General features: G+C 37.6%; 58 protein-coding genes. 39 read left to right on the top strand and 19 right to left on the bottom strand.

Annotation, left to right across the window (positions count from 1 at the left end; genetic code table 11):
• Nucleotides 1–127: 127 nt before the first annotated feature.
• On the bottom strand, nucleotides 128–994 hold the full coding sequence (locus E1I69_RS15990) for an SDR family oxidoreductase (RefSeq protein WP_136380566.1): 867 nt from the start codon (nucleotides 992–994) through the stop codon (nucleotides 128–130).
• Between the two features lie 157 nt (nucleotides 995–1,151).
• Between E1I69_RS15990 and E1I69_RS15985 the strand changes: the two genes are divergently transcribed.
• The 7 genes from E1I69_RS15985 to E1I69_RS15955 all read left to right on the top strand — a co-directional run bounded on the left by E1I69_RS15985 (nucleotide 1,152) and on the right by E1I69_RS15955 (nucleotide 7,768).
• Nucleotides 1,152–1,862 (top strand): response regulator transcription factor, encoded by a 711-nt coding sequence (locus tag E1I69_RS15985; protein ID WP_136380565.1) that lies wholly within the window; start codon nucleotides 1,152–1,154, stop codon nucleotides 1,860–1,862.
• A complete protein-coding gene (locus E1I69_RS15980; RefSeq protein WP_136380564.1) occupies nucleotides 1,859–3,322 on the top strand; it encodes a HAMP domain-containing sensor histidine kinase in 1,464 nt (487 codons plus the stop codon). The genes E1I69_RS15985 and E1I69_RS15980 overlap by 4 nt, the downstream gene beginning before the upstream one ends.
• Nucleotide 3,323: 1 nt before the next feature.
• Nucleotides 3,324–4,400: a LolA family protein gene (locus E1I69_RS15975; RefSeq protein WP_136380563.1), complete on the top strand. Its 1,077-nt coding sequence runs from the start codon at nucleotides 3,324–3,326 to the stop codon at nucleotides 4,398–4,400.
• Between the two features lie 9 nt (nucleotides 4,401–4,409).
• Nucleotides 4,410–6,125: a M56 family metallopeptidase gene (locus E1I69_RS15970; protein WP_161974917.1), complete on the top strand. Its 1,716-nt coding sequence runs from the start codon at nucleotides 4,410–4,412 to the stop codon at nucleotides 6,123–6,125.
• 12 nt (nucleotides 6,126–6,137) lie between these two features.
• Nucleotides 6,138–6,284: a hypothetical protein gene (locus tag E1I69_RS24450; RefSeq protein ID WP_154670416.1), complete on the top strand. Its 147-nt coding sequence runs from the start codon at nucleotides 6,138–6,140 to the stop codon at nucleotides 6,282–6,284.
• A 484-nt stretch (nucleotides 6,285–6,768) separates the two neighbouring features.
• Nucleotides 6,769–7,278, top strand: coding sequence for a GNAT family N-acetyltransferase (locus tag E1I69_RS15960; protein WP_136380560.1), 510 nt, complete (start codon nucleotides 6,769–6,771; stop codon nucleotides 7,276–7,278).
• 49 nt (nucleotides 7,279–7,327) lie between these two features.
• Entirely contained in the window at nucleotides 7,328–7,768 is a 441-nt protein-coding gene (locus tag E1I69_RS15955; protein ID WP_136380559.1) for a YtoQ family protein, read from the top strand.
• Nucleotides 7,769–7,807: 39 nt separating this feature from the next.
• Here E1I69_RS15955 and E1I69_RS15950 read toward each other — a convergent pair whose 3' ends face one another.
• Nucleotides 7,808–8,299 carry a YajQ family cyclic di-GMP-binding protein gene (locus E1I69_RS15950; RefSeq protein ID WP_136380558.1) on the bottom strand — a complete coding sequence of 164 codons (492 nt, stop codon included), beginning with the start codon at nucleotides 8,297–8,299 and terminating at the stop codon, nucleotides 7,808–7,810.
• Between the two features lie 150 nt (nucleotides 8,300–8,449).
• Here E1I69_RS15950 and E1I69_RS15945 point away from each other — a divergent pair, with 150 nt between their 5' ends.
• On the top strand, nucleotides 8,450–9,310 hold the full coding sequence (locus E1I69_RS15945; RefSeq protein WP_136380557.1) for a CvfB family protein: 861 nt from the start codon (nucleotides 8,450–8,452) through the stop codon (nucleotides 9,308–9,310).
• A 42-nt stretch (nucleotides 9,311–9,352) separates the two neighbouring features.
• Here E1I69_RS15945 and E1I69_RS15940 read toward each other — a convergent pair whose 3' ends face one another.
• Both E1I69_RS15940 and E1I69_RS15935 read right to left on the bottom strand, forming a co-directional pair.
• A complete protein-coding gene (locus E1I69_RS15940; protein ID WP_136380556.1) occupies nucleotides 9,353–9,484 on the bottom strand; it encodes a DUF3941 domain-containing protein in 132 nt (43 codons plus the stop codon).
• A gap of 64 nt (nucleotides 9,485–9,548) precedes the next feature.
• A complete protein-coding gene (locus E1I69_RS15935; protein ID WP_136380555.1) occupies nucleotides 9,549–10,412 on the bottom strand; it encodes a DegV family protein in 864 nt (287 codons plus the stop codon).
• Nucleotides 10,413–10,569: 157 nt separating this feature from the next.
• Here E1I69_RS15935 and E1I69_RS15930 point away from each other — a divergent pair, with 157 nt between their 5' ends.
• Together E1I69_RS15930 and E1I69_RS15925 are read left to right on the top strand one after the other, a co-directional pair.
• Entirely contained in the window at nucleotides 10,570–11,412 is an 843-nt protein-coding gene (locus E1I69_RS15930; protein WP_136380554.1) for a YitT family protein, read from the top strand.
• 49 nt (nucleotides 11,413–11,461) lie between these two features.
• Nucleotides 11,462–12,337, top strand: coding sequence for a BsuPI-related putative proteinase inhibitor (locus E1I69_RS15925; protein ID WP_161974916.1), 876 nt, complete (start codon nucleotides 11,462–11,464; stop codon nucleotides 12,335–12,337).
• Between the two features lie 49 nt (nucleotides 12,338–12,386).
• On the opposite strand, the gene E1I69_RS15920 is transcribed toward E1I69_RS15925, so the two are convergent.
• From E1I69_RS15920 to E1I69_RS15910, 3 genes are all read right to left on the bottom strand, one after another.
• Nucleotides 12,387–12,584 carry a DUF3813 domain-containing protein gene (locus E1I69_RS15920; protein ID WP_136380552.1) on the bottom strand — a complete coding sequence of 66 codons (198 nt, stop codon included), beginning with the start codon at nucleotides 12,582–12,584 and terminating at the stop codon, nucleotides 12,387–12,389.
• A gap of 1 nt (nucleotide 12,585) precedes the next feature.
• Entirely contained in the window at nucleotides 12,586–12,735 is a 150-nt protein-coding gene (locus E1I69_RS15915) for a competence protein (protein ID WP_136380551.1), read from the bottom strand.
• A gap of 181 nt (nucleotides 12,736–12,916) precedes the next feature.
• On the bottom strand, nucleotides 12,917–13,732 hold the full coding sequence (locus E1I69_RS15910) for a Cof-type HAD-IIB family hydrolase (protein WP_136380550.1): 816 nt from the start codon (nucleotides 13,730–13,732) through the stop codon (nucleotides 12,917–12,919).
• A 144-nt stretch (nucleotides 13,733–13,876) separates the two neighbouring features.
• Between E1I69_RS15910 and E1I69_RS15905 the strand changes: the two genes are divergently transcribed.
• Entirely contained in the window at nucleotides 13,877–14,644 is a 768-nt protein-coding gene (locus tag E1I69_RS15905) for a prolyl oligopeptidase family serine peptidase (RefSeq protein ID WP_136380549.1), read from the top strand.
• 48 nt (nucleotides 14,645–14,692) lie between these two features.
• On the opposite strand, the gene E1I69_RS15900 is transcribed toward E1I69_RS15905, so the two are convergent.
• The 7 genes from E1I69_RS15900 to E1I69_RS24730 form a co-directional block, all read right to left on the bottom strand.
• Complete coding sequence (locus tag E1I69_RS15900; protein ID WP_136380548.1) at nucleotides 14,693–15,001, bottom strand: metal-sulfur cluster assembly factor; 309 nt, start codon at nucleotides 14,999–15,001, stop codon at nucleotides 14,693–14,695.
• A 77-nt stretch (nucleotides 15,002–15,078) separates the two neighbouring features.
• Nucleotides 15,079–15,378, bottom strand: a complete 300-nt coding sequence (locus E1I69_RS15895; RefSeq protein WP_136380547.1) for a metal-sulfur cluster assembly factor — start codon at nucleotides 15,376–15,378, stop codon at nucleotides 15,079–15,081.
• Between the two features lie 14 nt (nucleotides 15,379–15,392).
• Complete coding sequence (locus tag E1I69_RS15890; RefSeq protein WP_136380546.1) at nucleotides 15,393–16,634, bottom strand: hypothetical protein; 1,242 nt, start codon at nucleotides 16,632–16,634, stop codon at nucleotides 15,393–15,395.
• A gap of 14 nt (nucleotides 16,635–16,648) precedes the next feature.
• Nucleotides 16,649–16,855, bottom strand: a complete 207-nt coding sequence (locus tag E1I69_RS15885) for a DUF2249 domain-containing protein (RefSeq protein WP_116351166.1) — start codon at nucleotides 16,853–16,855, stop codon at nucleotides 16,649–16,651.
• Nucleotides 16,855–17,094 (bottom strand): DUF2249 domain-containing protein, encoded by a 240-nt coding sequence (locus E1I69_RS15880; RefSeq protein WP_136380545.1) that lies wholly within the window; start codon nucleotides 17,092–17,094, stop codon nucleotides 16,855–16,857. The genes E1I69_RS15885 and E1I69_RS15880 overlap by 1 nt, the downstream gene beginning before the upstream one ends.
• A 130-nt stretch (nucleotides 17,095–17,224) precedes the next feature.
• The gene (locus tag E1I69_RS15875; RefSeq protein WP_136380544.1) at nucleotides 17,225–17,914 is read right to left on the bottom strand and encodes a Crp/Fnr family transcriptional regulator; all 690 of its coding nucleotides are present in this window, start codon (nucleotides 17,912–17,914) and stop codon (nucleotides 17,225–17,227) included.
• 161 nt (nucleotides 17,915–18,075) lie between these two features.
• On the bottom strand, nucleotides 18,076–18,213 hold the full coding sequence (locus E1I69_RS24730; RefSeq protein ID WP_165439166.1) for a hypothetical protein: 138 nt from the start codon (nucleotides 18,211–18,213) through the stop codon (nucleotides 18,076–18,078).
• Nucleotides 18,214–18,415: 202 nt separating this feature from the next.
• Between E1I69_RS24730 and E1I69_RS15870 the strand changes: the two genes are divergently transcribed.
• The 4 genes from E1I69_RS15870 (at nucleotide 18,416) to E1I69_RS15855 (ending at nucleotide 21,328) form a co-directional block, all read left to right on the top strand.
• A complete protein-coding gene (locus E1I69_RS15870; protein WP_136380543.1) occupies nucleotides 18,416–18,646 on the top strand; it encodes a DUF2249 domain-containing protein in 231 nt (76 codons plus the stop codon).
• A gap of 148 nt (nucleotides 18,647–18,794) precedes the next feature.
• Nucleotides 18,795–19,388: a molybdenum cofactor guanylyltransferase gene (locus tag E1I69_RS15865; protein WP_161974915.1), complete on the top strand. Its 594-nt coding sequence runs from the start codon at nucleotides 18,795–18,797 to the stop codon at nucleotides 19,386–19,388.
• 125 nt (nucleotides 19,389–19,513) lie between these two features.
• Nucleotides 19,514–19,807, top strand: coding sequence for a DUF5316 domain-containing protein (locus E1I69_RS15860; RefSeq protein WP_136380541.1), 294 nt, complete (start codon nucleotides 19,514–19,516; stop codon nucleotides 19,805–19,807).
• 396 nt (nucleotides 19,808–20,203) lie between these two features.
• The gene (locus E1I69_RS15855) at nucleotides 20,204–21,328 is read left to right on the top strand and encodes a TIGR04053 family radical SAM/SPASM domain-containing protein (protein WP_136380540.1); all 1,125 of its coding nucleotides are present in this window, start codon (nucleotides 20,204–20,206) and stop codon (nucleotides 21,326–21,328) included.
• 134 nt (nucleotides 21,329–21,462) lie between these two features.
• Here E1I69_RS15855 and E1I69_RS15850 read toward each other — a convergent pair whose 3' ends face one another.
• A complete protein-coding gene (locus E1I69_RS15850; RefSeq protein WP_136380539.1) occupies nucleotides 21,463–22,167 on the bottom strand; it encodes a Crp/Fnr family transcriptional regulator in 705 nt (234 codons plus the stop codon).
• Between the two features lie 171 nt (nucleotides 22,168–22,338).
• Between E1I69_RS15850 and modB the strand changes: the two genes are divergently transcribed.
• The 5 genes from modB (at nucleotide 22,339) to E1I69_RS15825 (ending at nucleotide 26,408) form a co-directional block, all read left to right on the top strand.
• Nucleotides 22,339–22,992, top strand: coding sequence for a molybdate ABC transporter permease subunit (modB, locus tag E1I69_RS15845; RefSeq protein WP_136380538.1), 654 nt, complete (start codon nucleotides 22,339–22,341; stop codon nucleotides 22,990–22,992).
• Nucleotides 22,993–23,127: 135 nt separating this feature from the next.
• Nucleotides 23,128–23,652 (top strand): cytochrome C oxidase subunit II, encoded by a 525-nt coding sequence (locus E1I69_RS15840; RefSeq protein WP_136380537.1) that lies wholly within the window; start codon nucleotides 23,128–23,130, stop codon nucleotides 23,650–23,652.
• A gap of 13 nt (nucleotides 23,653–23,665) precedes the next feature.
• Nucleotides 23,666–25,153 carry a cbb3-type cytochrome c oxidase subunit I gene (locus E1I69_RS15835; RefSeq protein ID WP_136380536.1) on the top strand — a complete coding sequence of 496 codons (1,488 nt, stop codon included), beginning with the start codon at nucleotides 23,666–23,668 and terminating at the stop codon, nucleotides 25,151–25,153.
• Nucleotides 25,143–25,751 carry an SCO family protein gene (locus E1I69_RS15830; protein WP_136380535.1) on the top strand — a complete coding sequence of 203 codons (609 nt, stop codon included), beginning with the start codon at nucleotides 25,143–25,145 and terminating at the stop codon, nucleotides 25,749–25,751. The genes E1I69_RS15835 and E1I69_RS15830 overlap by 11 nt, the downstream gene beginning before the upstream one ends.
• 9 nt (nucleotides 25,752–25,760) lie before the next feature.
• Entirely contained in the window at nucleotides 25,761–26,408 is a 648-nt protein-coding gene (locus tag E1I69_RS15825) for a hypothetical protein (protein ID WP_136380534.1), read from the top strand.
• A 56-nt stretch (nucleotides 26,409–26,464) separates the two neighbouring features.
• On the opposite strand, the gene ric is transcribed toward E1I69_RS15825, so the two are convergent.
• Complete coding sequence (gene ric, locus E1I69_RS15820) at nucleotides 26,465–27,172, bottom strand: iron-sulfur cluster repair di-iron protein (protein WP_136380533.1); 708 nt, start codon at nucleotides 27,170–27,172, stop codon at nucleotides 26,465–26,467.
• A gap of 190 nt (nucleotides 27,173–27,362) precedes the next feature.
• On the opposite strand from ric, the gene E1I69_RS25285 reads away from it, so the two are divergent.
• The 13 genes from E1I69_RS25285 to E1I69_RS15755 all read left to right on the top strand — a co-directional run bounded on the left by E1I69_RS25285 (nucleotide 27,363) and on the right by E1I69_RS15755 (nucleotide 40,802).
• The gene (locus tag E1I69_RS25285; protein WP_136380532.1) at nucleotides 27,363–28,325 is read left to right on the top strand and encodes a methyl-accepting chemotaxis protein; all 963 of its coding nucleotides are present in this window, start codon (nucleotides 27,363–27,365) and stop codon (nucleotides 28,323–28,325) included.
• A 60-nt stretch (nucleotides 28,326–28,385) separates the two neighbouring features.
• Nucleotides 28,386–29,654 carry a molybdopterin molybdotransferase MoeA gene (locus E1I69_RS15810; RefSeq protein WP_136380531.1) on the top strand — a complete coding sequence of 423 codons (1,269 nt, stop codon included), beginning with the start codon at nucleotides 28,386–28,388 and terminating at the stop codon, nucleotides 29,652–29,654.
• On the top strand, nucleotides 29,639–30,148 hold the full coding sequence (gene mobB, locus E1I69_RS15805) for a molybdopterin-guanine dinucleotide biosynthesis protein B (protein WP_136380530.1): 510 nt from the start codon (nucleotides 29,639–29,641) through the stop codon (nucleotides 30,146–30,148). Before E1I69_RS15810 ends, mobB begins: the two co-directional genes overlap by 16 nt.
• A complete protein-coding gene (locus E1I69_RS15800; RefSeq protein ID WP_136380529.1) occupies nucleotides 30,145–30,618 on the top strand; it encodes a molybdenum cofactor biosynthesis protein MoaE in 474 nt (157 codons plus the stop codon). The genes mobB and E1I69_RS15800 overlap by 4 nt, the downstream gene beginning before the upstream one ends.
• Nucleotides 30,615–30,848: a molybdopterin converting factor subunit 1 gene (moaD, locus tag E1I69_RS15795; protein ID WP_136380528.1), complete on the top strand. Its 234-nt coding sequence runs from the start codon at nucleotides 30,615–30,617 to the stop codon at nucleotides 30,846–30,848. The genes E1I69_RS15800 and moaD overlap by 4 nt, the downstream gene beginning before the upstream one ends.
• 139 nt (nucleotides 30,849–30,987) lie before the next feature.
• The gene (gene argC, locus E1I69_RS15790; protein ID WP_136380569.1) at nucleotides 30,988–32,028 is read left to right on the top strand and encodes an N-acetyl-gamma-glutamyl-phosphate reductase; all 1,041 of its coding nucleotides are present in this window, start codon (nucleotides 30,988–30,990) and stop codon (nucleotides 32,026–32,028) included.
• Nucleotides 32,029–32,045: 17 nt separating this feature from the next.
• Nucleotides 32,046–33,275, top strand: a complete 1,230-nt coding sequence (gene argJ / locus E1I69_RS15785) for a bifunctional ornithine acetyltransferase/N-acetylglutamate synthase (protein ID WP_136380527.1) — start codon at nucleotides 32,046–32,048, stop codon at nucleotides 33,273–33,275.
• Nucleotides 33,276–33,286: 11 nt separating this feature from the next.
• Nucleotides 33,287–34,063: an acetylglutamate kinase gene (argB, locus tag E1I69_RS15780; RefSeq protein WP_136380526.1), complete on the top strand. Its 777-nt coding sequence runs from the start codon at nucleotides 33,287–33,289 to the stop codon at nucleotides 34,061–34,063.
• Nucleotides 34,063–35,214, top strand: coding sequence for an acetylornithine transaminase (locus tag E1I69_RS15775; RefSeq protein WP_136380525.1), 1,152 nt, complete (start codon nucleotides 34,063–34,065; stop codon nucleotides 35,212–35,214). The genes argB and E1I69_RS15775 overlap by 1 nt, the downstream gene beginning before the upstream one ends.
• A 105-nt stretch (nucleotides 35,215–35,319) precedes the next feature.
• Entirely contained in the window at nucleotides 35,320–36,396 is a 1,077-nt protein-coding gene (locus tag E1I69_RS15770; protein WP_136380524.1) for a carbamoyl phosphate synthase small subunit, read from the top strand.
• The gene (locus tag E1I69_RS15765; RefSeq protein ID WP_136380523.1) at nucleotides 36,389–39,511 is read left to right on the top strand and encodes a carbamoyl phosphate synthase large subunit; all 3,123 of its coding nucleotides are present in this window, start codon (nucleotides 36,389–36,391) and stop codon (nucleotides 39,509–39,511) included. Before E1I69_RS15770 ends, E1I69_RS15765 begins: the two co-directional genes overlap by 8 nt.
• On the top strand, nucleotides 39,508–40,467 hold the full coding sequence (gene argF / locus E1I69_RS15760; protein WP_136380522.1) for an ornithine carbamoyltransferase: 960 nt from the start codon (nucleotides 39,508–39,510) through the stop codon (nucleotides 40,465–40,467). Before E1I69_RS15765 ends, argF begins: the two co-directional genes overlap by 4 nt.
• Nucleotides 40,468–40,622: 155 nt before the next feature.
• On the top strand, nucleotides 40,623–40,802 hold the full coding sequence (locus E1I69_RS15755; protein WP_136380521.1) for a YjzC family protein: 180 nt from the start codon (nucleotides 40,623–40,625) through the stop codon (nucleotides 40,800–40,802).
• 37 nt (nucleotides 40,803–40,839) lie between these two features.
• On the opposite strand, the gene E1I69_RS15750 is transcribed toward E1I69_RS15755, so the two are convergent.
• Nucleotides 40,840–41,028 (bottom strand): YjzD family protein, encoded by a 189-nt coding sequence (locus E1I69_RS15750; RefSeq protein ID WP_136380520.1) that lies wholly within the window; start codon nucleotides 41,026–41,028, stop codon nucleotides 40,840–40,842.
• 152 nt (nucleotides 41,029–41,180) lie between these two features.
• Here E1I69_RS15750 and E1I69_RS15745 point away from each other — a divergent pair, with 152 nt between their 5' ends.
• The 3 genes from E1I69_RS15745 (at nucleotide 41,181) to E1I69_RS15735 (ending at nucleotide 43,611) form a co-directional block, all read left to right on the top strand.
• The gene (locus tag E1I69_RS15745) at nucleotides 41,181–41,912 is read left to right on the top strand and encodes an alpha/beta hydrolase (RefSeq protein ID WP_136380519.1); all 732 of its coding nucleotides are present in this window, start codon (nucleotides 41,181–41,183) and stop codon (nucleotides 41,910–41,912) included.
• 90 nt (nucleotides 41,913–42,002) lie between these two features.
• Complete coding sequence (locus E1I69_RS15740; RefSeq protein ID WP_136380518.1) at nucleotides 42,003–42,569, top strand: hypothetical protein; 567 nt, start codon at nucleotides 42,003–42,005, stop codon at nucleotides 42,567–42,569.
• Nucleotides 42,570–42,654: 85 nt separating this feature from the next.
• Complete coding sequence (locus E1I69_RS15735; protein WP_136380517.1) at nucleotides 42,655–43,611, top strand: BMP family ABC transporter substrate-binding protein; 957 nt, start codon at nucleotides 42,655–42,657, stop codon at nucleotides 43,609–43,611.
• Between the two features lie 32 nt (nucleotides 43,612–43,643).
• Here the strand turns inward: E1I69_RS15735 and E1I69_RS15730 are convergent, their stop codons facing one another.
• The gene (locus tag E1I69_RS15730; RefSeq protein WP_136380516.1) at nucleotides 43,644–43,934 is read right to left on the bottom strand and encodes a hypothetical protein; all 291 of its coding nucleotides are present in this window, start codon (nucleotides 43,932–43,934) and stop codon (nucleotides 43,644–43,646) included.
• Between the two features lie 237 nt (nucleotides 43,935–44,171).
• Between E1I69_RS15730 and E1I69_RS15725 the strand changes: the two genes are divergently transcribed.
• The 3 genes from E1I69_RS15725 to E1I69_RS15715 all read left to right on the top strand — a co-directional run bounded on the left by E1I69_RS15725 (nucleotide 44,172) and on the right by E1I69_RS15715 (nucleotide 47,282).
• On the top strand, nucleotides 44,172–45,104 hold the full coding sequence (locus E1I69_RS15725; RefSeq protein ID WP_136380515.1) for a beta-ketoacyl-ACP synthase III: 933 nt from the start codon (nucleotides 44,172–44,174) through the stop codon (nucleotides 45,102–45,104).
• Nucleotides 45,105–45,182: 78 nt separating this feature from the next.
• Entirely contained in the window at nucleotides 45,183–46,421 is a 1,239-nt protein-coding gene (fabF, locus tag E1I69_RS15720; protein ID WP_136380514.1) for a beta-ketoacyl-ACP synthase II, read from the top strand.
• 87 nt (nucleotides 46,422–46,508) lie between these two features.
• Nucleotides 46,509–47,282, top strand: a complete 774-nt coding sequence (locus tag E1I69_RS15715; RefSeq protein WP_165439165.1) for a DUF2268 domain-containing protein — start codon at nucleotides 46,509–46,511, stop codon at nucleotides 47,280–47,282.
• A gap of 636 nt (nucleotides 47,283–47,918) precedes the next feature.
• On the opposite strand, the gene E1I69_RS15710 is transcribed toward E1I69_RS15715, so the two are convergent.
• The gene (locus tag E1I69_RS15710; protein WP_242634615.1) at nucleotides 47,919–48,833 is read right to left on the bottom strand and encodes an NERD domain-containing protein; all 915 of its coding nucleotides are present in this window, start codon (nucleotides 48,831–48,833) and stop codon (nucleotides 47,919–47,921) included.
• Nucleotides 48,834–48,968: the final 135 nt, after the last annotated feature.

The raw sequence follows: 48,968 nt of genomic DNA, 5'->3' as shown, positions 1-48,968 counted from the left end.
ATTCTTTAGAATCAGCGAGTAGATGTGGTGCATAAGGGGAAACCATTCAGTGGGCCTTTTAGGCCGAGGCCGGTAAGAGAGGCTTTCAGCCGCAGAACAAACCACCAGTTCACACTGGTGGTTTTGATTACCCATTTACGATTTCTCCACCATTAACGTGGAGGATTTGGCCAGACATATAAGAGGAGTCGTCACTTGCAAGGAAAACATAGCATGGTGCGACCTCCTCAGGCTGTCCTGGACGCTTCATGGGTGTTGTCGATCCAAATTTGGCAACTTGTTCGCTTGTAAAAGTGGATGGAATAAGTGGTGTCCAAATTGGACCTGGAGCCACCCCATTTACACGAATTCCTTTTCCAACTAGTTGCATAGAAAGGGACCTTGTAAATGAGACAACGGCTCCTTTTGTTGCTGAATAATCAACGAGCTGCTCATTTCCTTTGTATGCTGTAACAGAAGCTGTATTAATAATGGAACTTCCCTTTTTTAAATGGGGAAGAGCAGCCTTCGTTAAATAAAAACAGGAAAAAATATTGGTTCGAAATGTTTTTTCGAGCTGCTCAGCAGTTATGTTAGAGATGCTTTTTTGTGGATGCTGTTCAGCTGCATTATTAACTAAAATATCTAGTTGTCCAAACGTATCAATGGTTTTCTTCACAATCTCTTTACAGGACTCTTCATTTCCGATATCACCGGGTAGAAGTAAGCATTTTTGACCTTCTTCTTCAATCTGTCGCTTTGTTTCCTTAGCATCCTCATGCTCTTCCAAATAAACGATGACAACATTGGCGCCTTCTTTTGCGTAATGGATTGCGACTGCCTTTCCAATTCCACTATCCCCACCTGTGATAATCGCAACCTTATCCTTTAACTTATTGCTGCCCTGATAGGAATGATCCTCGGAGACTGGTCTTGGCACCATTTCCGTCTCAGTTCCGGGCTGATGCGTTTGATGTTGTGGTGGCAAAATATTATTTCCTTTATTAGTAGACAAAATTAACACCTCTTTATGTATTCATGTACGTTCCTTACTTTTTTATAAAACAGGTCTGAATATACCTTTTTGCGTTAATTATTAAGTAAAAATAAAAATTCCATGAGCACACCAAAACTTCCTTTATAATGAAAATAGATAGAAAGAGGGGTTATCCATGGAAAAACCTGAAAAAATTCTTCTTGTGGAAGATGATAAAGAAATTGCCCGAATTGTATGTGACCATTTACGGAAAGAAGGGTATACCGTAACATGGGCTTCTACTGGAACAGAAGGCTGGGAGGATTTTAAAGAGGACCAATATGACCTTGCCTTAATTGATTTAATGCTTCCTGAAATGGATGGGTATACATTATGTAAAACAATTCGAATGGAAAGTGAAATTCCTCTCCTCATTTTAAGTGCACGAAATGAGGATGAAAGCAAGATCAAAGGATTGAATCTTGGAGCAGATGATTATATCACGAAACCATTTAGTCTTGAGGAACTAAGTGCAAGAATTAGCTCTCACTTAAGAAGATTCAGAAGATATAACAAAACGACATCCAATGAAAATCGAATCAATTATCTTCATGGGCTTACCATCGATTTTACGAATGACCTTATTTTTTTAAACGGCAACGCAGTTCAAATGAGTTCCAAAGAAAGGGAATTATTGTTTCTGTTAGCCAAAAACCCATTACAAACATTTTCGAAAAAAGAAATCTATGAGCATATTTGGCAACTAGAAGATGTCGACGGAAACAATACAGTCACTGTTCACATTAAAAGTCTTCGGTCAAAGCTAGGTGATGATACGCGCTCTGCAAAGTTTATTCAAACGGTTTGGGGTGTTGGTTATCGTTTTATAGGAGAGCAAAGTGTATGAAAATTAAACAATGGTTGATGATCAGCTTTTTTACCGTGATGTTGCTTCCAGTTGTGGCACTTTACATCCTGTATGTCAGTTTAAGTAATCTCGATGAAAAGCAAGCATTTGTTGAATACGTTGAGATGACCACTAAAATGGAGGAGATCGAGTCACATCTTTTAAATCCTAAATTATATCAACTACAACCAGAAGAACAGTTTGAGTCAGTTCAAGCACTAACTAACGAATCTATCAAAATAACATTATATCGATCAGATGGTGTTGTTGTATTTTCTAGTTTGCCTAGTGTAGGTTCATATGGATTTTCCACGATAAATATTGAACAAGTATACAGAAATCTAAATGATCTTCAAAAGAATTCTCGTACCTATACATTAAAAAAGCCAGTTGTTGGTGACGATGATGTTGTCGGGATTTTTGAAATTTCTATTGCAAGAGAGGATTGGGTCGATGGGGTAACGAATCGCTACATGTTTTTAGGTGTGTCCTTCAGTATTTTCATGGTCCTGCTCTATATCATTGTAGTGATTCTATTAAACCGAAAATTGAACCGGCCATTAGGCTATTTGCAGGAGCAAATGACGGCTTTTGCAAATGGAGAGAAGCTATCAAATCAAACAAAAGAATCAAATGATGAAATAGGCGATTTAATCAAACATTTTTGGGAAATGAAAGCGCAGATTGAGCAAACCCAAGATGCACTTGCAAAACAACAAAAGGAAAAAGAGTTTATTGTAGCCTCCTTATCACATGATTTAAAAACACCTTTAACGGTTATTCGTGCTTATACGGAAGCCTTGCAAAATGGTGATACTCTTTCCGAACAAGAAAGGCTTGAATATAAGGATATTTTATTTGAGAAGCTCGAATATATGAAACGAATGCTTGATGACTTGACCATGTATACCGCTTTACAATCCTCGAAACAAAGGACTGAGCTAGTGGAGGTTGAGGGGGAAGAGTATTTTGACATGTTGTTATCTGGATATGACGAACCCTGTAATCGAAAAGGGATTTCACTAGTTGTTACTCAAGCTGTAAAAAAAACCTATGAGCTGGATCCAAAGCAAATGGTGAGGGTTGTGGATAACATTATGGGTAATGCTATTCGACATACGGAAAAAGGGAATCGGATTTGGCTTGCTGCCATTTCAAGTGATACCCAATTACCGCACTGGGTGTTTAACGAATTTTGTGATGACATTGAGGTTTGGAGAAAGAATGGCACAGTTATCTTGATTCAAAACGGAGGAAAAGGAATCCCAAAAGAACAACTGGACAAAGTCTTTCAACCCTTTTATCAGGCGGAAGGTGCTAGAAATAATGGGGGGAGTTCTGGTCTTGGACTAAGTATTTCAAAAATGTTAATGGAACAACAAAATGGGAAAATTGGAATCTGGTCAGCGGAGAAAGAAGGAACATTGCTTGCTTGCTGGATGAAGGAAGGAAGGGAATAAAATGAAGAAAAAAATAGTCTTACTAATTGCTATTTTACTAACTGGTCTGTTATCGGCCTGTATGGGGGGTATGACTGTGTCGTCTGAAGAAATTGTAACAAAAGTCTTATCGGCAAAAGATAGTAAACTATCCTATTATGGTGAGGGTGTCATTAAGCTTACGACAGCTGGAGAGGTCACTGAAAATGCGAGTTTCAAAGAATACGCGGCAGAGGACGGTAAACGTAAAATTATTACAACAGGCGATGCCAATGGTCATGAATCATCTGTGTTAAACGATGGAAAACAAGTGATTTCCTATGATGCGGGAAGTGAATCGGCATTTAGTATCGATCTAACAGAGGATAGTATGCCGTTATTAGATTCCTCACCAAAAGAACAACTTATGACAATGCTAGAAGCTATAAAAAAAACACATGACTATGAAATTGTTGGTGAAGAAAAAATATTGGATTTAAATGTATATCATATAAAGGCAGCGCCAAATACAAATTCTAATTTATTTGGGGAAGTTGAACTTTGGATCGATCAAAAAACATGGTTTGTCGTCAAATCAATCTCTGTTGTGGAAGAAACGAAATCCGAGTTTGAATACAAGTTGCTCGACTTTTCACCAGATTTTAAGGAAGATACCTTCACTCTAGATATACCAGAAAGCGTGACGGTTACCCCAATTGAATCAAATCTTGAGCCAGACTTTGGGACACTTGAAGATGCCCAAACCGAATTAGCACAACCATTCCTTGTTTTCACAGAAGAAGACATGACTGTCGAGAATGTTGAAATTGTAAATCTTCAAGGGATAGTCAATCGTCCAGAAATTACCGTTTATTATGCTTATGAAGGGTTACCCTCTGTATTAGTATCAATATTTCCAACTCCAGAAGAGGCTGGAACGGAAATTAAACCTGGAGAATGGGAAGTTCGTGGTCAACACGCAGACTATGATGATTTTATTGATGCTTTAAGTTGGGATGAGAATGGACTGCGTTATACGATCATTATCCAGAATCCAGATCTTGAAATGGAAGCAATTCTCAAAATGACGGAGAATATGATACTGAACAATGAAATGTAGGTGGAAGTTTTGCTACCAAATTGGTATGAAATCGTATTGTATATTTTAGTTGGTGCTGGGATTCAAGTAATAGGGTTAATCGTTGAGAAGATTAATAAAAAACTAGGAAATGTGATTGAAATCATCCTTGGCCTACTTGCGGTCGGATTTGTCTTTTACCAACTTCCATTTATGGATGGCTTTATCTATGTGGCGTTTATCTCAAGTGGATATTTCCTTGCAATCTCTTTAACGACCGGTAATGAAAAACGAATCGAGATTGAAAAGGAATTACGTCAAATTAAGGTAGAAAAAATCCCTTTAGAACGTGATTTGAAACGGATCGTATCTGATTTGTTCATAACTGGATTTGTTTTGATGGGTGCAATCCTGTTTTACATGTTTGGCCCAGAGTATAGCCTTTTAAAATATATGATTGTCTTTGGGTTTGTAAGCACAGCAACAGAAGTAATAAAGCGAATCGGTATTTATACTACTGTAAAGGTATTTTATGACAATGATGAAAAGTATTTATATCTCACATCTCGCTTTGAATCTCGAAAAATTCCAATTGAAGATGTGGAAGAAGTGAAACTAGAAACAAATGTAGACCTGTTAAAACTTCACTCACTATTAACGATGTTTTCGTCGAACGCAGATTTTACAACAAGCTTTCAGAAAGTACTGAGGGTATCTGTCCCAGGCGAGACGATGTATATGACAATTCATGAACCGGAAAAATGGAAAAAAGCATTTGAGGAATGGATGAAGGTCGAAGAAAAAGAGAAGGAACTACAACAGGTTCTACCGTTTTGGCATCGGAAGAATATGAAGCGAATGCTTGGAAAGCTCTATTTCGCATCAACGGTAAAAGGTGTTTCTGCCTATACGGGCTTACTTTTAATTCTCTATTACTTTGAGGTAGCACCTTGGATCATGGTTGCTGTAGGATTGGCCTACTGGGCTTTTAATCTCTATATTTCTGACAGAGTTTTAAAAGTAGCATTAGATGCAAAGGAAACGGTAAATCCTCAATTAATTCAGGTATCGCAACGGATTTTTGAAAGGGCCGGTATACCAAATGTTCGTGTGTATGAAACGGAAAGTACGGAATATAATGGCCTTGCAACAGGTATGAATATCGGTAAATCAATGGTCACTCTAACTACTGCTACCTTAAAGTTACCGACTGGAGCGATAGAAGGAATCCTTGCCCATGAAGCCATTCATGTGAAAAAGAGAGATGTGCTTTGGGGACAGATTTGGAAATTAGGTTATCTTATGATTCTAATTGCATTTGTCTTATTGATTGAAGAAAATATAACAAATATAGAGGAGCATAAAGTATCAATCTTTTTAGTAGTCTTTTTCTTAATGATGTTTTTCTCTGTTTTTCAGTCCTTTTGCTCACAATGGATGGAGGTTCGTGCGGATCATCTAGGCGCATCTCTTCTTAGAGGTGGGAGTGAGCAAATGTCAAATAGTTTAATCGCTTTATCAGAGAAACAGGATGCAGCGATTAATAAATCACTTTCATATAGCACGGTTATTAAAGACGAAAAAGAGAAGGAAAAGTCATCCATTGAGCGGGATTCGTTAATATGGAGGTTTATTGAATTTCAATTTATGCCGCACCCCCCAATGTACTGGAGAGTCCAGTCTCTAAAAGAAAATGGAGAGGGTTGGGGGAAAAGGATTCGAAATCGTTGGATCGTAGATAGAGTGAAGGAGTCAGTATTGAGGTAAAGAGGTGAAAGTGTGAAAATCGCAAAGGTATTATTTGTCCTAGGGGCAGTCGTTTTTCCAGTAGGTATTTATTTATCGTCGTATAGTACAGTAGGTGTGGTATTAGCCATTGTGGGCGGACTGACAGTTTTCTTAAGTACTCCAGCAATACAATCCTAGAAAAAGGAGTTGACGTAAATGGACTTCTTAAGTGTGAATGATTGGATACCACCGACTTAATCCGTATGCATCGCTCTTTTTTGGATTGTTGTTTACGATTGTGATTGGGGTGGCTGTTTGGATAGATACAAGGAAAATTAAAACACTTCTGATTGTGCTTTTTACCGGGAGTATCGTAACCATCGTCGGTGTGGTTATTTTGAAGGTTATTGGGTTTTACTGAGTGTATATGTTTTAGGAGACTGTCCTTGAGAGGGAGAGTCTTCGTTTGTTTGATGAGAGCATTTTGATGAATATGCCCGAGAATATCCAAAAGATGTGTAATAAAAGATGTATATGATATGACTATTTCCATAACTACCCACATGTCTGTTCTAAAAGAAGTATATTAAAAGACCTTAAACCAAAACTGCCACTAAAAAAAGGTATTCTTCCACATTTAAAGAAATAAATATTAGAAAATAAATTAAAGTGGGAGGATTCCATGGAGATAAATATAAGACCAGTAAGAAAAGGGGATGCTTCTCAACTTATCGAACATACCAAAATAGTCCTTACCGAGTCGACCTACCTGCTCACCACACCAGAGGAATTTACAACGACCGTTGAGGAAGAGGAAAAGTGGATAGAGGATCATAAAAAACCAGGAAATTTAATCATCGTAGCAGAAATCGAAGGTAAGATTATTGGAAATTTAAATTTTCAAACCTCGAAAAGGAAGCGACTCTCACATTTAGGGTACTTTGGAATTAGTATCCAAGAAGCGTACTGCAATCACGGCATTGGAACTAAACTGTTGGAATATTTGCTTGAGTGGGCACAGAAAGAGCCTGGACTTGAAAAAGTATGTCTTGAAGTATTCTCTCATAATAAAAGGGCCATCCACTTATATAAAAAATTTGGATTCATAGAAGAAGGCAGAAAAGTTAAGTTTGTAAAATTGAGCGATTCCCACTATGAAGATGAAATCATCATGTATAAATTTGTAAAATAAGCATCCATGTATGGTACGATAATAGAAATAGGCAATAGGAGGGTAAAAAATGGAGTTAACAGTATATTTAGCTGGACAAATACATGACAATTGGCGAGAAGAAATAAAGGACAAGGCAAAATCTCAAAATCTACCTTTAACATTTGTTGGTCCGCAAACAAACCATGACAAGTCAGATAACATCGGCGAACAAATTTTAGGTGAACAACCTGGAAACTTTTATAAAGATGATGCAGCATCAGACATTAATAATTTCAGAACACAGGTATTGATGCAAAAATCAGATGTGGTTATCGCGCTATTTGGGGAAAAATATAAACAATGGAATACAGCAATGGACGCCAGTGCTGCGATTACAATGAATAAACCCACAATCATTGTAAGACCAACCTCACTCATTCATCCGTTAAAGGAATTATCAAATAAAGCAAATGTAACTGTCGAAACGATTGATCAGGCTTTAGACGTGCTAAGTTATATTTTTGAATAGAAAAAAATGCAGCGGGCAAAATAGTCCGCTGCATTCTTTTTAACGATAATTTATAAATTGTACATCAATCGGTAAGTCCGCTTCACGAATTAAATTAATAATTTGTTGAAGATCATCTCTGCTTTTACCTGTCACACGAACTTGATCGTCCTGAACCTGACTTTTTACCTTAAGACCGCTATTTTTAATAATTGTATTTATTTTTTTCGCGTTCTCTTTGTCTATGCCTTGAATGAGTTTCGCGCGTTGACGCACAGTACCTCCAGATGCATTTTCGATTTTTCCATAATCAATATTACGCGTTGGAACCCCACGCTTAATCATTTTACTGATTAGGACATCCTTCAATTGTTCAAGCTTATACTCGTCATCAGATACGAGGACAAGTTCTTCCTTATCAAGCGAAATATCACTTTTGCTACCTTTGAAATCATATCGAGTTTGTATCTCTTTTTTTGCAATACTAATTGCATTCGTTACTTCTGGTAAATCCACCTTTGACACAATATCGAATGAGCTATCCTTTGCCATTGCCAACCTCCAAAAAAAGTATATTTGCCTTGATTATAGACAATCTTAGCAATTTGAACAACTTTTTCCAAAACTATACTAGTAAATTGTGGTCCCAAACGTCTATACTATGTAATGACAAAGAAAGTACAGAAGAAAGAGGTTTAATAAATGAACGCATTAGAACCAGGTACAGTAGTTACATTACGTGTTGATAGAGATGCCCCATTTGGCTATTTTTTAACAAACGGAGAAGAAGATGTTTTACTACATACAAATGAAATAATAGATGAGATTGACCCAGATGATGACGTAACGGTTTTTCTTTTTCAGGACCATCAAGGGAGATTAGCTGCATCCATGAAAATACCGACTGTTCAAATCGGTTCGTATGATTGGGTTGAAGTAGTTGAAATCAAACATGAACTTGGGGCTTTCGTTAATATCGGGATTAATAAGGATATTCTCGTCTCTAAGGACGATTTACATGAAGTATGGGACCTTTGGCCGGAGCCAGGAGACAAACTGTATGTAACCCTACGAACAGATAAAAATGGGAGACTCTTTGGAAAGCCTGCAACTGAAGATGTTATTCGTTCGATATCAAAGCCAGCAACAAGAAAGGATTTTAATAAGAATATAACAGGGACCGTTTATCGATTGTTAATGCTCGGGTCATTTATGATTTCAGAGGAAGGGTTTCTTGGCTTTATTCATGAAAGTCAACGGACAAGAGAGCCGAGAATGGGAGAAAAGGTACAAGGTCGCATTATTGATGTGAAGGAAGACGGTACTGTAAATGTATCCTTGCTTGGCAGAGGTCATGAAATCATGGGTGACGATGCGGATAAGATTTTTCAGTATATGGAAAGTCGTGGAGGAGCAATGCCATTTTGGGATAAAAGCAGTCCTGATGATATTTCAGCCAGATTCGATATGAGTAAAGCAGCTTTTAAACGTGCACTTGGTAAGCTTATGAAAGAAGGAAAAGTATATCAAGAAGAAGGCTGGACCTATTTCAAAAAAGAATAAGAACAGAAAACGCATCGGTTGTAATGACCGATGCGTTTTGCATTATAGATGATCTGTTTTCTTAGAATATTGATGCTTACCTGCCTGACGATTTTTTTCTCTCATCATATTTTTTTCATGGCGTAACGCATTGTTGTCTTGCGCTTTTTTATCATTATCACTCGTTTTTGCCATACATAACACTCCCTTCAATCCTTTCGAAATTAGGATATCCAGTCGTTTTTCAAACTATGTAAAATTAGCTATTAGGCTGTTCATTTAAAAAGAAAATGGAGATTGTTCCTGGTCCTGCATGTGAGCCAATCGCAGCACCAATCACATTGATATAAAATGATTTACACCCTAATTTTTCTTCAAATAGTTTTTGTAATTCATTTACTTCATTTTCTACATCGCCATGGCTGATCCCAATTGTTTGATTTGATAAATCTACGCCTCGTTCTTCCATGAGCTCAATAATTCGTTTAAACACTTTCTTTTTTCCCCGAATTTTTTCGAGAGGGACTAGCTTTCCATCTTCGACATTTAATAGAGGTTTAATGTTTAATAATCCTCCGACAAAGGCGGAAGCTTTACTGATTCGTCCCCCGCGAGCTAAATATTCAAGATCATCAACAGTAAAAAGATGTTCCATATGGGAACTATAGAAGTTGGCAAGGTTTATGACTTCTTCTTTTGAAGCCCCCTTGGCTGCTAATTCAGCAGCTGCTTTTACAACAAGACCTTGTCCGAGTGATGCACATTTTGTGTCAATAATTGTTAAATCAAGGTCTGGATATTCTTCTTTTACTTCCTCGCTCATCATTATCGCTGTTTGATAGGTTCCTGATAATTGAGATGAAAAGGCAATGTAGACTGCAGATTGCTTTTCTTTTGCAATTTCAGTAAATACCTCTTTAAAGCGGTGTGGCGGAACTTGAGATGTTTTTGGAGCACTTCCATTTCGCATCGCTTCAAAAACCTTTGTAGGTTCAATCGTCGCAATATCTTCATAATCTTGCCCATCTAGATGAACTCCTAAGGAGAATAAAGTTACATTGTTATCTTCAAAAAAATGAAGTGGTAGGTCACTACCGCTATCCGTAAGAATTTTCACTGTCAAAAGTCTCACCTTCTCTTTTCGTGGTCAAGTTTGAATTCAAACATGCCTACTGTAAGTTTATCGAGGATTGGATAAAATTACAACAAATGTGGGAAAATTTTGTATGACAACTCATTTGCACTTTGATTGAAAAATGTTGCTCCGGGAGGACTATTTAATGGTTTATAGAGAAATAAAGAAAGTATTCATTGTAATAGTGGGTGCATTGCTAAATGCAGCTGCCTTAAATCTATTTTTAATTCCAGCAGACGTTTACTCTTCTGGGTTTACAGGTGTTTCACAGCTATTGTTTAGAATTCTAGGTGATTACACCCCTTTGCATATTTCAACAGGGGTGATTTTACTCTTATTAAACATTCCAGTTGCGATTTTAGGCTGGAAAAAAGTAGGAAAAGGATTTACCCTGTATAGCTTTGTTTCGGTTGCTTTAACTACTTTGTTCTTATCAATAATACCACTTGAACGAATCTCCAATGATATTTTACTTAATGCTGTATTTGGTGCTGTTATTCAAGCAATTGGAATTGGATTAACCTTGAAATGGGGGGCGTCAACAGGAGGTCTAGATATCATTGCGCTTGTGTTATCAAAGTCAAAAGATAAGCCAATCGGTACTTATATTTTCACGTTAAACGGACTCATTATTATTACAGCAGGGTTCTTATTTGGTTGGGAAAAAGCCTTATATACCTTAGTTGCTTTATATGTGCTAACAAGGGTAATTGATACGGTCCATACGAGTCATGTAAAAGTGTCGGCGTTAATTGTCACGAAAAAAGCAGAGGAATTGAAAAAAGCGATCCATTCCAAATTAGTAAGAGGAATTACGGTGATTCCAGCAAAAGGAGCGTTTTCGAGCGAACCAAAGGATATGCTGATGATTGTTTTAACTAGATATGAATTATATGACCTGGAGCGTATTATTAAAGAAGTTGATCCCCATGCCTTTACTAATATTGTACAAACTGTTGGCGTCTATGGATTATTTCGCAAAGAGTAGTAACCTTTTTAAAGGATCTTTCGACATATTAGATAAAGGGGTGACAAGTATGAGAAAAAGACTTCTAGTAGTTTTACTATTTGTAATGAGTTTATTTATCATATCAGGATGTGGTACCGCAGAAAAAGAAGAGGCTCTTCCAGTCAATGCTGGCGACGGTGAAAAAGTAGAAACTGAAACACCACCAGAACAAGAGGGTGAAGAACCTGGAGGTGATGAGAACGTGGTTGAAAAACTTCAAACAAACCTTTCCATTCAATCAGAGAAAGACGAAGCAACTTTTAAGATTTCATTAAAAAACACGAGCGACCATTCCGTGAAAGTGACGATTCCGAGTGGTCAAAAATATGAAATTGTTGTGACGGATACAAATGGAAAAGAAGTTTACCGCTATTCGATCGATAAAATGTTTATTCAAATGATTGAAGAGATGGAATTAAAACCAGGTGAAGAAAAAGTTTGGGAAGAACCATGGGATTATACATCAAACGATGGAACTAGACTTGCTCCTGGAGAATACAAAGCAACTATTCTTCTAACTGTTTCAAAAGTAAATGGACAAAAACTTGAAGCAAATGCATTACAGGCAGAACAAAGTGTGACAATCCCTGAGGAAGGGAATACAGCATTCCGCAATGTTCAAGTACTTGGAGAAAATGGAGAATACACAGTAACTGGAGAAGTCCGTGTGTTTGAAGCAACATTCTTCTATGCTGTTGAAGATGGGCATGATTATGTGGTTCCTGAAACGGTGCAAATGGCATCGGAAGGTGCACCATCATGGGCGCCCTTTGAAATCAAACTTTCAATTTCAAAGGATAAACTACCTGTAAATGGAGCATTGATCCTTCACTTGTATGAAAGAAGTGCAAAAGATGGCTCTATCACAAACCTATATCATGCAAAACTTCAACAGTTCCAATAAAAAGGGGAAGGGTCAGACGATGTGTCTGACCCATTTTTTGAATTAGGACTTATTGAATTTGGTCTAATTCATTTTGTAATTCGCGGAGTTGTTCTTTCTCGGCTGTTGTAGAGTTAGCATAAGCAGAAGAAAGTGCATTTTTTGCAACTGAAATCGCATTCTGTAAGGAAGTATCACTTTGACCCGTGCTTGCTAATTTTGCAACTTCTACAGTTTCACGAGCCTTCTGGAATAAACGGTTACCCATTTTAGATTCCTCCAAGTGATGAATTTTCGACATTTTGCTTTTTCTTTTCTTCTGCTTCAGCTAGAGTTGAACGGTAAGGAAAGCGCTGAGCATGTTGTTGGACAGCATCTGCACCTTGATGAACAAATCGTTTTGATTTATTACTACCCATCCGTAAATTCCCCCTTTAACAGCTTTAAAAGAAGTGCGCTTTAGATGCGCTAATCATATTGTTTGAAATTTCGAAGAGGAATATATAAGGTAATTATTTCTGAATGTTTTAGGGAAAAGGGAAAGTTTTTTGGAATTTGGTCATATAAAAAAAGAACCGGATCATCATACCGGTTCCTAACTTACTTTTCTAATTTGAGAACTTCCTCTAAATAAAGAGCAATTCCGTCCTCTTCATTCGTCATTGTCACATGGTTTGCAATATTTTTTAACTCATCAATACCATTTCCCATGGCAATCCCATGACCTGCATATTCAATCATTTCCAAATCATTATCTTCATCACCAAAGGCAATAATTCGGTCTTTCGGGATTTGAAAATAATTAGCTACCTTTTGAATACCAACCGCTTTATTTAGACCTGATTTAACAATTTCAATGACATGCCAAGGTGCAGCCCATTTACGGTGGTCGACCACTTCTGCATGCATTTCAGAAAGATACTCTCGGATTTTATCTGCAATTTCTTCGTCAGGATGTATTAACAGTGAAGTGGGGTCGTGCTTTAGAATTTTCCGTAAATCGCCTGTTTCGATATTCGGTTTGCCCATACCGAAAATATCCAACATCGTATCATCGTGATAATGAAAATATACGTCATCAATCACTTCTGCTAGGATATTCTTCACTCGGAACCTATCGGCAACCTCTACAATTTCCTTTACTGTTTTTAATTCAAGTGTGTCGTGATAGACACCCCAACTTTGATCAAGAGGGTGATGGACAAAAGCTCCGTTGAAGTTAACAATTGGCGTTGTAAGACCTAGTTCTTGATAGTACATGGAGCTCGAACGGAATGGTCTTCCTGTCGCAATCATAACCTGATGACCGGCCTTTTTTGCTTTTACGATAGCCTCTTTTGTTCTTTCGGATATCGTTTTATCATCTTTTAGTAACGTACCATCTAAGTCTAGTGCAATTAAATGTTGTTTTGTCATAAATATCTCCTCTGCTCTCTTTCTTCTACTTAAACAGATATTAAAAAAATCGTCAATTGAAAAAGCTAAACTTTTTAGGTTCACTACCAATTAGTGGTACACTAGAAGATGTCTCAAAGTTTCTATAAAAGGAGTACATAAAGAATGGTTATTGTTGAAAAGACTAAAATAGCACATATTCCGGCATTACATATTGTACAAAATCAATTAAAAAACGAAAAAGCTCCGCTCATTCTGTTTGTTCACGGATTTGGCAGTGCAAAGGAACATAATTTACACTATGCATATCTTTATGCGGAAGAAGGATTCCGTGTGGTTTTACCAGAAGCAGAATACCATGGTGAAAGAGACAAAGGACTTGAAGAACTTGAAATGAATTTTAAATTCTGGGATATTGTCATCAATGAGATCAAGGAACTTCAAGGGATTAAGGATGAATTAGTCGGAAAAGGCCTAGTTGATGAGACAAGAATTGGTGTTGCGGGAACTTCAATGGGAGGAATCGTGACGCTTGGAGCATTGACCCAATATCCGTGGATTAAGACTGCAGTTAGCCTCATGGGGAGCCCGTATTATGAAGAATTCTGTCGTGGGCAAATTGAAGAATTGAAGCGACATGACATTGAACTTCCTTTTACAGATGCGGAATTAGAAGAAAAATATAGTGAATTAAAGAAATATGATTTAAGCTTGCAACCAGAAAAATTAAATGGAAGACCCTTGTTTTTCTGGCATGGTGAAAAAGACAAAATGGTACCATTCAAATATACGTATGAATTTTACCAAGAAATTAAACCCCTATATAAAGGGAAAGCGGAAGACCTATCCTTTATTGCTGATACACGTGCCGATCACAAAGTCACCAGAGAAGGTCTTCTCGCATCAGTCGAATGGTTTAAAAAACATTTATAAAATAGAAGAACGTGTCGAGGTTTAATCGACACGTTCTTTTTTATCAACTTATCTAATTCCTAATGCAATTTTTGCGTAACGGCTCATCATGTCTTTGTTCCAAGGTGGATTCCAAACGATGTTCACATCCACGTCCTTGACTTCAGGTAATTCAGTGAGGACACGTTTAACGTCCATTGCAATTGTTCCAGCAAGTGGGCAACCCATTGATGTAAGAGTCATTGTAACTTGTGCTACGTCTGCGTCATTCATATCCACATCATAAACAAGTCCTAAGTTTACAATGTCAATTCCTAGTTCAGGGTCCACAACCTGTTCAAGTGCCCCCATTATGTTTTCTTTTAAAGCTTCATCCATTTGTTAACTCTCCTTTCGAGAAATAGCTTATTTAAAGTATAACGAAACAAACGCATAATGTGAAATTGAACGACTTCCTAACCACGTAATTGCTTCATAGCAGCTTCTGACATGCGTTCAGGTGACCAAGCAGGATGCCAAACCATTAATACCTCGACATCATTTATCTCTTCAAGATAAGCAACTGCATGCTTTACACCGCTTGTAATACTGTCATGAAGCGGACAGCCAGGTGTAGTTAGTGTCATTTCAATATAGACATTGTTATTTTCTTTTATATCAATCTTATATATAAGTCCTAAATCGACAACATTAATATTTAATTCTGGATCAATGACTTGTTTTAACTGTTCGATTATTTGATCTCTTAATTCCATCATTTTTCTCCCCTTTATTTAAAAAGTACCTTCATAATGCTATAACTGAAAAATAAAGTTGAAGCAAGTACTAGGCTTTGGCCGATCGAGAAAATAAGCAATTGCCCAAACGCTATCGATAAAACGACGATGAGACAACCAGCAACAAAGCCAGAAAAAATCGGGATAGCCAATTTTTCATCAATCATTTGTTTCAAAGTTGGTACATCCCTTTTTCCAATAAGTTTACTGTACCTGTGTGTCCACCAAAGAAAAGGAATAATTTTATATAAATAGCCAAGAATGCTGTTTGCAATCCACAATAAAAGGTAAAGAAAAATAAGAACACCATACATGTCATAATACTCTGGGAGGAATGAAAGGATCATTCCGAAAAAGTGAATCACGAAGCCAAAACCTATTGCAACTAATGAAAATGTAAATGGTTTATCTAGCTTTTTCTTTAATCGCACTTTGATAATCGTTAAAATGTGGTATGAAAAAAGAGCGAATCCAGCGAACAGTATGCTCATACCTGTCTGTAATAATATGTTTTTCTCAGTTATAAAGCTGCTAATCGTAACAATAAGACCCATTCCATACATGATATAGACCCATCTCGCAGGTTTCATCGAAAAGCCATGTGCTAAAGAAAACATGGGAACCATTTTATAAGAAAAACCAAAAATTAAAAAAGTAAACCATCCTGCAATTCCAAGTAAAATATGACTTTTTAATACCGCAAGATGATTTAGATTTGAGATTCCAGCTCCAAGATTGACGATTAACAGAATTCCAAGTGTGATTGTGAGTAGTAAGCATACAAGCGCACTACCAACAAAAACGGTTAGAATATTCTTCTTGGCTTGCTTATTTATCGTCATAAACATTTGGACGAGAAACAGTACTATACCAGTAACAGCAAGTGATCCAGTAAAAATAGACAAAGTGGGTGAGAAGGAAAGGGTTATTCCAAAACCACCAAAACCTATAGCTGTTATCCAAAATTGAACAAACCCAAATTTTTCACTCCATATTGGCGTTAAAAAGGCTACTGGGACAAGCTGGTACATGGCTCCCATCGCAACCATTAAGGCCCATCCTAAAATCAATAAATGGGCAGCGGATAGGAGAGGAAACGTTCGAAAACTCCCATCAATGACCACATGTCCATTAAATAACAGGATTACCTGGGAGGCGACTAAGGCCACAATACTAAAGATAATAAAGGAAAGCGGCAGCCTTATATCTGTTTCATTCGATAATTGAGGCATCATTGGCAAGCAGCTCCTTATTTCGTAATCTCAATTTGAAAGCCGCCATCGGGATGTGGTTCCGTCGTATGTTTGTAGCCCAATTCATCTAGCTGTTCATACAAGAACATTGGTCGGCGATCATTGATAATTGTTAAAGTGTCGCCTTTATTTAATTTTTCGAGTGCTTTCAATGTCCTCATCATCGGAGTAGGAGGCTCAAGGCCTCGATTATCTAACTGCATTACTTGTCACCTCTTTTTGTAAAGGTAACCTTCCAATGTTTTTTATCAATTTGCTCTGCTTCATTTGAAAATCCTTTTGCTTTTAATATTGGAAATAAAGGAGTCGGTTTAAAAGGTGCGTGTAAAATAAAGATATCTCCATCCTGTAAAGGTTTAACCGCCTCGATAATCTTTTGAAAAGGCTCAATTTTATTTTTAAGATCTTCTCTAACATCAACTTCGACAACTTTGGAATCCATACTTGATTTCCCCCTTATATAACGTTTATAAGTTAATGATAATCATTTTCAATAAAAATCGATGTGACCTGAATCACAAGTAATAAAATATTTAATGAAATCAAAGGAATAAGAACACTATATCTAAGGTCTAAAAGATCTCATCATGCAGCTTCATGTGATCCAGCAGGTAATATCCATCAGGACTCACGTCTACGATATGCTTCTTCTTTAAAACTGAAATGGTTCGGCTTACAGATTCACGTGTTGTACCAATCATGTTGGCAAGCTCACGATTTGTAAATTGAGTAGTAAGCTTAAAGCGATTGTCGATCTTTTCTCCATTGCTTCTGCATAAACGAAGTAACAGCATAATAATTTGTTCTTGTGTATTTAATAGAATTTGTTCCTCAAGTCGCTTTTGAAGGTCAATGATTTTTTCACCTAAAACTTTAAAAATTTTAATGCATAGCTCGGGGTTTTTTATCAATATTTCTTCAAATCGATCAATGGGGGTGAAAATAATGTTTGATTCCTCGATTACTTCAGCATGCGCTGGATACCCGCCTTTTCGAAAAAAACCAGCATGTGGAAACATTTCCCCTGCTTCAAGCACAGATACGATTTGTTCCTTCCCGTGCATATCAGATTTATAAATTTTTACCTTTCCGGATTGAATGAAAAACACACGATCAAGGGGATCGTCTTGCATGAAAATAAACATTTTTTGTTTATATAAACGTGACTGTGAAATTTCAACAATTGGATCGAGTTCTTCCGAGGTTAATTCTCGGAACAAGGGAACTCCTTTCAATTGTTCACGAATGGATGGTAGCCCCATCTTGCTGCTCACTCCTTATTTGATTTACATTACCTAAGGCAACTCTTTATTAAGTGTAGCAATCCTCGTTTTTAAGACTGTGATTTACATCATAGGTAGTGAACAACAAAATCAATGTTCAAAAAATAGACACAAAAAAAGCTAGGAGAATTTCTCCTAACTTAGTCATCTTGGTTTTCTTCGGCACAATCAAAGCAAAGTATGCCTTTTTTATCCTCTAAAACAACCCCATTAATAAATCCATCTAAACAATAAATTTCTTTTTCACAATCCTTACATGTACCAACAAATTCTTTCATCTTTTCACCCCGTTTATTCGTATAGACCCACATTTCATGAGGTATGACAAGATGTTTACGTGGCAGTTTAAGATTCTTTATCATTATCTCATATTTTTCTAGACATATGATTAAAAACATATGTACATAGTGATAAGATTCACTACAATTACTGGAAAGACTCGATACAATGAACCCATAAAACAAAAGGAGGAATGTAAAAATGGTATTTGCAGCGAAAGTAAATGCACCAGATTACGCACCGAAGGATAAGCACCCAACAATTTTTAGCACATTTGATAGTTTACAGTCGGGTGAAATCATGGAGCTTACAAATGACCATGATCCACGACCACTCCAATATCAATTTATGATGGAACGGGGTAATGAATTCACTTGGGAATACCTTGAACAAGGCCCGGATGTATGGCGAGTTGCAATCGGTAAAAAATAAACAATCTAAGGTTTCGAAATCTACTATAAAAGATGTAGGCAATGTCCATTTACGACGCAGCCTACATTTTTTTTGAATGAAAAAGTTTTATTTGGAAGACTGTTCCGTTCGTGCTACTATGATGAAAAAGGTAAAAGGAAGTTTCTACATGAACAAATCAAAAATCACAGGTATCCTTTTAGCTGGTGGAGAGTCAAGGAGATTTGGGAGCCCTAAAGCGTTTGCTAAATTGCATCATAAATTCTTTTATGAATATGCAGTTGAGGCGTTGAAAGGGAATGTAAGAAAGCTCGTTATTGTAAGTCATCCTGCATTAGTAGAGCAATTCCAAAACCAAACGTCAGTTGAAGTGATTCAGGATTTACCTGAATATAAAGGAAACGGACCGCTTGCTGGTATGTTCACAGCTATGCAAAAAGAACCGTCAGATTGGTATGTAGTCTTACCTTGTGACACCCCTTTTGTGACTGATGAACTTGTGAAGCAACTAATCACTTATACAAATGACCAAAATATTGATGCTATCGTTCCGGTTATCAATGATCGACAACAGCCCTTAATCGCTGTTTACCATGGTAGGGTTGCAATGAGAATTGAGGAACTGCTAAACGTTCAACAGTTTAAAATGAGCCATTTATTAGACGCTTGCAGCGTTAAATTCGTAACCAATCAAGAACTCCACTTACAAGGCATGGAGTTTGAAAATATTAATGACAAAACTGAATATCAAAAACTACTGTAACAGCCAATTTAATTCCATTGTAAATTGGCTTTCTTTTTTAAATTTCACTTTGCACACTCATAATATTCAGAAAAATGCGATAAAATAATAATGAAACAAAATGTTTTGTAAAGGAGGGATTACGTTTGAGAGTAGGCTTAATTTTAGGGATAGTATCATCTGGACTTCTACTACTCATTGGTTTGTCTACTCATCAATTTGAAACATATTCAGTGATTTCTGGGACACTTGGGATCATTTGTTTTTTACTTGCAGGAATCGTGTCTGATTCCTTTATTAGTGGAGATCGGGCTAGAGCGAACTACTATACCGAAAGCAGACAAGATCGTAAAAAAAGAATCCGGTACTCTTATCTGTTTTTCCTCTTGGGAGCTCCCAATTTACTTGTAGCCATAGTTTTAACCCTCAATTACATGTAACATGTCTTCAAATAATATTTCTTCAATTCACTATTCATATAGTTTTGATGTCTAGCGCAAGCAGCCTAGCCCCTCGAGGTCATAAGCCAATCCGTCAAGAAGGATAAAAGGCATCCTTCTCGCCGGCTTTTCTTATGCTTGTCGGACTTGCACAGGACAAGGAAGGCTTCGACAGCATAAACATCGCACGAAGAAAATGCACCGCATTTTCGAGGATGTGCTGACGTCTACGTTTGCCACAGGACGTGGCAGTAGTTAGTAGACGTTCCATAGCAATGCGCTTGCGCTTTTCCTAATTTGTGAACATTTTCAAACACCTCCTTAACCTGTGATGTACCTCACATAATTCACTTTTTTATAGTGTTAAAATGTGGACATTAAAAGGAGGTTTGCCTCATGTTTGAAAGAGACTATAACCAAGACCCATTTATTGTTATCTGGGAGCTTACAAGAGCTTGCCAATTAAAATGCTTACATTGTCGTGCAGAAGCACAATATACGAGAGACCCTCGGGAACTTTCCTTTGTAGAGGGTAAAAAGTTAATCGACCAAATATATGAGATGAATAATCCAATGCTTGTGTTCACAGGCGGGGATCCATTAATGCGTCCTGATGTTTATGACATTGCTGATTATGCTATTAAAAAAGGTGTCCGTGTTTCAATGACACCAAGCGCAACACCAAATGTGACAAAGGAAGCTATCCAAAAGGCAAAAGAAGTAGGTTTAGCACGTTGGGCTTTTAGTTTAGATGGACCAAATGCAGAGATTCATGACCATTTCCGGGGAACGAAGGGTTCATTTGATTTAACAATGAGAGCCATCAAATATTTACACGAACTCGAAATACCAATTCAAATCAACACAGTTATCTCAAGATATAATGTCCATGCTTTAGATGAAATGGCAAAATTAGTTGAGGAACTTGATTGTGTGTTATGGAGCGTCTTTTTCCTTGTACCTACAGGTCGTGGTAAGGATACCGATATGATTTCTCCAGTTGAACATGAAAAAGTTTTCCGTTGGTTATACGATTTAAGTAAACGTGTTAAATTTGATATTAAGACAACAGCAGCGCAGCATTATCGTCGGGTTGTCATTCAATCAAAACTGCGTGAGACGAAGGATACGGATAAACAAATTCGCTATGAGGATGCCCTTATGAAGGGGAGAACTGGTCAAATTGATGGACTTGGAAGAGCGCCTCAAGGTGTAAACGATGGGAATGGGTTTGTCTTTATTTCTCACATTGGAGATGTGTATCCAAGTGGATTACTACCTGTAAAAGCAGGAAATGTGCGTGAGACACCACTAGCTGAAATTTATCGTGAATCCCCAATATTTAAAGATTTGCGTAATCCGGATAAGTATAAAGGAAAATGTGGGGTATGTGAATTCAGACATGTTTGTGGTGGATCACGTTCTCGTGCATATGCGATGACAGGAGATTACATGGAGAGTGAACCATTCTGTGTATACATCCCAGAAGCGCTTCGAAAAAAAGAAAAAACACTTCAATAAAAGTAAAGGTTCGGCAAATAGGAGCAGGCAGACAAAAGTCAATCCTTCCAAAGTGATTGGCTTTTATCCTTGAGGGAATTATCGCTTGTCCTGGAACAAATAAAGACCCATGGGATTCCATGGGTCTTTGTAGCTTATTCAATGCTACAATATTTTGCTGGACAATCCTCACATTGGATTTCCTTTTTAATATATACCAAATCGTGAATCGTAATATAGCCTTTTGTGACAGAAATAACACCTAGAGAACGCAATTCATGTAACATCCGGTTTACACTTTCTCTTGTAGTTGCACAGAAATTAGCAAGCTCCTGATTGGTTAAGTGCAAGTCTATTAAGATACCATTATCTGTGTGAACACCATAACTATTGGTCATTCGAACTAAGGTTGAGTATAAGGCACCTTTTTTACCTAATAAAACAAGATCTCGAAACTTCGTTTGTGTTTTTCGAAAATGGTCACTCATCCATTTCATAAATTCAAATGCAAGATTCGTATTTTCAAAAAGTTTTCGTTCTAAGTCATCTTTTTGAATAACGGCAATTTCGCTATCCTCTAAAAGTAAACAATCAAATAAATATTTCGGTTGGTCGGTGAATAATGTCAACTCACCAACAATTTCATTTTGGCTACAAACTCGTAGGGATAATTCGCTTCCATCAGATGTTCCTTTACTAACTCTTACACGCCCAGAAAGAATGAGGTAAAGTTCGGAAGCTTTCATACCTTCTCGAAATAAATACGTTCCTTTTGCCATTTTAATGACTTGATTAGCTGATTTCATAAGTTCTGTTAAGTCATTGGAAATTTTTGTTTTTTGTAATGTTAATTGACTCATAGGTACCACCTTCCTAAGCAGGAATGCTATACTTCGTTCTAATAAGATAATATAATGTTAGGTATTCATGAGGTGTATAATAAATCACACTTATTGTAAAAATGCTTCAAAATGCTTGAAAAATAAGGGTTTATCAATTATGAACAATTTTTAACAATTGAGGTATGATTCATGGAACAGTTATTTTGGTCACCTATTAAACTTTCAATATCCATTGCGATTACTGCAGGCTGCATTGTCTTATTGCTTGGGTTGTTAACAGGAAAATGGATGGCGAATAGGAAATTTAAAGGAAAACTCATAATTGAAACGTTATTAATGCTACCTCTTGTTCTTCCTCCATCAGTAGTAGGTTTTTTATTAATTGTGATATTTGGAAGAAATAGTTTCGTTGGCACATTTATTGAAAAAATAACGGGCCAACCAATCATGTTCACTTGGTGGGCAGCAGTTATTGCTTCTACTGTTGTGGCGTTTCCACTTATGTATCAATCCGTGAAAACCGGCTTTCAATCCGTGAGTCCCGATATTGAGGATGCTGCCAGGACGGACGGGGCAGATGAATTTCGAATATTCCTTTATGTTTCCATTCCATTATCAATTAAAGCAATTGTAACGGGTTTTATCTTAAGTTTTACCCGTGCCTTAGGTGAATTTGGCGCAACCCTCATGTTTGCTGGAAATATTCCTGGTAAAACCCAAACATTGCCAACTGCCATCTATGTTGCTATTGATAGCGGGAACATGGAACTAGCTTGGTTATGGGTCGTAACGACTATCTTCATTTCCTTTCTTATGCTTGCGTCAACCTATTTAATTAAATAAAACAATGAAAAGATGCATTCTTGACAAGAATGTGTCTTTTTTCGTTTTCTGCCCATTTTGTGACAAACTTAACAGATTTATGGTTGAACAATATGTGAGAATCATGCTGAAAAGAGAATTTAGGAGGGGGTCCTTTTGTACCAAACAGCAGCTTGGTATCTTTCTATTATTTTAATGACCTTAATTACCGTTATTTTTATTACCGTTGTCTTAAAAACAAATAGACGAAGAGAGTATGAATCAATTCAGAAAAAATGGTACCGCTTTAGAACGATTTATTTCATTGCTTTACTTGTTGTGTTTGGAACTGCAACGTATTTTACACTTCAAGATCTGCCATTTGAAAGACCCGTGTATGGACAAGCAGAAAATCCAGTTGTTGTGGATGTAGAGGCTATTCAATTCGGCTGGAATATGAGCCAAACTGAATTCAAAGTGGGGGAACCAATCGAATTCGATATCACGAGCACAGATGTTAACCATGGCTTTGGTATCTATGACAAAGACATGAATTTATTAGCCCAAACCCAGGCAATGCCAGAGTATACAAACACTGTATACTACACATTTACAGAGCCTGGTACGTATCAAATTTTATGTATGGAATACTGTGGACTTAGTCACCATCTCATGATTGGTGAAATTGTCGTAACAAATTAAGGGGGGGCTAACAATGTCTACTAATATTGCAATGGAAGGAACAAATCAATCCCGAAACAAAACAATTGCTATGTACCTTTTAGCAGGTGGATTAATCATTTTATCAATGATGGTATTTGGGGTTTTGATGCTTCTTGCACAAGGGAAAATGATTGATGTCGACCCTGGATTTTTTTATGAAATCATGACTGTCCATGGAACAGGTATGGTTGGTGCCGCTGCATTAGCTGCAGCTGCTGTGATGTGGTACTTCCTTAGTAAATATGTTCAATTAAGCAAAACCATTCTGATTACGAATTTCGTAACATTTATCATCGGAGTCGTCATGGTGTTAGTAGGAATATTCGTGTTTGACTTTGCGGGAGCTTGGACATTCTTATATCCCCTACCATCTATCTCTGCAGGTGGATGGGCTGTAGCGGGAGCAGCTTTATATTTAGGCGGAATGCTTATACTTGGTGTTGGATTTTTATTATTGAATTTAGATGTTGCTAGAGCGATTATTAAACAATATGGAAGCTTAGGCGGAGGGTTAGGCTGGTCAATCGTATTTGGAAAGGAAAAAGGCTATGGTCCTCCAGCAGCTGTCGTTGCTAGTACAATGGTTTCAATTGTAAACACCACTGCATTAATTGCGGGAGCAACAGTACTAGTTATGAACCTGATCCATCTGTTTATTCCAACGATTACAATTGACCCAATGCTTGCAAAAAATCTAACATATGCGTTTGGTCACATCTTTGCAAACTCGATTATTTACATGGGTGTTATTGCTGTGTATGAGATATTAGCAATCTATACGAATCGACCATGGAAAGCAAATCGTCCATTTTTAATTGCGTGGAACTTTTCAACATTATTTACGATTACGATTTATTCTCACCACTTGTTAATGGACTTTGCAATGCCAAAGTGGATGATTATTATCGGTCAGGTCCTTTCATATGCAAACGGATTACCTGTATTAGTTGTCACAGCATATGGTGCGTTAATGATTGTATATCGTTCAGGTATTAAATGGGACATTGCATCATCATTTATGTTTCTATCGATGTTTGGTTGGGTAATTGGTGTCGTACCTGCAATTGTCGATGCAACGATTGTTGTAAACCATGTTATGCATAACACAAAATGGGTACCTGGTCATTTCCATATGTATATGGGATTAGGTGCGACAGCTATGTTATTTGGATTTATGTATTATTTAGCAAAAGTGAATGGAAAAGAGAAGGAAACTTCGATTGATACGATTAGTTTTTGGGTTTATACGATGTTCTTTATTGGATTATGTGGATCGTTCCTATTCTCCGGAAAAGTAGGAGCGCCAAGAAGATGGGCGGAACATGTCCCTGAATGGATTCCATATGACCGTATGGGAGTCATTTTTGGTATCTTTATCGTCCTTGCTGTCTTGACATTTGTAATTCGTTTTTGGAATTTTTCAAGATTAATTGATTATAAGTTTCAAGAAAAAGTAGGAAATGATCGCCATGTTGCGTAAAAGTGTTGGCATTCTATTTGCACTAGTAGCAGGAATCACTATGCTATGGATTGGTACAGATGGATTACAGGCTTTTACAGCAGAGAAAGCAAGAATTATTAAATTAGAAAGGGAGCAGCCAAAGCTCCCTTCTGCTACATTAATCGACTCCAATTCGAAAGAATTTCACTTAAATGAATTGAAGGGGAAGTACACACTTTTTACCTTTATGTATACAAGTTGTGGGGATGTATGTCCGGTTTTGGAACGAAATTTTGCTGAAATCTATGAAAATATTCCAAAAGATGTAATTGGAAAAGAAGTTGTTCTTGTAAGTATAAGCTTTGATCCAGAGAATGATTCTCCAACAGTTCTAAAATCTTATTCAGACCATTTTGGTGCAGACGGAGACCAGTGGAAAATGGCAACGATTCAGAATGAACAAGAATTACAAGATGTTTTAGATACACTTGGAGTAATCGTTATACCGAATGAATATGGAGGGTATGAGCATAATTCTGCATTTTATGTTGTCAACCCAGAGGGAAAATTAACAAATATCTTTGATTATCAGACACCACAAACTGTTGTGGAATACTTAGATACTTTTCTATTTTAGAGGTGAAATATGGACCGTTTACGTTATTTATGGATTGGACTACTTTTACTTCTATTCATTTCTTTCCCATATGTAAGGGGGTATTTTGAAGAGAGCATGGTTGGAACAATGCTCATTCAATACCCATTATTGGTAGGGGGTGGTTACTTTCTTGCAAAAGGGTTTCCTAGGAAATGGAGAAACTTTTTCCTTTACTACAATGAAAATGGGATTGCAGGGATGATCATTACAATATGTGTTATCGGTTTTTGGATTTTACCTAGATCAATCGATGCTGCATTGAATGAACCAGTAATGGAGATTGCAAAATATAGTAGTTTATCATTTGTTGCAGGGAGTTTATTGTATTATAGCTGGCAGTTGCTCGGACCTATTAGTAAAGGATTTATTTGGGCAAATCTCATATCTATGATTTTTGTGATGAGTTGGCTTTACACAGTGTCTCCAGCACGCCTATGTAATAATTACTTGCTTACAGCCCAACAGCAGCTTGGAAAATCCATGTTTATTCTAGGAATGGTAATTTGTCTATTAATCATGGTACGAGTTTTTATTGGGAAGCCTGTTGCTCTAAAAGTTAAAAAGAGAAATCAGCCTCTCATTCAATTAAAATCAACTAGATCAGATTCTTCTTCTACTATTCCAACCTTTAAATAAAGATAAAAAACCGCGATTATCCGATGGATAACGCGGTTTTTATCTGTTTGTAAGAATTAATTCCCTGCTGCTGCTCTTGGGAATAGGATATTATTTTCTAAATGAATATGCTGGAATAGGTCAGCCTCAAGTGCTTCAAGACGTTGGTAGACTAAACGATATGTGCCACATGCACCAATTGGTGGTTGGAAGTCGTTTGTAATGTCTCGGATTTCTTTAATAATGGTTCCAGCCTCGTCATGTTCTCCTTCTAATTCTGCTACATGTTTTTTCACTAGTTCATGATTTTCAGTAGTTGGCTCGTTTTCAAATTTGACAATAAGAGGGAATGACTCGGCTTCCTCCTTAATTGTATGCTGTTCAAGCTCAACCTTTAATTGATTAAACAGTGAGTGCACTCTTGCAAGATGTGGATGATTTCCGCCATGTACTCTTAAAACCTTTGTTACATATGGGCTAAGTTGCGGAAGCTCTTCATTTAAATAACGATGATGTTTATTTACAATATGGTCAATTAATTCAGAATAGCTTGCAGCCTTCCAATCCACTGTTTTTTCATTTAATTCCTTCATTTCTTGATAAAGTGTATTCAATTTTGACAAAACCTCATCTTTGGAGAGGCTTCTTTCTTCTATAGCATCTATTAGTGGACGGTTACCACCACAGCAAAAATCAATTCGAAGTTTTTTGAAAAGGTCCCCTGCTTTCGGAAACTCAGTTACAATTTCTCCAATGATATGTTGTTCTGTAAAAGTTTGTTCCATGACTTTACCTCCTATTTAGTAAACTACTTATAGGATAGCTGTTAAGCAGGAGGAATGTGGTGATGCGTATCACACATTTGTAGAAAATCGTCATAAAATCGCTTATAAGTGATGTGCGTCACAGGTTAAAAGGACGTAAGTTTGGTACCATAAAGCCAAATACAGATTGCTGCAGGGAGATGTCTTAACGATGTTTAATCGTAAACAATATATTGCAAATCTTGAAAAGGAAAATAAGCAACTAAAACAGGATATGAATGTGTTGATAGAGGAAAGAGAACTTCAGAGAGAAAATACATCATTGTTTTTTAAAAATTTTTACGAGGAACTTGTTGCAACGATTGAACAACACGAGCATGTAAATGGTCAGCATCATGTTCTTGGAGAGTTAGTAGGCAAGATAAAATCTAAATTCGACCGAGTGGACGAGCTTAGTCTCCTATCCTATCATAACTCTGCTAAATTATATGAAAATGGTCAAACCTTACTTTTAGCTGCTGAAGATATGGTAGCAAAATCAAGTGAGGGGAAAAACCAAGTATTAGAAGTTGAATCCATTATGAAAGAATTGGGTTCCCAATTAAATGATACATCTGAAAAAATGAACCATTTAAATAATCGTTCAAGAGAAATTGAAAATATCGTACAAGTCATAAAAGAAATCGCTGACCAGACGAATTTATTAGCATTAAATGCATCGATTGAAGCGGCGAGGGCAGGAGAGCAAGGAAAGGGATTTTCGGTCGTTGCAGCAGAGGTAAGGAAACTTGCAGAGAGCACGGCTTCTAGCACAGAACATATTAGTGCTCTTACAAAGGCAATCCAAAAAGAAATTGATCAATCCTTACAGTCAACAACGAATAGTACAAACCTTGTTCATTCAGGGGTTGATGCAAGTATATATACAACTGAAAAATTCAATTATATTTTGTCCGTCATTCAGTCTGTCCAAAAAGAGGTACACTCTGTCTTAGATACGATTCAAGAGCAAAAAGTGTATTCACAAGATGTTATGCAAGAAATTTCGACTACAAAAGAGTTATTTGATAATGCGAACGATTTAATCACTCAACATATTACAGACGCCAAAGTCGTCGACGATAAACTTGAAGAAGGAATCGTTCAGCTTAATGAAATGACAGCAAGAAAGTAGTGGTTTTTTCTAATTTATACTACAATAGGAAAAAAGTAGATAAAAAGTGAGTGAAAAAAGATGGTTGAAAGAAGAACACCCATACCCGTTCCAGAAGCGGTATCAAGAGTAATGGAATTTGCGGGAAAAGGGACAAAGGAAATAGTATCGATAGAAGCAAGTTATGGACGATTTTTAGCGGAGGATGTAATTGCTGATCATGATGTACCACATTTTGATCGGTCACCATATGATGGGTTTGCTGTTCGGGCAATGGATACAACAAATGCGGGACTAGAAAATCCAATTGAATTTGAAGTAATTGAAGAAATTGGCGCCGGGTCGGTTGCAACGAAAAAAGTCGAGGCTTTTCAAGCGGTTCGAATCATGACGGGGGCAGCGATGCCAACAGAATGTGATGCAGTTGTGATGCTTGAATTAACAACTGAATATGAACGTGATGGAAAGAAGTACATGTCTATAAAGCGACCATTTAAATCTGGCGATAATGTATCGTTTCAAGGGGAGGATACCAAAAAAGGCTCAGTCTTAGTGGAAAAAGGCGTCTCTATTAATCCTGGTGTTAAAGCACTTTTAGCCACTTTTGGCTACCATCAGGTAGAAGTTGCTAAAAAACCAGTTGTCGGTATTTATGCTACCGGGACAGAATTGCTTGATGTCCATGAGGAGCTTGCCCCTGGAAAAATTCGAAATAGCAATGCCTATATGATAAGTGCACAAATTGAAAGAGCGGGGGCGGAACCAAAGTATTTCGGGAAACTACCAGATGATTTTGAGCTTTGCTTTGAGTCAATCAAAAATGCAATCGATGAAGTGGATGTCTTAATTACGACTGGTGGAGTTTCTGTCGGGGATTATGATTATCTTCCAGCCATTTATGAAAAATTAGGTGCGGAAGTCTTATTTAATAAAATTGCAATGAGACCGGGAAGCGTTACTACTGTTGCTCAACTACATGGTAAGTTATTGTTTGGGTTATCTGGAAATCCTTCTGCTTGTTATGTAGGCTTCGAATTATTCGTTAGACCTGTAGTGCGGACAAGATTATTTTCTACCTGCCCGCATCAGTTAAAGGCGAAAGCAGTGCTCGATGCTGACTTCCCAAAGCCAAATCCATTTACAAGATTTGTAAGAAGTAAAATCAGCTTTTCTGATGGAAAACTTGTAGTGACACCAAGTGGTCTTGATAAATCAAATGTCGTATCCTCACTAGCAGGGGCAAATGCATTTATGGTTTTACCAGGTGGAACGCGCGGATTTGGCAAAGGTGATGAGGTAGACGTATTGTACCTAGAGGACCAGGAAGGAAGTAGATGGCCTTGGAAATAAGGTTTCCACTTCTCCAAGTCGTCGGGTATCAAAATAGCGGGAAAACGACACTAGTTGAAAAGATTGTAAAAAAAGGTTCTGAGTTTGGTTATCATATCGCGACCATTAAGCACCATGGACATCAAAGTCGCTTACAAAGTATTCATCAAGAAAAAGATTCTTCCCGCCACTTTAAAGCAGGAGCATCTGCAACAATCGTAGAGGGTGGAGGAAGTATGCAGCTTGAAGCGAAAACTTCCCAATGGACGCTGGAGAAGCTAATTCAGCTTTACGCGTTTTTTGAACATGATATGATAGTAATTGAAGGATATAAAAACGCACAATATCCTAAAATTGTTTTAATTAAAAGGGAAGAGGATATGGAGTTGCTAACTTCATTAACAAATATCGTGGCAGTTATAAGCTGGATACCGATTCAAACCAATTTCCCTCTTTTTCATATAAACGCAGAAGAGAACTATTTAAATTGGATATTTAGTGAGGTACATCAATGAATAATAATGATTTATTTGAAATAACGAATGAGCCGATTCGGGTTGAAGAGGTCACAAATAAGGTCATTCGACGAGAAGCTGGCGCAGTTACGACTTTTATTGGAACGGTTCGCGAATTTACGAGGGGAAGAAGAACCCTTTATTTAGAATATGATGCGTATATTTCAATGGCAGAAAAAAAGCTTGCTCAAATTGGTGAAGAAATTTCGGTAAGATGGCCGGAAGCGAAAACGGCTATTACCCACCGAATTGGGCGTTTGGATATTTCTGAAGCAGCAGTCGTCATTGCCGTTTCCACACCCCATCGTAAGGATGCCTATGCAGCAAATGAATATGCAATCGAACGTATAAAACAAATTGTCCCTATCTGGAAAAAAGAACATTGGGAAGACGGGGAAATGTGGATTGGAGATCAGTTAGAAACGAAACAATATGCAACGGGCCAACCTGAAGAGGAGGATTTAAAATGATTACGGTTTTATTTTTTGCCCATTTACAGGAAATGGCGGGAACCGAAAGGATCTCGGTACATGCAGATCAAATAACGATTTCTTCTCTAAAAGAGAAGCTTGCTAATGAAAATGGTTTAAAAAATCTTGATCAAATCATGTTTGCCATAAATGAAGAGTATGCAATCGATGAAGATATTGTAAAAGCAGGAGATACTGTTGCTTTGATTCCACCGGTAAGTGGAGGTTGATTTAAAATCAACTTCACTTACTGGTGTTTTTTTTTGCGAAAAAAATCAGATTTTTTATAAAAATACAATTGATTTAATTTTTATACAGCTTTATAATGATACATATTCAAATATTAATAAAAACAATGAGGTGGATATTTTGAAAGCGGCAATTATAGGGGTTACAGGTTATGGCGGAATTGAATTACTACGATTATTGGCAAACCACCCATCTATAGATGTGCATTCCATTCATACTTCGTCACAGACAGGGATGAGGCTTTCAGAGGTCTACCCGCATGTAACGAATCTTGTAAATCATTCATTAGAAGAAATTGATATTCCGAAGATAGCTAATGAAGTGGACGTTGTTTTTCTTTCAACACCATCAGGAGTTTCAACAACCATTGTGCCTGAGTTGCTGAATGAAAATGTGAAAATTATTGACCTTTCAGGGGATTATCGTTTAAAAAATCCAAATGTATATGAACAATGGTATAAGAAGCCAGCTGCCTTACAGGAGGATTTAAACAAAGCTACATATGGTTTACCAGAATGGTATAAAGAAGAGATTCAGAATAGTAGGTTTATCTCAAATCCAGGCTGCTACCCAACGGCAACTGTACTAGGGTTAGCACCGATCATTAAGCATGAATTAATTGATGAAAGCTCAATTGTAATTGACGCAAAATCTGGTATCTCTGGAGCCGGAAAAAGTCCTTCAAGAACCACCCATTTTGCTGAAAGCAATGATAACTTTTCAATTTATAAAGTGAATCAGCATCAACATATTCCAGAAATTGAGCAAGTGATTCAAGGCTGGGACGCCTCCATTCCATATGTAACATTTAGTACTCATTTGGTGCCAATGACTAGAGGAATCATGTCAACGATGTACATTAATAGTGCAGTAGATTCACTTTCATTGGAGCAGCTATATGAAATATATAAGGAAAGTTACCAGGATTCACCATTTGTAAGAATCAGAGAAAAGGGTACCTTCTCTGCAACGAAAGAAGTGTATGGCACAAATTATTGTGATATCGGCCTTGCATTTGATAAAAGAACAAACCGGATAACCGTAGTTTCAGTAATCGATAACTTAGTAAAGGGAGCTGCTGGTCAGGCAATCCAAAACGCGAATATCATGTTTGGTTTAGACGAAAAAACAGGGTTACATTACGTCCCATTATTCCCATAGAAAAGGAGTGACTTTGCATGATTGATATGAAGGAAATTCAAGTTTTAAAAGTAGAAGAGGGGTCTGTTGTAACTCCTATAGGATTTAAATCAGCAGGTGTTCATGCCGGATTACGTTATTCAAAGAAGGATTTAGGGGCAATTGTATGTGATGTTCCGGCGAACTGTGCAGCCGTATATACGCAAAGTCATTTTCAAGCTCCTCCTTTAAAGGTGACAAAAGAAAGTATCGCTGTAGAAAATAAACTACAAGCAGTTGTCATTAATAGCGCTTGTGCGAATGCATGTACAGGTGAACAGGGTTTACTAGATGCATATGAAATGAGAGCTGAATCAGCTGCTCATTTTGGAATCAAAGATCACCTAGTTGCAGTTGCTTCAACGGGTGTAATTGGTGAACTCCTACAGATGGATAAAATCAAAGCAGGTATCAATCAACTTGAGCCAACTAATACAGCAGAAGCTGCTAGTGACTTTCAAACAGCGATTTTAACTACGGATTTAGTAATGAAAAAAGCATGTTATCAAACAACAATTGATGGAAAGAAAATTACCATTGGCGGAGCAGCAAAGGGATCAGGGATGATCCATCCAAACATGGCGACGATGCTCGGCTTTGTAACAACAGATGCAAACATTGATTCAGATTCCCTCCAAGCAGCGATGAAAGCCGTCACTGATGTAACGTTTAACCAAATCACAGTAGATGGTGAAACGTCAACAAATGACATGGTATTGGTAATGGCAAGTGGGTTAGCAGAAAATAATCAACTTTCACCAGAGCATCCTGAATGGGATTCATTTGTATCAGCCTTGCAGTCCACTTTCGAAGACCTTGCAAAGCAAATTGCAAAGGATGGAGAAGGCGCTACAAAACTCGTAGAAGTCAATGTTACAGGTGCTTTATCTGATGTCGATGCCCGTATTGTGGCTAAAAAAATTGTAGGTTCAAACCTTGTTAAAACAGCAGTCTACGGAGCAGATGCGAATTGGGGAAGAATTATCGGGGCGATTGGTCATAGTGTAGCAACTGTGAATCCGGATGTTGTGGATATCTCCATTGGCTCCATTCAAATGCTAAAAGGAAGCCAACCAATGGCTTTTTCAGAAGAACTAGCAAAACAGTATCTTGAAGGAACAGACATTGTCATACACGTAAACCTCCATCTTGGAAATGGTAAAGGAACGGCTTGGGGCTGTGACTTGACCTATGATTATGTCAAAATCAATGCAAGCTATCGCACGTGAGGAGACTAGATATGGAGACAATTGTTATCAAATGCGGAGGAAGCATTTTAGCTCAGCTGTCAGACTCATTTTTTAATAGTTTAAAAGAATTAAAGGAAAGTGGATATAGAGTCGTAATTGTTCATGGAGGTGGACCGGAGATTGGTCAGACACTCACTTCTTTGAAAATAGAAAGCGAATTTGTGAATGGGCTGAGGAAAACAACAAAGGAAGTTCTAGATGTTGTTGAAATGGTATTATCCGGAACAGTTAATAAAAAAGTAGTCATTGAACTAGAGAAAGCAGGGATCCCCGCAGTAGGATTATCTGGTTGTGACGCACAACTAATAAAAGCCAAACCTGCAGACATTGAGCAATTAGGGTTTGTCGGTGAGGTTGAAAAAGTCAATGTTTCCTTCCTGGAATTTCTTTTATCTCAAAATTTTGTTCCAGTCATCTCACCAATCGGGATTGATGAGAAGTATACAAAATACAATATCAATGCAGATACTGCAGCAGCAAGTGTTGCTACAGCATTAAAGGCAAATCATTTACTATTCGTTACAGACGTAGATGGAATTAAAAAAGATGGTGAAGTTCTACCTTCACTCTCAACAGATTCTGTTCTTACACTGATCGAAGAGGGAACCATCTACGGTGGAATGATTCCAAAGGTGAAAGCCGCTCTCACTGCTCTTAATGACGGGGGAATAAACGAAATCATTGTCATCAATGGAAAAGGTTCGTTGTTAGCAATGGACGGAACTTTAAAAGGAACAAAAATCGTAAAAGAACTTGAGGTGGTTTAATGGATGCACTATTTCCAACCTATGCGAGATGGGATTTAACAGTTGAATCAGCAGAAGGTGCAATCATTGTAGATAATAAAGGAAAAAAATATTTAGATTTTGTCTCTGGAATCGCAGTTTGTAATCTTGGCCACCGCCATCCGGCTGTAATCGACGCCGTAGAAGAACAACTAAAGAAATATTGGCATGTTTCAAATTTATTTAAATCTGATATTCAACAAGAAGTAGCCGGAAAACTTGTAGAGAATTCAGAACTGGATGCCGTTTTCTTCTGTAACAGTGGTGCCGAGGCAAATGAAGCAGCATTGAAGCTTGCGCGAAAATATACACAAAAGTCAAAGGTTATTACGTTTCTTCAATCTTTTCATGGCAGAACATTTGGAACGATGGCGGCAACTGGGCAAGACAAGATTCATTCAGGATTTGGCCCACTACTGCAGGAATTTGTCTATCTTCCTTACAATGATTGTGAAGCATTAGAAGAAGCAATGGATGATTCAGTCGCGGCTGTAATGGTTGAAGTTGTTCAAGGAGAAGGTGGAGTCGTTCCTGGTACAGAAACGTTTTTAAAAAAGATACAAGAACTTTGTGAGAAGAGCGGAGCACTTTTCATTATTGATGAGGTTCAAACTGGGATTGGTCGAACAGGCAGAGCATTTGCCCACCAGCATTTCAATCTATCCCCTGATATCATCACTTTAGCAAAAGGTTTAGGAAGTGGCCTTCCTGTGGGTGCCATGCTTGGAAAGGAAAAGCTGAAGGAAGCATTTGGACCAGGCTCACATGGCTCTACATTTGGTGGCAATCCAATTTCGTTAGCTGCAGCCAAAGCAACATTATCGATTATTTGTCAAGATGAATTTTTAGCAGAGGTTGAGAAAAAAGGAGCTTATTTAAAAGATGAGCTTTCAAAAGCTCTAACAGATCAAGATTTGGTAACCGAAATCCGTGGAAGTGGATTAATGCTAGGAATTGCGTGTAAAGCTGAAGTCACAGCCTACGTGACAAAGCTACGTGAAAATGGATTGTTAGTTCTTCAAGCTGGACCTAATGTTATTAGGTTATTACCACCATTAACAGTTTCATATGAACAAATTGATGAGGCTGTTAAGATGATAAAAAATAATTCGATAGTGGAGTATAGTGCCTAGCATACGTGGGTAAAGAATGTCTAATTATCAGGCATCATACATCATTTTTTTTGAATATATTTGTATAAAAATACCGCTAATTAAATAAAAATACGAGGTGGAACAATGAAGGGATATTTACATTTGAAAAATGGCGAAAGCTTTGAAGGAACGTTATCTCCAAACAATGCAAAGGATGTTACGAATGGAGAAATCGTATTTTACACCGGAATGACTGGGTATCAAGAGGTTTTAACGGATCCTTCCTATAAAAATCAAATCATTGTTTTCACGTATCCACTAATCGGAAATTACGGAATTAATGAATTTGACTTTGAAAGTAAAAAACCACACGTGGCTGGCGTAATTGTATATGAAACAAAGGAGTCTTATTCTCACTACAACGCAAAGCATTCTTTAAAACAGTATCTTGAAAAATGGAATATACCATTGCTTGCCCATGTCGATACTCGCGCAGTTGTTAAAAGAATTAGAACGGAAGGAACCATGCAGGCCGTGATTAGTGATTCTGATTTGTTCGATGTATCATCTCTGTCCTCAGTGACTAATCCTGTGGAAGAAGTAACAAGTACGGAATGGCAAACATTTGGTACAGGTGATACCCATGTCGTATTAGTTGATTTTGGTTATAAAAAATCAATCTTAGATTCTCTTTTAGCAAGGGGTTGTAAAGTAACGGTTGTACCATATACAACTTCCTTTGAAAAAATCAAAGATATCCAACCGAATGGCATTGTTTTATCTAATGGACCAGGGGATCCAAAGGATTTAATGGAGCAACTTCCAAATATTAAACAGTTGATTGAATTTTACCCGACACTTGCCATTTGTTTAGGACATCAGCTTGTGGCCTTAAGCCTAGGTGGAGATACAACAAAACTGAAATTTGGTCATAGAGGCGCTAACCAACCAGTGACAGATATACTTAACGATAAAGTTTATATTACATCCCAAAACCACAGCTATGTAGTGGATGAAGACAGCTTGAAGTATACAAAATTACAAGCACGCTTTAAAAATTGTAATGACAAGTCAGTAGAAGGATTAACACATACAACGCTTCCTATATTAACGGTCCAATTTCATCCAGAAGCACATCCAGGACCGTCAGAGAGCAGTTGGATTTTTGATGAATTTGTAGCAAACAACTGTACTGTTAGGAGAGAAAAGATATATGCCTAAGGATCAAAACCTACAAACCATTTTAGTAATTGGCTCTGGCCCCATCGTAATCGGGCAGGCAGCAGAATTTGATTATTCTGGTACACAGGGCTGCAGAGCTTTACGCGAAGAAGGCTATAAAGTCATCTTAGTAAATAATAATCCAGCAACTATTATGACGGATGAAGTCAATGCAGATATTGTATATTTTGAACCATTAACTGTTGAGAGTCTTGAAAAAATCATTGAAAAGGAACGTCCAGATGGTTTACTTGCGACACTTGGAGGTCAAACAGGTCTGAACCTAGCTTTTAGCTTGAGTGAAGAAGGTATTTTAGATAAATATAATGTGAAGGTTCTTGGTACCCATATCGAATCAATCAAAAAAGGAGAGGACCGAGAGGCATTTCGAAGCTTAATGAATGAGCTTAATGAACCAGTTCCAGACAGTGAAATTGTAACAACAGTTGAAGAAGCAAAAGCATTTGTGGAAAAGGTAGGATTTCCTGTTATTATTCGTCCAGCTTACACATTGGGGGGAACAGGGGGAGGCATTGCGCATGAGTTACAGCAATTAGAAGAACTAACGAAAAATGGCTTATCCGAAAGCCCGATTACTCAATGTTTAATTGAAAAAAGTATTGCTGGATACAAAGAAATAGAATATGAGGTTATGCGTGACCATAAGGGAACCTGTATAACGATTTGTAATATGGAGAATATCGATCCTGTTGGCATTCATACCGGGGACTCAATTGTTGTCGCTCCATCTCAAACTTTAACTGATGAAGAATATCAAATGCTCCGTTCGGCATCTATTAAAATTATTTCGGCTTTAGGTATTATCGGTGGCTGCAATATTCAATTTGCCTTAGATCCTTTCAGTAAGAATTACTATTTAATTGAAGTGAATCCTCGAGTTAGCCGTTCTTCGGCACTCGCTTCGAAGGCAACAGGTTACCCTATTGCAAAAATGGCAGCAAAACTTGCGGTAGGATATACATTAGATGAGTTAGTAAATCCAGTAACAGGAAAAACCTTTGCAAGCTTTGAACCGGCACTAGACTATGTTGTTGTGAAATTCCCGCGCTTTCCATTTGATAAGTTTACAGATGTTCCTACGATGCTTGGAACCCAAATGAAAGCAACAGGTGAGGTAATGGCAATTGATCGTAATCTAGAAAGTGCTATCCAAAAAGCAGTTCATTCATTAGAGGGAGATAATATAAGTCTACGCTTGCCTGCGATTGAGAATAAATCGACTGTGGAACTTCTCAAGCTTGTTGAAAAAGCAAGTGAAAATCGTTTCTTTGCTGTTCTTGAGTTGATTAGAAGAGGAACAACTGTTGAAGAACTTCATTCGATTTCACAAATCGATTTCTTTTTCCTCGAGATTTTCAAAACATTGGTAAAGCGCGAAGAAGAGATTCGTCAAACAGCTCTGCCTGAGTTTACCGTAGAATTTATGCAGTCTCTAAAGGAAAAAGGATATTCAGATGAATACATTGCGCTCCTCTGTCAAGAGAAAGAATCATCTGTTCGGTCAAAACGAAAAGAGCTTGGTATACTTCCTAGTTACAAATGTGTAGATACGTGTGCAGGTGAGTTTGCTGCACAGACAGCTTATTACTACTCAAGCTATTTTGGAGAAAATGAAACTCAAGGTTCTTCTAAACAAAAGGTATTAATCATTGGCTCTGGACCGATTCGAATTGGTCAGGGAATTGAATTTGACTATAGTTCTGTTCATGGAATTTTCGCCTTGCAAGAGGAAGGCTATGAGACGATTTTACTGAATAATAATCCTGAAACAGTCAGTACCGATTATGAAATTGCGGATAAATTGTACTTTGAACCACTAACATTTGAACATGTGTTAAACGTAATTGAAGCTGAAAAAGTAGATCAGGTAATCGTACAATTTGGTGGTCAAACAGCCATTAATCTTGCACAAAGATTAGAGGCAGCAGGTGTATCGATTGTGGGAATTACTCATGATGTCATTGACCAACTTGAAGACCGCGACCGTTTTTATAAGCTATTAGAAAAGGTGAATATTAAACATATTCCTGGCGAAATTGCTGAAGACACGCAAGATTTACTGGAAAAATCGTCTGAAATCGGATACCCAGTATTAATTCGTCCGTCATATGTAATTGGTGGGAAAGGAATGGTTGTCATCAATGACGAGGATGAGCTTATATCCTTTGTAAAAGAGATCTCAAGTGATTCATTTCCACTCCTTATTGATGCTTATGTTCCTGGTTTAGAAATCGAAATTGATTTACTTTCTGATGGGCATGAAATTCTCATTCCTACCATCGTTGAGCATATTGAAAAAGCGGGTGTTCACTCAGGTGATAGTCATGCGATTATGCCAGCCATTTCATTAACTGAAGAAAACAAGAAAACCGTGACAGACTATGCAGAAAAAATCGTCCGTGAACTTCAGTTTAAAGGGATTATGAATATCCAATTTGTTATCAATGACAATCAAATATACGTCCTTGAAGTGAACCCTCGTGCTAGTCGTACTGTTCCCGTTATAAGTAAAATAACAGGAATACCAATGGCGCAACTAGCTTCAAAACTTGTGCTTGGAAAGTCATTACAAGAGGTTTCATCACAAACTGGCCTTTTACCTGATTTACCTTACTTTACGGTAAAGTATCCTGTTTTCTCTACTTATAAACTGCTTGGTGACCCAACGGTTGGCCCGGAAATGAAATCAACTGGGGAAGGAATCAGTATTGCAGAAACAATTGACGAGGCCTTAACAAAAGTATTCCATAGCTATATTTTATCGAAAAAAAATGCAAACGAAATTATTTTTGATACAGATCAAATTCCATCAGACATCGTGCAAATTGCTAAAAGAATTGGTTTAATGGTTTCTACCGCAAATGACATTTCAGAATGGGTCAAGAGCGATAAGGCTTTGGCATTTGTGAGTTTAAATAAAGATAATTCAAAAAAGAATAAAATAAAAGCAAGTCAACAACGAATTCATGTATTTACGGAACTAGAGACATTACAGGCATTTTTAAAAGGAATTCATGATGCCCACTTTACAGTCATGTCGATTCAAGAACGTAGAGGACTATTCAAAAATGAGAAAGAAGTGATTGTCAAATGACTACTACTTTAAAACATAATCTAAGTAAATCGTTAAAAGGAAAGGATTTACTCACTCTCCTTGACCTAACAAAGGAAGATATCATCGCGTTATTAGATTCAGCCATTGAAATCAAGCAAAAGCATAAAAATGGGGAAGATACTCCCTATTTAAAAGGGAAAACCTTGGCAATGATTTTTGAAAAGCATTCAACCCGCACAAGAGTTTCCTTTGAAGCAGGGATGCTTCAGTTAGGGGGAAATGCCATCTATCTCAATAGCAATGATATGCAGCTAGGGAGAGGGGAATCAATTGCGGATACGGCAATGGTTTTATCTGAGTATGTAGATGCAATCATGATTCGTACATTTGAACATAAAAAAATTGAAGAACTTGCGGAGTTTGCAAGTATTCCTGTCATTAATGGCTTAACAGAAGATTTTCATCCATGCCAAGCATTAGCTGATTTACTGACGATTTATGAACGAAATAAATCATTTAATGGAAGCAAACTCGTCTATGTTGGAGACGGAAATAATGTAGCCCATTCTTTAATGATTGCTGCAGCAAAGGTTGGATTAGACTGCACGGTTGTTTGTCCGTCTCAATATGCGCCGAAAGCATTTGTTGTAGAGAAAGCAAAAGAAATTGCAAAAGAGACAAATGCAGTCATTGAAGTGAGCCATGACCCAGTCGAAGGTGTACAGGGTGCAGATTTTATCTACACAGATGTTTGGGCAAGCATGGGCCAAGAGCAGGAACAGCTAGAAAGAAAGCAAGTATTCATGCCTTATCAAGTGAATTCCGAACTCGTAAATGTAGCGAATGAAGATTATCTCTTCTTGCACTGTTTACCGGCTCATCGTGGTGAAGAAGTAACAGCGGAAGTGATCGATGGTCCACACTCTGTTGTTTTTGAACAAGCTGGGAATCGCCTTCACGCTCAAAAAGCCGTTTTAAAAGCAATAATGGAATAAATACCTAACGTGGGTCAAGGGGACAGGTCCCATGACCCACATTTAATTATTTACAGGATGCTAACTGACCTTTCATCCTACACCTGCTTTTTAACATGAATTTAAGTATGAGTGGGAATAGTAAGCTTGAAGTACTATTCAAAAGGAGGATTAAGATGGGGCAAAGTCATGAATTTCGTGCAGGGCATAAAGCACCAAATAATGGGATTTATGTAGAAATCGGCGAGCAAGGAGATATGGTTAAAAATCCAAAAAGCGTTAAATTAAATGCTGGTGACCCATTCCCAGAAAACTCTAACCACAATCGTAAATGGACATATAAAAGAAAGCCGTGACTAACAAAAAAGACCCTTTAGGGTCTTTTTTTGCATATTAATGATGTGGTTCCTCTACAGGCTCATTTGGAATAACAGAACCTAAAATAATGATTAAGCCTGTCACAATAACAGCTACGATTGAAGCTGTTTTAAATGAATATGTAGCTGCCTGCATCGATCCAATTACATATGAAGCCATTTGGATTAACAGGAATGTCCAAAAAAATGTCCAAAAATAACGCAAGATCTTCACCTCATTAAACAATATCTGTAATTAGTTTACCACAATTGACATCTGATAGAAAAGATATTTGTAGGCATTTCCCCCTTTCATCTTTATGACCACAACATACACTAATCATGAAGGACGAAAATTAGGAGTAGGAGAAGGGAAAAATGGTACAAAACAAACTTTTTTTTAAGCTCGACACGGAGTGGTCTGCTCTTCATTTGCCAAAACGTCCAAATGGCTTCGCTGTTTTAATCATTGGGGATAAAACAAATTTTGTAGAAGAGAACTCAAGCTTTTGGATTCAGAACTATGCAAGGTCTCAAATCCTAGAATATCTAAAAGATGAAGGATATACAGTATTTTATTCAAATTTATACGGTGCAAACTGGGGAAACCCAACTTCCGTTAAATTAGCCACACAGCTTTACCACATCATTATGAAACGAGAAATTTTAAATACACGCATTCATATTCTGGCGGAAGGAATGGGTGCTTTAACAGCTATGCAGTTAAGCAAAAAGCTAAATAATGAAATTCGTTCTATGGCATTCCTTAATCCCTGCATGGATATAATGGCACATATCGATAATGAAAGAAAAAATAAATTTTTCTATAAAAAACTAATAAAAGAAATTGCTCATGCTTATCAACTTGACGAAAGGGAAGTTGAAGCGAATATTGAAGAATTAGCACCAAGTAATAAATTACTTCATACAAATATCCCAATCAAAATTTGGCGTAGTACAAATGAAAGAACATACACTCCCGAAATACACAGTAAGACAAACCAAGGCATAAATGAGATGGTTACATTAAGCTATCATATTAGTGAAAATACCTATGCATTCAGCCGCGCAATTGGAAGCTTCTTCAAAGAAAATGAAAAGGAATTATAAAAAGTCTCTGTTTCTTTTGTTAGGATAGGGACTTTTTATTTGTCAGCAAGCATACGATTACTGTAATAAATTGTATAGGAGATGTTACAAGTGAAAAAGGTCATCCTATTCGACGCTTTCTCGTTTGTAGGATATGGACTCTGTTGCAGAATGATTGATAAGGAAATCCATGTGATTGGAGTGGATGCACCCCCAAAGGAAAATAGCCCTGAAGAGGATAAAATGCTGCGCATTGGGCGCAATGCTTTTTTTGAATTTATTGAGTCTGCAAAAGCAATAGGGAACGAAAATATGTTCATGCAATCAGATGCCGTGATTTACCCATGGTATAACCCTATGACATCGGAACGTAACGAAAAAAAAGGTGAAAGCCTTCAATCGGTGCTAGAATACTGTAATGATACAAAAACAAAGCTGATTTTAATATCTGCACATACGTTTAGCAGGAATACAAAGCATGAATTAGAAGACGAACTTGACGACAACTGGTATGCCAAAATTAAAATGAATAATAGCTTGTGTGAACATCAAAAAGTTCGAACAAAAAATATCGAGTTTTTGTTTACGTTCATCGATTTTTCAAATAAAGAGTTAAAAGAGGCAATCAATAAAAAGAATGATCACGAAGAGTGGATTTTCCAAAACTTTTATGGCTAGACCTTTTTTTTCTTTCAAATTCCTATTAAGTACAATAAAATATAAGTAGATGATTTTGTTGTTGGTTTTTGGAGGAGTTGTAGTAATGAAAAAGCCGTTCAGGTGGATAACACTCTTATTCCTATTAACCATCCTTGTTTCTTGTGGACAAACAGATGACAATACTGGGGTGAAAAAAGTAGGCTTACTCGTACCGGATACAATTGATGATCAGGTATGGGGGACTGAAGGATATAAGGGATTATTGCAAATAAAATCAAAATTTCAAGTTGATATCTTTTACAAAGAAGGAATTACCTCGGAAACTTCGACACGGGCAGCTGTGGATGAATTTATCGACAAAGGCGTCAATTTGATATTTGGTCATGGAAGTGAATATGCTGAAATTTTTAATGAGATTGCAGATGAATACCCTGACGTCCATTTTGTTTTTTTTAATGGAGATACAAGAAAAGAGAATGTTACGAGCCTAAACTTTAAAGGGCATGCCATGGGCTTTTTTGGTGGTATGGTCGCTGGGGAAATGACGGAAGCGAATAAAGTCGGGATCATTGCGGCATTTGAATGGCAACCTGAGATCAATGGATTTTATGAAGGTGTTTTATTTCAAAATGATGAAGTTGATGTAGATATTGGCTATGTTCAAAACTGGGATGACGATGAGAAGGCACTATTAATAGCAGAAAAAATGATAGCTGATGGAGTAGATATTATTTACCCTGCTGGAGATGGGTACAATGTTCCTGTAATAGAAAGGCTTAAAGAAGATGGCCTCTATGCAATTGGCTATGTGTCAGACCAATCCGACTTAGGTAAAGAGACAGTCTACACTAGTACGGTGCAGCACATAGATCAACTCTATCTTTTAGTCACAAATAAATTTAATGAGGGCGAGCTCGCATCTGGGACCCTTTATTTTGATTTTCAGGATGACGTGATTTCTATGGGCACCTTTAGTCCAAAGGTCGATCAAAAATTTATAAAAGAATTAACAGGGTATATTGAAGAATATAAAAAAACAGGGGATCTTCCTTCAAAATAGAAGAGGCTATCACATGGTGTGATAGCTTCTTCTTACTTTTTTTTAAAAAAATTTAAAAAGGGGGAAAGGTCTTTGAACGCTGGTTTAATTTTACCAATAGAAGTCATAATATCATCTAGTTGGCCCATAAGTTGATTAAAATCTACTTCATCTGTTTTGTTTGCTTTCGTATTTTTTTCTAGTGTTCTGTTTTCATCTCTCCTTGGACGAGGGCCAAACATGAGACGATCAAACCGGTCCATCTTGGAAGTTTCAGGTTCACTTTCTTGCTTCACCTTGGATTCCTCTTGCTTCGCATCCAAATCCTCATGCTCTTTACTCATTTTTTATCACCAACTTACATTTTAAATTTCTGTTACTCTATTCATATGTAGAAAGGTAAAAAAAGAGATAGGCCTGTATCATGCATAAGAATAGGCAAACGTGGAATCTTACAAAAAATAAAACCAAATAGTTGATATCATGAAAAAAATGAATTAAAATTAGTACCAAGTCATAAGATTTGATAATAAGAATTGAAATATAACGTGTTTTTTCTCATAAAAAAGGGAGATGTTTATATGGGTGTAGGAATAATCGGAATCAATCGATTCGTACCAGAAAGAGTGGTAACAAACCAGGATCTTGAAAAAATACTAGATACATCAGATGAATGGATACGAACAAGAACAGGAATAGAAGAACGTCGAATTGCTGATGATGATACAAATACATCTGATATGGCCTATGAAGCAGCGCGAAAAGCAATTGAAGATGCAGGAATCACGGCAGAAGAGTTGGACATGATCATCGTAGCTACAGTTACGCCTGACCATCCATTCCCATCTGTTTCATGCATGATTCAAGAGCGTCTTGGTGCAAAAAACGCAGCTGCAATGGATATTAGTGCAGCATGTGCCGGTTTTATGTACGGAATCATTACAGGTAAGCAATTCATTGAAACGGGAACTTATAAGCATGTATTAGTAGTAGGTGTTGAAAAACTTTCAAAAATCGTGGACTGGAGCGACCGTAACACAGCCGTATTATTCGGAGATGGAGCAGGCGCAGCTGTCCTTGGTGAAGTTTCAGAAGGGAGAGGAATCCTTTCGTTTGAATTAGGTGCAGACGGTACGGGTGGTAAACATCTTTACCAAGACGAACACATCATTATGAATGGCCGCGAGGTTTTCAAATTTGCTGTAAGACAAATGGGCGAATCAAGTGTACATGTACTTGAAAAAGCTGGATTAAAACGAGAAGATGTAGATTACTTAATCCCGCACCAAGCCAATATTCGCATCATGGAAGCTTCAAGAGAAAGACTTGAACTTCCAGTTGAAAAAATGTCAAAAACGGTAGACCAGTTTGGAAATACATCTGCAGCATCAATCCCAATTTCAATTGTTGAGGATATCCAAGCAGGAAAAATTAAAGACGATGACGTAATAGTAATGGTAGGATTTGGTGGAGGTTTAACTTGGGGTGCCATCTGTATCAGATGGGGACGCTAAGGAACAACTTTTACTTACAAAACATCCTTAATCGCAACGCATGATAGGAATTTTTTATAGGTTGGAAGGAGAACAGGTATGCAAAATAAACGTGTAGTAGTTACTGGATTAGGCACAGTATCGCCATTAGGCAATGATGTGAAAACAACTTGGGAAAACGCAAAAAATGGGGTCTCAGGGATTGGTCCATTAACAAGAATTCAAATCGAAGGCTTACCTGCAAAGGTGGCGGCGGAATTAAAGGATTTTAATCCTGAAAATTACATGGACAAAAAAGAATCACGTCGTATGGACCGCTTTACACAATATGCAATGGCTGCTTCTTTAATGGCTGTTGAGGATGCTAAATTAACGATCACCGATGAAATTGCTCCACGAGTGGGAGTATGGATTGGTTCAGGTATTGGCGGAATGGAAACACATGAAGAACAGCACAAGATTTTCTTGGAAAAAGGCTATCGACGTGTAAGCCCATTTTATGTACCAATGATGATTCCGGATATGGCAGCAGGCCAGGTATCCATCGCAATTGGAGCAAAAGGAATTAACACATGTACCGTAACAGCATGTGCAACAGGTACGAACTCAATTGGAGATGCTTTTAAAGTGATCCAGCGCGGTGACGCGGATGTCATGATCACAGGTGGAACAGAAGCCCCATTAACGAATATGTCATTTGCAGGATTCGTTTCGGCAAGAGCATTATCGTTAAACCCTGATCCAAAAACAGCGAGCCGTCCATTTGATAAAAACCGTGACGGATTTGTAATGGGTGAGGGCGCTGGAATTCTTGTTCTTGAAGAACTAGAACATGCATTAGCACGTGGTGCTCATATTTACGCAGAAATCGTAGGTTATGGAGCAACTGGTGATGCCCACCATATCACAGCTCCAGCACCAGGTGGAGAAGGTGGAGCTCGCGCAATGCGTCAAGCTATTGCAGATGCAGGTCTTACTCCAAGTGATGTTGATTACATCAATGCTCACGGAACGAGCACGGACTACAATGATAAGTTTGAAACAGCAGCAATCAAAGAAGTTTTTGCTGATCATGCTTATAAAGTTGCAATTAGTTCAACAAAATCAATGACAGGTCATTTGCTTGGAGCAGCTGGTGGTGTCGAAGCGATCTTCTCAATTCTTGCGATTAAAGAAGGAATTATCCCACCAACGATTAATTATGAAACACCAGATCCAGAATGTGACTTAGACTATGTTCCTAATAAAGCAAGAAAGCAGGAAGTAAATGTCGCACTAAGTAACTCTCTAGGTTTCGGTGGACACAACGCAACAATTCTTTTTAAAAAATATCAATAATGTATCGATAAGAGTCAGACTTAAAAGGTCTGGCTCTTTTTTCGCGGACTTGAATACAATAAAGTGTCTGTGAAAGGATGTGATGAAGTGGCAGTAATACGTACGGATCAATGGCTGAAGGAATCACATGCAAATCCGATGGAAGTTTGTAAAAAACTAACTAGCTTTTTCCCCAAGGGGGCTACTGCCCACGATATTTTCGAATATCTAATGATGCACGGAATGTATAGGTCAACCTCTAAAAACATACTTGAGAGACTTCCGAAAAATGTATGGGAAACAGTAGAAAAGGAATATGGTGTCTTACAAAAACAATGGAACGGACCAAAGGTTCCGATTTTTGTTTTCCCGGCTGACGGAGCAAACTCCAAAATTAAACGGGAATTTAATGGGAAATCAGGCCTTGCCTTTAAGGACAAATTATTTCTTTTTTTCTCACCGCATAATACCCAATCTGAAATAAAAGCAGTTTTAACCCATGAATACAATCATGTATGTCGTTTGAAAAAACTCCAAAAAAATGAAGCTAACTTTACACTTTTGGATACAGTGATATTAGAGGGAATTGCCGAGAATGCGGTCCGCGAGCAATGTGGCAGCGCAAATTTAGTGGGCTGGACGAAATATTACACAGATGAAGAACTCCGAAAAATAGTAAAGCAACTCATCATCCCGAATCGAAACATGAAAAGAAATGAAAGAAAACATAACGATCTCTTGTACGGTAAGGGATTTTACCCGAAAATGGCTGGATATTGCGCGGGCTATTATTTAGTCCGAAACTATCTGGAATCTCACAAACTACGTATTAAGGACATATTTGCGCTGGATTCAATAGAGTTTGTGAAGGAGTATTTGTGATTTATTAACCGCAGGATGGGTGTGGCCTGGGTTTTTTTGTGGTTAGAAAACATAGTTTTTGTATTGAGTGCCCATGTTCTCCTAGAAAAAGGAAACTGGTGTCTCTCCAGAGGTTGTGGAGTGCCCTTGCTCTCCTAGAAAAAGGAAACTGGTGGCACTCTAAAAGTTGTGGAGTGCCCTTGGTCTCCTAGAAAAAGGAAACAAGTGACCCTCCAGAGGTTGTGGAGTGCCCTTGGTCTCCTAGAAAAAGGAAATATGTGACCTTCCAGAGGTTGTAGAGTGTCCTTGGTCTCCTAGAAAAAGGAAACAAGTGCCCCTCCAGAGGTTGTGGAGTGCCCTAATCTCCTAGAAAAAGGAAACAAGTGCCCCTCCAGAAGATGTGGAGTGCCCTTGGTCTCCTAGAAAAAGGAAACAAGTGCCCCTCCAGAAGATGTGGAGTGCCCTCATTCTCCTAGAAAAAGGAAACTGGTGGCACTCTAAAAGTTGTGGAGTGCCCACGCTCTCCTAGAAAAAGGAAACAAGTAACCTTCCAGAGGCTGTGGAGTGCCCTGGCTCACCTAGAAAAAGGAAACTGAAGTCATCCAAATAATTATTAACCACCACATTAATCAATAAAAAGATTATAACCAACAACAATCATTCAAAATATGAAGAATTTCCAAAACGCACATGCTTAAAATTTGTTTGAAGCAATTTCCTGATTGTTTTCTTTGAATTGATTACCTTACACCAATCATAAATTGCATTTGTTGTAATTCTTTTGTTCGGAAATAATAGTGAAAACTCTTCTATACTTCTTAAAATAGCAGTTTCCTTATTTTCAGCGAAATTACATTTTTCACATGTTAAGTAATGAAGATGATCTACACTTAACATAAAACCTTCTCCACACCTCCCACACAAAATCCCCTTCTCCATCTCATCATAGCTATACTCTGGCAACAGTGAATAAGGCGAGTCTTTAATATGCGAAGCCAAAAGCTTATTTGCAAGTCCTTGATGTTTTCCGATCAATTTCGATGATTGAGTATTTAGTTGTTTAAGAAAGCGATCAAGTTGAGTAGGAAAAATAATCGGTAATTCGGGAGGAGCATTATAGAGGTAAAATTCAGGATGAATGAATACGAGGTGGCCTTCGACGGAAAAGTTCAACCTCTGCTGTTGAAGGAATTGCCGAAAGAGAGAGACACTTCGATTTAATTGAAGGAGCGGGTTTTTAATCTCTTTACCTGATGAAAGGATACGCATAGAATCTCCATCGAGAACGTAGTCCCCTTCATAATTTTTCACTTCAAAAATATGAATTTTTGGTTGAGTAATTAGGAGTGAATCGATCTGATAATGAGTATTACTGGTTTCGAATAGCAGGTCATTAATGATGAGGCAGTCGAGGGAGAGATTAATCATGCGTTGGTCAAACATCTTTTCTCCATCATACCCCTTTTCAAGCGAAACGATTTGATTCTCCGTTTTCTCGGAAACTTTGTTTCGGGCACGGATCAATCGTAATAGTATCAATTCATCCGGGATAGTACGAGGTTTAATAATCAAAACAACACTTCCTTTCATAGATTCAAGAATATTGTAAATCTTACACGCCGTACATACAATTGATTTTTTCATATTGCTGTATAGACAACTTATTAGAAAATTGCAATATATTATATATTTATAATATATTAAAAT

The organism is Bacillus timonensis (genome assembly GCF_004799755.1).
In the GTDB taxonomy this organism is placed as follows: domain Bacteria; phylum Bacillota; class Bacilli; order Bacillales; family Bacillaceae_L; genus Ferdinandcohnia; species Ferdinandcohnia timonensis_A.
Note: the sequence above shows the minus strand (reverse complement) of the source record. Positions and strands in the feature narration are given on the sequence as shown.

Coding starts and splice junctions, on each gene's coding strand:
- E1I69_RS15855 (WP_136380540.1), top strand. CDS start 20,204: ATGTTTGAAAGAGACTATAACCAAGACCCATTTATTGTTATCTGGGAG.
- E1I69_RS15885 (WP_116351166.1), bottom strand. CDS start 16,855: ATGCAGTTAGATAATCGAGGCCTTGAGCCTCCTACTCCGATGATGAGG.
- E1I69_RS15730 (WP_136380516.1), bottom strand. CDS start 43,934: ATGAGTAAAGAGCATGAGGATTTGGATGCGAAGCAAGAGGAATCCAAG.
- E1I69_RS15915 (WP_136380551.1), bottom strand. CDS start 12,735: ATGGGTAGTAATAAATCAAAACGATTTGTTCATCAAGGTGCAGATGCT.
- E1I69_RS15940 (WP_136380556.1), bottom strand. CDS start 9,484: ATGGCAAAAACGAGTGATAATGATAAAAAAGCGCAAGACAACAATGCG.
- E1I69_RS15725 (WP_136380515.1), top strand. CDS start 44,172: ATGGGTGTAGGAATAATCGGAATCAATCGATTCGTACCAGAAAGAGTG.
- E1I69_RS15870 (WP_136380543.1), top strand. CDS start 18,416: ATGGTATTTGCAGCGAAAGTAAATGCACCAGATTACGCACCGAAGGAT.
- argJ (WP_136380527.1), top strand. CDS start 32,046: ATGATTGATATGAAGGAAATTCAAGTTTTAAAAGTAGAAGAGGGGTCT.
- E1I69_RS15930 (WP_136380554.1), top strand. CDS start 10,570: ATGGTTTATAGAGAAATAAAGAAAGTATTCATTGTAATAGTGGGTGCA.
- moaD (WP_136380528.1), top strand. CDS start 30,615: ATGATTACGGTTTTATTTTTTGCCCATTTACAGGAAATGGCGGGAACC.
- E1I69_RS15890 (WP_136380546.1), bottom strand. CDS start 16,634: ATGATGCCTCAATTATCGAATGAAACAGATATAAGGCTGCCGCTTTCC.
- fabF (WP_136380514.1), top strand. CDS start 45,183: ATGCAAAATAAACGTGTAGTAGTTACTGGATTAGGCACAGTATCGCCA.
- E1I69_RS15900 (WP_136380548.1), bottom strand. CDS start 15,001: ATGGATGAAGCTTTAAAAGAAAACATAATGGGGGCACTTGAACAGGTT.
- argB (WP_136380526.1), top strand. CDS start 33,287: ATGGAGACAATTGTTATCAAATGCGGAGGAAGCATTTTAGCTCAGCTG.
- E1I69_RS15850 (WP_136380539.1), bottom strand. CDS start 22,167: ATGAGTCAATTAACATTACAAAAAACAAAAATTTCCAATGACTTAACA.
- E1I69_RS15770 (WP_136380524.1), top strand. CDS start 35,320: ATGAAGGGATATTTACATTTGAAAAATGGCGAAAGCTTTGAAGGAACG.
- E1I69_RS15865 (WP_161974915.1), top strand. CDS start 18,795: ATGAACAAATCAAAAATCACAGGTATCCTTTTAGCTGGTGGAGAGTCA.
- E1I69_RS25285 (WP_136380532.1), top strand. CDS start 27,363: ATGTTTAATCGTAAACAATATATTGCAAATCTTGAAAAGGAAAATAAG.
- mobB (WP_136380530.1), top strand. CDS start 29,639: ATGGCCTTGGAAATAAGGTTTCCACTTCTCCAAGTCGTCGGGTATCAA.
- E1I69_RS15980 (WP_136380564.1), top strand. CDS start 1,859: ATGAAAATTAAACAATGGTTGATGATCAGCTTTTTTACCGTGATGTTG.
- E1I69_RS15880 (WP_136380545.1), bottom strand. CDS start 17,094: ATGGATTCCAAAGTTGTCGAAGTTGATGTTAGAGAAGATCTTAAAAAT.
- E1I69_RS15810 (WP_136380531.1), top strand. CDS start 28,386: ATGGTTGAAAGAAGAACACCCATACCCGTTCCAGAAGCGGTATCAAGA.
- E1I69_RS15755 (WP_136380521.1), top strand. CDS start 40,623: ATGGGGCAAAGTCATGAATTTCGTGCAGGGCATAAAGCACCAAATAAT.
- argF (WP_136380522.1), top strand. CDS start 39,508: ATGACTACTACTTTAAAACATAATCTAAGTAAATCGTTAAAAGGAAAG.
- E1I69_RS15735 (WP_136380517.1), top strand. CDS start 42,655: ATGAAAAAGCCGTTCAGGTGGATAACACTCTTATTCCTATTAACCATC.
- E1I69_RS15895 (WP_136380547.1), bottom strand. CDS start 15,378: ATGGAATTAAGAGATCAAATAATCGAACAGTTAAAACAAGTCATTGAT.
- E1I69_RS15910 (WP_136380550.1), bottom strand. CDS start 13,732: ATGACAAAACAACATTTAATTGCACTAGACTTAGATGGTACGTTACTA.
- E1I69_RS15975 (WP_136380563.1), top strand. CDS start 3,324: ATGAAGAAAAAAATAGTCTTACTAATTGCTATTTTACTAACTGGTCTG.
- E1I69_RS15950 (WP_136380558.1), bottom strand. CDS start 8,299: ATGGCAAAGGATAGCTCATTCGATATTGTGTCAAAGGTGGATTTACCA.
- E1I69_RS15945 (WP_136380557.1), top strand. CDS start 8,450: ATGAACGCATTAGAACCAGGTACAGTAGTTACATTACGTGTTGATAGA.
- E1I69_RS15830 (WP_136380535.1), top strand. CDS start 25,143: ATGTTGCGTAAAAGTGTTGGCATTCTATTTGCACTAGTAGCAGGAATC.
- E1I69_RS15925 (WP_161974916.1), top strand. CDS start 11,462: ATGAGAAAAAGACTTCTAGTAGTTTTACTATTTGTAATGAGTTTATTT.
- E1I69_RS15835 (WP_136380536.1), top strand. CDS start 23,666: ATGTCTACTAATATTGCAATGGAAGGAACAAATCAATCCCGAAACAAA.
- E1I69_RS15905 (WP_136380549.1), top strand. CDS start 13,877: ATGGTTATTGTTGAAAAGACTAAAATAGCACATATTCCGGCATTACAT.
- E1I69_RS15985 (WP_136380565.1), top strand. CDS start 1,152: ATGGAAAAACCTGAAAAAATTCTTCTTGTGGAAGATGATAAAGAAATT.
- E1I69_RS15825 (WP_136380534.1), top strand. CDS start 25,761: ATGGACCGTTTACGTTATTTATGGATTGGACTACTTTTACTTCTATTC.
- modB (WP_136380538.1), top strand. CDS start 22,339: ATGGAACAGTTATTTTGGTCACCTATTAAACTTTCAATATCCATTGCG.
- E1I69_RS15765 (WP_136380523.1), top strand. CDS start 36,389: ATGCCTAAGGATCAAAACCTACAAACCATTTTAGTAATTGGCTCTGGC.
- E1I69_RS15800 (WP_136380529.1), top strand. CDS start 30,145: ATGAATAATAATGATTTATTTGAAATAACGAATGAGCCGATTCGGGTT.
- ric (WP_136380533.1), bottom strand. CDS start 27,172: ATGGAACAAACTTTTACAGAACAACATATCATTGGAGAAATTGTAACT.
- E1I69_RS24730 (WP_165439166.1), bottom strand. CDS start 18,213: ATGAAAGAATTTGTTGGTACATGTAAGGATTGTGAAAAAGAAATTTAT.
- E1I69_RS15875 (WP_136380544.1), bottom strand. CDS start 17,914: ATGGGGCTACCATCCATTCGTGAACAATTGAAAGGAGTTCCCTTGTTC.
- E1I69_RS15960 (WP_136380560.1), top strand. CDS start 6,769: ATGGAGATAAATATAAGACCAGTAAGAAAAGGGGATGCTTCTCAACTT.
- E1I69_RS15920 (WP_136380552.1), bottom strand. CDS start 12,584: ATGGGTAACCGTTTATTCCAGAAGGCTCGTGAAACTGTAGAAGTTGCA.
- E1I69_RS15775 (WP_136380525.1), top strand. CDS start 34,063: ATGGATGCACTATTTCCAACCTATGCGAGATGGGATTTAACAGTTGAA.
- E1I69_RS15955 (WP_136380559.1), top strand. CDS start 7,328: ATGGAGTTAACAGTATATTTAGCTGGACAAATACATGACAATTGGCGA.
- E1I69_RS15745 (WP_136380519.1), top strand. CDS start 41,181: ATGGTACAAAACAAACTTTTTTTTAAGCTCGACACGGAGTGGTCTGCT.